This window comes from [Flexibacter] sp. ATCC 35208 (genome assembly GCF_001975825.1).
In the GTDB taxonomy this organism is placed as follows: domain Bacteria; phylum Bacteroidota; class Bacteroidia; order Chitinophagales; family Chitinophagaceae; genus Chitinophaga.
Genome location: NZ_MTKN01000001.1, coordinates 1 through 57,671, shown reverse-complemented (window position 1 = coordinate 57,671; position 57,671 = coordinate 1). Strand labels below are relative to the sequence as shown.

Here is a 57,671-nt window from a genome sequence, read left to right as displayed (position 1 = left end):
TTAAACTGCAGAACCGGGCAAGCAACCTGATGCTTGATAATCTTGGAAGTACAACAGATGGGGCCAGTGTAGCTCAATGGCAAGATGGAACAAGTGCCAATCAGCAATGGAATGTGAGTTATACTGATGGTTATTATACTTTGAGTTGCGCCACCGGGAAAAATTGTCTTGATGTAGGTAGCAATACCAGCGATGGCTCTGCCGTTCAACAAAAAGCGCTAAGCTTTTCTAACAACAGCCAGCGATGGACATTTGTTTCTACCGGCGATGGTTATTATAAAGTAGTTAACCTCACTACAGGTAAATGCCTTGATACCGGTGGTCAGACTACAAACGGATCATCCCTGCAACAATGGTCTGGTAGTTCAAGTTATAACCAGCAATGGAAATTTATCCAGTTATAACAAAACATCATTAGGACTGCACCCAAAGGGCCAATTCCCTAAAAAAAATAAGAATATATAGCTCTCCCGAAAGGGCTATATATTCTTATCAAAAACATCCCCTATATTACCGGCAATCCCAGGCCACTACTTCAACATCCTCCCCACCGCCTCCGCATACGCTGCCCCAATCGGCACTACCATCTCCCCCACATACAAACTACTCCTATCCGCCCTTGTCACTTTTTCATTCGCCACTATAAAACTCCTATGCACCCTCGTAAACAACGCCTGTGGCAACAACGCCAACGCCTCCTGCATCGACAACCTTGACAACACCTTCTTCTCTCTCGTCACAAACGAAATATAATTCCCCGCACTCTCCAAATACAATATATCCCTCAACAATATCTTATACTGCTCATACCCACTCTTCACCATCACATAATTCGGTGCATCTGCCCTCGCACTCTTCTCCATCATCTCCAACAACCCCTTCGCCTTATTACACGCCTTCAAAAACCTTTCTTCCGAAAACGGCTTCAACAAATAATCCACCGCATCCAACTCAAAACTCTGCACCGCATGCTCACTATAAGCCGTCGTAAATATCACCAACGGTCCTCCCGGCAGCGTAGTCATCAATTCCAACCCCGAAATATCCGGCATCTTTATATCCAAAAATATCAGGTCCATCGGCTCCTTTTCAAGATACGCCAACGCTGCAAACGGATCTGTAAAATACCCCTTCATATCCAAAAACTCCACCTGCTGTGCATGCGTACGAATCACAGACAGCGCTACCTGTTCATCATCAATCGCTATCGCTGTCAGCCTCATATCACATCATTTTTAGCAGGATCCACCACCAATGTCAGGTGTACAAAAAACTCTGTCCCCGTCTCACGTATATTCAAATCATGCTTTCCCGGATACAGCAGGTTCAACCGCTGCCGAACATTATTAATCCCTATGCCCATACTCTCATTCTCAATCTCCACACTCTTATTTACATGAATACTATTGTACACATCAAAATAGATCTTATCATTCGTACAAGACAAAGACAAATTGATCCTTGACTTATTCCGCTGACTAATCCCATACTTAAACGCATTCTCCACAAACGGGATCAGCAACATAGGTGCAATGTTATGCTCACATAACGCCTCATCTATATTCACATCAATAATAATATCTGGTGTACCCTGCGTACGTAACCGTTGCAAAGCAATATAGTTCTGTAAGTAAGCAATCTCTTTCTCCAATGGAATACTTTCCAGCGTATTATCATGCAACATAAACCGCATCATATCTCCTAATTGCTGAATACCCTGCCCCGTTGCCGTTGCCTGCTCCTGCAATGCTGTACCATATAAAGTATTGAGTGCATTAAATAGGAAATGCGGATTAATCTGCCAACGTAAAAAATCTAACCCCGCTTCTGTATGCGTCAATGCCTGTCGCAACCCCTGCAATGTCGAAGCTCTTGCATTCCTCGCCGTAAAGATCCACCACGCCACAGGCAAAATCGCAATCGCCGTCACAAGTGTTGTGATCACAAGACCCGCAGCATAATACGCCCCACTATTAAAACTCCCCTGCACCGCTGTCAACAACATCCATATGAATGACAGCGCCCAGAACCCGATCATTTCCTGTACTAACACCTTTTTATTCCGATGCACAAGATAACGGGGATACAACCGGTGCATCGCCACAAAGTACATGAACGCACAAAAAATACCCACGCTAAATATCATCAATACAAACCCACTATCATCATTCCTGGCCACCATCAACCAGAACATAATGATCCCTGCCATCACAGCCCCATCAACCAATGACTGACGAAACCAGGACTTATTCACCACACGTTCATAGGCATAAGTTAAAAACAAATACCTTCCCGCATAATAAATCAGGTATACTACAACATAAAAAAACGTCAGGAGAAAAGCGGCCTTTGCACAATGTGTATGTACACCGCGTACAGTTTTGTATACCCCAAACAAGTATCCATACAACCATGTATCAGACACCCAAATGATAAAAAACAACGACATCAACACCGGAAATGATAACAATGCCCCCAATGTATATCGCTGTTTCTCATAAAATCGCGGCACGAGTACACCATGCACAAACACAAAAGAAAAGTATACAATAGCAATATGTGCTAATAAAGGGAACAGGTAATGTTTATAGTAATCAAACACCTGGTGATAGCGCGCGAACTTCCAACCATAGTCACGCTGTAGGTCAAATACATTATATACTACACTCTTGTATAGCAGGGAAAATAGAATAAGCAGGAAAATGCCCGTAGCAATCCCGAATTCAGTTCTTCTGATTTTATTCATGGAAAAAACTTTCAGCAATGATAGTTATCCCCTCAGCACTAAATAAATATATGTGATCAAAATACCACTATCCGTGATAAAATCCAATAATGCGGGCTGCCACACGTTCTCCGTCCATCGCAGCAGAGACAATACCTCCCGCATAACCCGCACCTTCACCACATGGATACAATCCTTTGATTTGTGGGTGCATCAGATCTTCATCATTTCTGGGTATACGCACAGGCGAAGATGTACGTGATTCAGTCGCCACCAGTATCGCATCGTTGGTATAATATCCTTTCATCTTTTTGCCAAAGGCTGTGAAAGCCTGCGACAATCTTGTATGTACACTGGAGGGTAACACTTCCTTCAGGTTAGTACTTTTCACACCTGGTACATAAGAACAATCTGGTAAAGTTGTAGACACTTTATTGTAGATAAAATCCGTCATCCGTTGCGCCGGCGCCACAAACTGTCCACCGCCAGCCTGAAAAGCATGTTGTTCCACCATCTGCTGAAAATACATGGCTGCCAGCGGACCTTTGTCGGCAAAGATTTCGAAATCACTTTCATCTACTGTCACTACCATTCCTGAATTTGCAAACGGATTATCTCTCTTTGATGGAGACCAGCCATTCACCACCAGTTCCCCAGGATCAGTAGCTGCAGGTGCAATGATGCCACCGGGGCACATACAGAATGAAAACACACCACGGCCATCTACCTGCTCTACCAGGCTATAGCTGGCTGGTGGCAGATGCTCTCCTCTCACAGCACAATGATACTGTGCACTATCAATGAGTTCCTGCGGATGTTCTACACGCACACCGAGTGCAAATGGCTTGGCACTGATGAGAATTTTTTTATCATGTAATAAGCGGAAAATGTCGCGGGCAGAATGACCTGTGGCCAGTATCACCTGTGATGCATCGAAAGTAACACTGGCAGCGGTTTTCACGCCCCTGATATGATTATCTTTAATAATAAAATCAGTCACTTTCTGATCAAAGTGCACTTCCCCACCACTATTGATAATTTGCTCCCGCATGGCAACAATTATATGTGGTAATTTGTTAGTACCTATGTGTGGGTGTGCTTCGTATAATATTTTTTCTGTCGCACCGAAATAAACAAAGATGCTCAGTATACGATTGATATCACCTCTCTTATTGGAACGTGTATAGAGTTTACCGTCAGAGTAAGTACCAGCGCCACCTTCGCCAAAGCAGTAGTTGGAATCAGGGTTCACTACACCTGTCTTATTCAATGCTGCAAGGTCACGCCTTCTTGACCTGACATCTTTACCTCTTTCCAGTACAACGGGTTTAATACCTGCTTCAATCAGGTGTAGTGCGGCAAAGAGTCCGGCAGGCCCTGCACCGATCACGATAGCAACAGGCGCGTCTGGTGCTAATGTAGCATATATTGGTATAAATTTCTCACGTTCATGAAATGGTTCATTCACAAATACCTTGAGTGTAAGCATGAAGTACACCTGTTTAGAACGGGCGTCTATAGAGCGTTTCAGTACATGAAAACCTGTGATAGCTGTTGGGGAAACACTGAGTGCGGCAGCGGCTGCTTTGGTGATAGCAGTTTCGTTATCAGCCTGAGACGGCAATAACTTTAAAGATACTTGTTCAATCATGATCGTCAGGTTAGGTAATTATCCTAAAACTTTTTTATTACTCCCTGAAATCCGGGATATTTTTTCACTGAAAAGTAACGGGCACCTGCTCACACAGGTACCCGTTCCAGTATTTTTTGTTAATGAGTTGTTATTGTCAGATCAGAAAGGCAGGTCATCTGCTGCTGCTCCACCTGGAGAAGAGATCTCCTGGGAAGTGTTGTAGTTAGGCATAGCATCCTGACCTGGAGCGCCTGCTACTACTGATTCCATGCGCCATGCATCCAGATTGGTGATGTAATTGACACGACCATCTTTTTCCCAACGTGTACCTCTGATATTGAAGTAAACTTTTACGGTTTCTCCTTCATTGAAGCGGTCTACGATAGCTGTTCTGTCCTGTACCGCCTGGAACTTGATGTAGTTGTTTATAACGCGGCCGTTGATATCGTCGGACTTTTCAATAACGAACTCCCGTGTCTTAAAGGTTTCGCTACGTTGCATCGTATTATATTTAACGATCAGTTTTCCGGTTATTTCAAAACTCATATAATTAAATTTAACTTTTTTTCAAGAGGTCAAAGATAGGTTTTTTAGCTTCAATCACACGCAATAAAATTTAGTCCAGAACAGTTTACCTATATAGGCTGACTGCTAGCTATTTATAGGTAAGATTTCATTAGTCGGGAATATTTGCGCCCGCTTGCGTGGATAATAAGGAATTTGCATGGTATTTGATAAACTTAACCACATTTTTTTAATTACAATTACTAACATAGTTTTGCACGCCCGTACGGAATTATTAACATCGGGCTGGCCATAAAAGATGGCATCATACCCGACATTGATTCTCTGTACAATATTATTTTATCACTCGCTAACACATATCTATGACAAACATGTTAATGTCAACTGGAATATCCTGGATATCAAATAAGTGTGGTATTACATATAGGGGCGTTTTTTCGTCGGGAAACCGTGCGTGATAACAGAAAAAAACACAACAAAAACAAGGTAACGATACTGGTGCCGGGCGGTATAAAACAAGGGTAGAAAAATTTTTTTTTTCAACATTTTGTACAGATATTCGTTGCCCTGTCTGAAAATTTTTCAACTCCCCACGTTGGAAGATTTATAATTCGAGAAACAATCCTTAATTCAAACAACATTAATTTTCAATAGCTCAATGAATAAAACTTGCGAACAAGTTTGGGAAAGGTGTCTTAATATAATTAGGGATATTGTGGAATGGCAGCCATTTAAAACCTGGTTTGAACCTATTAAACCGATCCAGCTTGAAAACAATGTTTTAACGATTCAAGTACCTAGTCAGTTCTTCTATGAATATCTGGAAGAACATTACGTTGGATTATTAGGTAAGACAATCAAGCGTGAACTGGGAAAAGAAGCAAGGCTGGAATATCGCATAGTAGTTGAGAACGGAACACCCCATCAACATCCTAAAACTGTGAATATGCCAGGGCAATTCACTAAGACCAAGAAAGACAGCGAAGTTGATTTTCCGCTTACGATACAAAATCCGGTAAAGAACCCATTCGTTATACCGGGTATCAAACGCGTTCAAATAGACTCACAGCTGAATCCTCACTACACGTTCGATGCTTACATCGAAGGTGATTGTAATCGCGTGGCACGCAGAGCTGGTAAAACAGTATCTGAGAAACCAGGTGGTACCTCCTTCAATCCATTAGTAATATATGGTTCTGTTGGTTTAGGTAAAACGCATCTGGCGCAGGCGATCGGTAATGAAGTGAAACGTCTTCATCCCAACAAAGCAGTGCTGTACGTAAGCGCTGAGAAATTTATCAATCAGTTCATTGATCACTCTAAGAATAGTATCATCAATGACTTCATTCACTTCTATCAGCTCATCGATGTGCTGATCGTAGATGACATACAGTTCTTTGCCCGTGCAGAAAAAACACAGGATGCGTTCTTCGCTATCTTCAACCACCTGCATCAATCCGGTAAGCAACTCATATTAACATCCGATAAGTCGCCCAAAGATCTGGATGGCTTGCAGGAAAGATTACTGAGCCGCTTCCGCTGGGGCCTGAGTGCCGACATGCAAATGCCGGACTTCGAGACCCGTATGGAGATCCTCGAAATGAAGATGAAGAATGATGGTCTTGAAATGCCAAAAGAAGTAGTGAAGTATGTTGCATATAATATTCAAAGCAACGTACGCGAACTGGAAGGTGCACTCATCTCCCTGCTCGCACAATCTTCGCTCAACAGAAAAGAGATCGATCTGGAACTCGCTAAGCGTGTACTGAAATCTTTCGTTAAAACTTCTTCTAAAGAAATTACGATCGAAAGTATCCAGAAAATGGTATGCGAATACTTTGATGTACCTTATGATAAGCTCCTGCAGAAAACACGTAAACGTGAAATCGTACAGGCCAGACAAATCACGATGTACCTTGCAAAGTCTTTTACAAAGAATTCACTAAAAACTATCGGAGAGCACTTTGGCGGACGCGACCACACTACCGTGATTCACTCCTGCCAGACAGTGAAGGATCTGATGGATACTGATAATACTTTCCGTGATAATGTAATTGAATTGCAACAGAAAGTACAGTTGGCAGCTATGTAAATGATGCCCCTATATAAACCTTTTTATTTCCCAGGCAATAAAAGCCTGGGATTTTTTTTTATATTCATAATCGTAATTCCTGTCATCATGAAATGCTTAATCTTCCAATCCAACCCAGGCGGGCTCAAACCCCTCCCTGTCGCTGCAATCAAATCCGCCCATCAGGCGCCAGCCTAAAACAATCCTACTGCTTGCTGCCGCAGGCAATTTTCAGCCCTCACCTCGTCGGTTAACAATTTGATAATTACATCTCATAAGGAACAACCAATACCTTTGCACCATTGATGCACCTTATGCCAAAAGATTGTCAACATACACACTGGGATGCTATCCGCACAGGTAATGAAGACGCTTTCCGTCAGCTCTTCGAGTTGCACTGGCAGGACCTCTTCACCTACGCGTCCCGTATCACCCGCGATCCCGCCACTGCGCAGGACGCGGTCCAAAGTGTATTCATCCATCTCTGGGAAAAACACACCTCCCTGCCCCCAGTCACCGCTGTACTCCCCTACCTCCGCACCGCCCTCAAACATCGCCTCCTCAACGCTATGCGCGATGAAAACCTCTATCAAAAACATGTCGATACCTTTCATCAGGTAGCCGATAACTATCACGCTACCCCCGCTCACGAACAACTCCACCTCAAAGAAACTGAACAACAATTATTACAATCCATTAATCGCCTGCCCGAACGCATGAAGGAAGTCTTTTACATGAATAGAGTGGAAGACCTTTCTGTCGCCGAAATCGCCCTTCGACTGGGTTCCAGCCCTCAAACTATCCGTAATCAGCTCAATACGGCGCTTCAGCGGATTAAACATATTTTTATTGTTGAATAAAGCACGATCACTACAATGGTTGCATCTTATCTCCTACAGCATGTCAAACATATCTTATACGACTTTAACGACGACTCGTTTGATGGTCAGCCAATTGATAATTATAAAGTAGTCAGAAGTTATATTCAGGATCAGGTTATTGCAAAAGGTCTTTAAAACCGGCAAACTTTGCCAAAGTATTCAGTGTCGTTACCGCAGGTATATTCTCATATTTCAGCTTCCCCCACAACCGCTTCAAGGTGGTTACACTCAATGTCACACCCGTCTTATCCTGTATCGCTACACTCAACTTTTCGAAGTCATAATTCGTCCATTCACTACTCTTCCCCCAGTTCAAACGGGTTTCGATAAGTGACACGCAGCTATTTATATAATTTATGTCAATATTCTTAGTCATTGCATTTCAGACTATTACAAAATTGCACCGACTTGCACAAACTTGCACAAGCCCTGCTTCAAAGGGAAATTACTGATTATTCACATTTGCAGTACTTATCCGCTCACAAATTTAAAAAGCAGAATATGACAAAAACAGTCACCGGTCTATTATTAGCATTATTATTAGCAACCCATGTGAACGCACAACACAACGCCGCTAAAAAGGAAGTGAGGGTAGCACTGCAGGCAGCTAACTGGGAATACCAGCCTGATGCAGTGGAATTCCTTACTTATAAATCTGTACCCACCCTGAAGATCACTGGCAAAGGCCCCGTCATCCTGAAAGACCTTGACTTTAAAGATGGCACCATCGAATTCGATATGGAACCCATTGACAAAAGCTTTACCTCTTTTTACTTCAGAAGGAGCAGCAACAACGAATCGGAATGTTTTTATTTCCGGCTATTCAAAGCCCCCAACATTGATGCAGAAGATGCTATTCAATATGCCCCCATCATTAAAGGGGTCAACCTCTGGGATATGTTATACCAATACCAGCGGAATGCAATGATTGATACAAGCGGATGGAACCACGTAAAACTGGTGATCTCGGGTAAACAAATGCGGGTATTCGTCAATGGAAGAATGGATATGCCCCTCGAAATCCCTTACCTGGAAGGTACGAATGATCACGGCGGACTTGCTTTTGAGGGTCACGCGATCTTCGCCAATCTTGTTCTAAAACCAGATCAGGTAGAAGGACTTTCTCCATGGCCCGGCACAGATATCACTGACAACGATGCCCGTTACCTGCGGAAATGGCAGATCAGTCAAGTGATAAATATGCCTGAAAAAATTGATTTCAACTATGCCCTGCTGCCGGATAAAACAACTGTCTGGGATACTATCCGGGCAGAAAGACGTGGGCTCATCAATCTCACCCGTAAATATGGAGGTGCTGCTATGGGCCCGCGCAGAGTCACCTTTTTAAAAACCACCATTTATGCCAATAGTCCGCAAAAAAAACAGCTACATCTGGGGTTTAGTGATGAAATATATGTATTCATCAACGGGCAACCTTTATACATAGACAAAAACCTCTATGGCACCCCTTTGATGAAAGGGCCTGATGGTCGTTGTACCATAGATAATACTTCATTCGGACTGCCGTTAGCCCAGGGTGCCAATGAACTGCTCATTGGGGTGGCTAATAATTTCTATGGCTGGGGGATAATTGCTCAACTGGATAACCTGAATGGCGTCTCGATTGAAAGATGAGCATACAGTCAGGGACTTTCTTCCAACCTTAGAGACAAATAGTATGTTCACTATTTGTCTACAATCACATGTATAATAGTTCGACACTTGTCGCCTTCCCCTATACGAAGAAACGAGAGCGTATCAAAAATAAATAAACCTCCTCAGAAGTGCTTAAAGGACTACTATCTACATAAGGTACCCGAATAAAACGAGGCCATATCTTAAGTCAGATACGGCCTCGTTTCTTATAATAGCTCAATAATTGGAAAGTATTTCAAATAAAAAATTATCCTATACATTAGGCATATTATTAACATCAGGCAACTGCTCTATCTCTTCTAATTCAGCATTCAGAATAATAAACCAAAAAAAACTTTCCCTCCCAATAGTTATTCCCCCCTTCCTCCGTGTCTTTAAATCAAATGGACAAAAAGGACCTTTCATCACTCTTAAAAAAATACCAGCAAGGCGACTGCACCAAAGAAGAAGAACAACTCCTCTTCGACTGGCTCGACGCCCTGGAAGCCGACGCCTCCGACGTAGTCCCCGCTACCGACATGGACGCCGTCAGGCTTGCTATGATGGAAGAAATCCCCCTCCTCTCCAACAAAAAGAAACGATACATCTGGCTCAAAGCCGCAGCAGCAGTACTTCCGTTAATCATCGGTACGTACCTCCTCTGGCCCCGCCAACAAAAATCACAACTGGCTGCCAACTGGCAAACCATCACCAACACCAGCCATCGCATTCAAAAAGTCTATCTGCCAGATAGCTCTATCGTATATCTCGGTGCCTACAGCACCCTCCAATATAATCCCTCAAGAAAAGTAATATTAAAAGAAGGAAAAGCCTTCTTCGATGTCAGGACCAATCCGGCACAACCATTTATCGTATCAGATGCCAGCGGTGTACGCACCACCGTACTCGGCACCTCATTTATAGCAGAATATAATAACAAGGTATCCCGTATCGCAGTCGCCACCGGCAAAGTAAGCGTGCAAAGCGGCGCCAGCAAAACCATCCTGGTACCCGATCAACGCCTCACCTGTGCCAAAGGAACCGTTCTACAGGATCAAATCTCCGCCGCCGATTTATTAGCATGGACAAGAGGAGAGATCATCCTGCGCAACGCCTCCTTACACGACCTGATACTCGCTATCAGGGAACACTACGGCATCACTGCCACTACAAAAATGGATACCAGGAAAGGAAGTTATAACCTCCGCATTACTGACAAAATGCCTTTACAGGCACTACTGGAAGTGGTGGAGAAAATATCGTATAAACCGAAAATTCATTTCAAACTGCAGCATGATCAACTGAGCATTGAGTAGCATGAAGCTGTAGAAAAAGCCATCATTATTTAAAATCTATCATCGGTGTTACACACCGGAAGGGAAAAGTATTGCCTGAAAAAAAATCAGCATCATAAAAACTATTGCCATAAAAAAGCAATCTGCATAGAAACAAAACAATCTTTTGCAAAAAACACTGATAGCAATCAATCAGCATAACAAACAAATACACATCAATCACACACAATCTTTTGCCTTAACAAACACTATATATGCACACAGACAACGCACTTTTCTCAACCCGCGTCAAACACGCATTCGCAGCCACTATGGCCCTGCTACTGCTGGTTACCTCCGCCATGGCCAGACCATCATCCGGCAGGCAGGAACTGCACAAAATGCTACAACGCTTCCAGGTTCAACAAGGCAGCCTATCCACTGCCCTCAAACAACTGGAATCTGCCGCCCAGATCAGTCTTGCCTACGATGAAGATGCCCTCAGGAAAGTCCAGGTGCACGCCAACACCTACCGCAAAACCGCGGTGATCGCGATCCTCCAGGACCTCCTCAACCAATCTTCTTTAAAATTCGAAGAACGCTACAACACCATCTTAATCTATGACAGCGCTGCTACCCTGGCTCACACCAGCCTCCAGCAAGCTGCCAACGACATCACCATCACCGGTTCTGTATCTGACAAAAACGGTCCCCTCATCGGCGCTACCGTTTTCGTAAAAGGAACTACCAAAGGCACACACACTGATGCCAGCGGTCAATTCAAACTCACCGTACCTGAAAATGCAACCATCTCTATCACAATGATTGGTTACAAATCAGCAGACATCACCATCGGTGCAGAACGTACCTTCAACATCGTTTTACAGGAAAATAGCCTGAACCTGAACCAACTCGTTGTAGTAGGTTACGGTACCCAGCGTAAAGCCACCGTATCCGGTGCGATTGCTGATGTTCAGATGGATAAACTCACCTCCCGCTCACTGAACGACGTTACCGAAGCCCTGCAAGGTAAAGCTGCCGGTGTGATCGTATCTAACAACGGTGGTGATCCTACCTCAAAGCCAACTGTATACGTACGTGGCTTAGGTGGTATCAACGGTGAATCTGCACTCTATGTAGTGGATGGATCTATCTACACCGGTGGTCCTATCAACCCGAACGATATCGAATCTATCAACGTACTGAAAGACGCCTCTGCTGCCATCTATGGTGCACGCGCTTCCGGCGGTGTCATCCTCATCACGACCAAGAAAGGTAAATCAGGTACTGCGACCGTTTCTGTTGATGCTAAAACCGGCTGGCAATGGGCTGCTAAAAAACTCGACGTTCTCACTGCTAAAGAATTTGCTGACGTTGAAAACACCGCTTACGATGCTGCTGGTATCGCTCGTGCTGATGCCTTTAATGCTGCCATCTATCCTGACGGACAAATCACCCGTACCGACTGGCAGGACCAGATTTTCCGTACCGGTAAAATCCAGGATTACAACATAGGCGTAAACGGTGGTACTGACAAGAACCATTACTACATGGGCTTTGGCTACCGTAACAACGAAGGTATCCTTCTCAATACTAACAGTGAGCGCTATACTTTCCGCCTCAATTCCGATGCGCAGATCAAACCATGGTTGAAGATCGGGGAAAACATGAGTTATACTTATAACAACGGTAACGGTGCGAACACAACCAGCCCTTATACCGGCGTTATCTTCACTGCACTGGGTTACCCACGCAACGTGACACCTTATACTGCTACCGGTGCTTTCAGCGGTCTGCCAGCTGCTTATGCAGGTTCTTATGGTGACCTCGCCAACCCGGTTGCTACCCTGATGCGCCTTGATTCCAAAACGCCTGTCAATGCAATCAACCTCAACCCGTATGCTGAATTAACCCTGACCAAAGACCTGACCTTCCGCTCTAACTTCAGTGTGACCAAGTCTTTCAGCGATCAGAAAACATTCACTACCCGTGCGCTTGAAATCGGTAAGATCAACAGCAACAACTCACTGGTTGAAACAATTCAGGATTACTCAGATATCCTGTCTGAACAAACATTGAACTACGCTCACCGTTTCGGTCTGCACAACATCAATGCTTTAGCAGGTTACACCTATCAACATCATACTGAAAAATACCTCATCGCTACTGCCAACTCTTTCAGCGATGAGCGTGATGTATATCGTTATTTTGACAACGCTGCTGCATGGTCTAAACCAAGTAGCGGTATTGAACAGGATGCAGTGGAATCTTTCCTCGCCCGTGTGAACTACGACTACAACAGCAGATACCTCTTCACCATCCTGGGTCGTCGTGATGGTAGCTCCCGCGTAGCAGCACAGAACCGCTACCAGAACTACTACTCTGTATCCGGTGGTTGGGTATTGTCCGACGAAAATTTTATGAAAGACATCAAATGGCTGAGTATCGCGAAACTCCGCGCCAGCTATGGTGTACTGGGTAACCTGGGTAGCGTTCCTGCTAATGCACTCAACGTAAACCTGGCCTCTGTATCTGTATATACTGGTGCTGAAGGTACCCTGTCTACTGGTTTAGCTGAAAATGCACTCTCTAATCCAAACCTGAAATGGGCGGAATCAAAACAACTCAACTTTGGTACTGACCTCGCATTCTTCAAAAACCAACTGTCATTAACGGCTGATTACTTTATTAAGACCACCACTAACATGGTGATGCAGGTAAACCCACCAAGTACTGCAGGTGTGAGCGAAGGTATGTACAAGAACATGGGCGAAGCACGTGATAAGGGTATTGAACTCGGCCTGAATTACAATGGCAAAGTCGGTAAAGACTTCACTTACGGTGTAGGTGCTACCATGACTAAAGTAACCAACAAACTGCTGTCACTGCAAACAGGTCTGAATGAAGTGGTAAGCGTAGCTTCTACCAACATCCGTAGCTCCCTGACGCCGCTGGTAACACGTGTAGGTAATCCACAGTATTCTTTCAACGTGATCAAGACTGCCGGTATCTTCCAGTCACAGGCAGAAGTTGACAGCTATGTAGGTCCTGATGGCGTGACTAAGATCCAGCCTAATGCAAAAGCAGGCGACCGTAAGTTCGTAGATAAAAACAATGATGGTAAGATTGATAACAATGACCGTCAGATCGTAGGTAGCTTCTATCCTGGCTTTACATATGGTTTCAGTCTGAACGCTGCTTACAAAGGTTTTGACCTGAACATCTTTGCACAGGGTGTACATGGTAACAAGATCTTCAATGCACTGAAGTATACGAACATGAACCCAAGCATTGGTACGAACTACAACATGCTGAAAGGTATTCTCGATGCATGGACACCAACACATACGAATACGGATGTAACACGTGTGATCTCTACCGACCTGAATGGTAACTATGGTAATACATCTGACTGGTATATCGAAGATGGTTCTTATCTGCGTATCAAGAACGTTACTCTTGGTTATACACTGCCAGTACACCTGACGAATGCAGCGAAGATCGGTGCTGTACGTATTTACGCTACTGCAAATAATTTGCTCACATTCACAAAATATAAAGGATACGATCCAGAAGTAGGTATGGATAATTATGGTATCGATGTAGCCCGTTATCCACAATCAAGAAGCTTCTTACTGGGCTTAAATGTAAACTTCTAATAGAGGGAATGAATACTAAGCTGGAAGATTCATACTGAGCTTGAATGGTAACTTCTCGTCAGGTAATGGATACTAAACAGGAAGCTTAAATGTAAACTTCTGATCAAGGTAATGAATACTAAACAGGAAGATTCACACTGAGCTTAATTGTAACCTTCTAGCCGAAGTAATGAATACTAAACAGGAAGCTTTAAAGTAAACTTCTAATCAAGGTAATTAATACTACAATAATGAAACGTCTTATATCTTTATCATTATCCATCCTCCTCCTGGCTGCTTGTAACAAGAAGCTGGAGATCACGCCGGCAGGTACCCCTACCAGTGGTAACTTCTGGACAACATCAGACGATGCTGTCGCTGGTGCCAATGCCCTGTACTCCGAGTTTGACGATGAAAACTTTTATGGTCGTGGCTACTGGTGGTTTATCAACGCCAGTGACGACATGATAACCGGTCGTGTAAAAGCGGAAGGTGATAACATCAAGAACTTCAACAGCAGCTTTATCGGCGGTTCATACACCGAATCACAGTGGAAGATGCGTTATATCGTAATCAAACGTGCGAACGATATCATCAAGCACGTTCCTGCTATCGATATGGACGAAACCCTGAAAAACCGTATCCTCGGTGAAGCATATTTCTTCAGTGGTCTCATGTACTTTGAACTGGCTTACACATATGGTGATGCCCGCGCAGGTGTACCTATTATAAACCGTGACAGCACTGTAGGCGATGCACCTATTCCACGTGCTGCAAATGTAGATGTAGTATATGACTACGTAGCCAGCGAACTGCAAAAGGCGGCGAACCACCTCCCATACTTCGACACTTACACGACTGATCAGTATGGCCGTCCTCACAAAACCGCAGCCTGGGCATTCATGAGCAAAATGTACCTCTACAAAAAGGACTATGCAAATGCAGAAAAATATGCTGACTCTGTCATCAACAGTGGCAAGCATGCATTGCTGGCAAATTTCGCTGATGTATTTACTATTGCTAATAACTGGACCAGTGAATATATTTGGTCTGTATATTCGAATTCACAGTCACCAAGTGGCTGGGGTAGCATTCTGCCAGGTGTGATGCTGGAAAACAAAGGTTGGGGTGAATACAATGGCTGGGGCTATTATATGCCAACCAAAGAGTTGTATGACTCTTACGAAAGTGGTGACCTGCGCAGGGAAGCGACTATCCTGAAACCAGGAGATAACTTTACTTACTTTGGTACGGCTAAGACGTATGCTTCTACCAACAGTTTGTCTGGCTATCAGTTCCGCAAGTATATGGAGCCGTTCTCCTATGCCAATCAGGCACATGTGAGCCCGAATGGCGATCACCCGACGACTGACCTGAACCTGCCACTGATCCGTTATGCAGAAGTGTTGCTGATCAAGGCAGAAGCAGAACTGATGCAGGGTAAGAATGCAGATGTTGAAATCAATAAGATCCGTAACCGTGCTGGTCTGGCAAGTGTAACGAATGCGACAATGACTGAGTTGAAAAAACAACGTCGTTCAGAACTGGCTGGTGAATGGGCAAACCGTCACTTCGATCTGGTAAGATGGGGTGATGCACAAGCCACTTATGCACAGCCATTGCACGGGTATTCTGGTGCAATAGTATGGCCTGCACGTACCTTCAATCCAGCTGTACATAATGTATGGCCGGTGCCAAGAACAGAGGTAACGAGCAGTAATGGTGTTGTGACCCAGAATGCCGGATGGGAATAAATCATTTATATAATAATCCCGTCCTCCCTTTCCCTGGCCCTTTTGGGCCTACCAGGATTGGGAGGGCGGGAATTAATCAAACTTCAATAAACCATGAAAAAATTACTTTTATCCTCTCTATTATTCGCCACCTTCCAAGCCCAGGCCCAAATATATACCCAGGCTCAAACACAAACTCAAGCCCAAACCAAGGTCCAAACTCAGCCCCAATCTCTGGCTCAAACAAAAATCCAGGCCCATCCCCAGCCTCAAACACAAACTCCAGCACAAACACACTCCTACCCTCCAACCTACACCCCCATCAACGCCCACTCCCACAACGACTACGAACAACCCATCCCCTTCCTCTCCGCCTACACCCGCCACTTCGGTAGCATCGAAGCCGACGTCTACACCCAAAACAACTCTTTATGGGTCGCTCACGAAACCAAAGAACTCAACCCTGACCGTACCCTCGAATCCCTCTATCTCATCCCATTAAAAAACAACATCAAAAAAAACAACGGCACCGCCTACCCAAATTCCCAAGACACCCTCCAACTCCTGATCGACTTCAAAACCGACAGCATTGCCACCATGGCAGCTCTCATAAAGATCCTTTCTAAATACCCCACCATCACCAACAACCCCACCATCCAGATCGTGATCAGCGGTAACCAACCCGATCCCAAACTCTGGCACACCTACCCCTCCTATATCTTATTCGACGGCAAGCGCGAAGGCAGCTATCCCGCCGACGCTGCCAAACGCATTCCCATGTACAGCACTGATCTGAAAAACTTTACCCAATGGAATGGCAAAGGCATCATCATCAAACCTGAACATGACCGCATCCAACAATGGATAGACAGCGTACACACCCTTGGTAAAAAAGTACGCTTCTGGGATACTCCTGACAACCCAAACACCTGGAAGACTTTCATGAACCTGGGTGTCAACTATATCAACACTGACAAAGTAGAAGCGATTGCCGACTTCCTCTCTAACCGTGCAAACATTGAATACAATGCGACCATGGCACCTCACGAAGTCTACAAAGCAAAATACATCAACAACGACAGTCTCATTACCATCAATAAAGTCATCCTCCTCATCGGCGATGGTATGGGTCTCACTCAGATATACTCCGGCTTCACTGGCAACCGTGGCCAACTGAACCTTCTTGAAATGCTGAACATCGGCTTTTCAAAAACCTACTCATCCGACAGCTATATCACCGACTCTGCTGCCGGCGGCACCGCCATGGCATCAGGCAAAAAAACCAATAACCGCTACGTTGGTGTAGATGCCACCGGTGTTGCGATCCCTGCCATCCCTGACATCATTGCACCTAAAGGTTATGTATCAGGCATCATCAGCGCCGGTGACATCACCGATGCGACTCCTGCTGCCTTCTATGGCCATGCACAGGACAGAAGTTACGAAGACGCTATTGCTAAAGACTTCCTCAACAGTCCTGTCTCCGTCCTGATCGGTGGCGCTCCCCGTCACTTCAATGCACGTGGGGACAAATTGGATATGCCTGCATTATTAAAAGAGAAAGGCTACACCTTCACGACTAAATTAGAAGACCTCGACACTATACAATCTTCAAAATATATCAACCTGACTACCCAGGCAGAGCTCTCCATGCAGAATGGTCGTGGAGAATTTCTTTCTAAAGCACTCACCAAAACCATCCACACCTTAAACACCAATAAAAAAGGCTTCTTTATCATGGCCGAAGGAGCGCAGATAGATTATGGTGGTCATGCCAACAAACTCCCTTATGTCATCACAGAAATGATGGACTTTGACAAGGCCATTGGCGAAGCCATGAAATTCGCAGATGAAGATGGTCATACCTTAGTGATCGTTACTGCCGATCATGAAACCGGGGGGTTATCCCTGTTAGATGGCAACATCTCCAAAGGTCAGGCTGACGGTCATTTCAGTACCAATGACCATACTGCGGTGATGGTACCGGTATTTGCTTATGGCCCTAATTCATTGTTATTCAGAGGGGTGTATGAGAATACGGAAATCTTTAAAAAGATCATTGATCTGTTGAAATAAAAGGACCAGATCGTTTAATAATAAAATTGTAAATATAAACGGCGCTTAAAATAATAAGCGCCGTTTATATTTATATTAATTCGTAGGTTGGATAATCAACTTTTCGACTACTTTATAAACATGAGATCCTATACCACCAGGTATTTCTTCAAGTGCTGAATCAAGTACTTTACCCTGAAAAATTGCTTTATGTATATTGGGTAGCAACAAATCAGTTTCAAAGTTCGATTTATTAAATGATCCCAATGCTCCAACAAGCAATTTTTCCAAATGTCGTCTGTTACCTTGTTTTTTATTCTTTAAGATCGCCAACTTTTCTTCTTCAGAAAAACGACTAAAATCTGATACATGCATCAGTAACCAGATTTCAAAACAAGGATTACTTATTGCCACATACATTCCACCCGCTGTCTTACATTGATTAACAATTTCCCGCAGATTCTTCCATCTGTCAGTATCAATAATCATCCACAGTTCATCCTGTACACCAAAATTATATTTATCTTTAGCCTCACTTTTAAGCTTTGCAAAAACATGTTTGGGAGCACTGTTAGTATCGGTCTTAGGCCGTTTTAAAATATGCAGATAAATTAATTCATCGTTGAAGTACATGCAATCTTTTAAGGCAGAAAAATAAATTTCTTCAGTATCGTTACCTTCAAATGCAAGTACAATTATTCTCTCTTTATCTTTTGTATTACTTTCCCGAAATAACTCCTGACGTTCTCTTCCCATAAAATATCAAGGTTGATTAGGCAATATAGTCAACTTCCGCCTATTCCCAATCCTTGGTACGCCTTTGTATCGGCCCAATAAATAATCTTTTCTAATCTCCTTATCAAAACGAATTGTATATTCTTCCAATGAATGAAGTCTGGTCGCTCCATCTTTGTCTTTTACCACAAACCATAATTCATCCTTACGTAATAATTTCTGTGTCAACAAGGATGATTCATGTGTTGCAATAATAAGTTGGCTATTCACTTCCCGGCCTTTGTCAATAAAAAGGTCTATAATATCGTACATCAAATTTGGATGTAAGCTCCTTTCCATTTCATCAACAACAAAAACGTTATCTCCTTTTAGCAAATCCATAATTAATGGAATAAAATCCATGATACGATTTGTGCCATCAGATTCATCACCAGGATCAAAGAATTCTTCATTGTCCTGATCTTTGATCTTATGTTTAGTCATGAATTTCTTAAAGGAAATTTCATTATTTTGTTTGCTAATAAAAAACGTATTTCTCGAATGAGAGATAACAGCTACTGCTGATTCTGATTCTTTACTATGGAGCTGATCAAGAATACTGCTTACAACTTTAGAAGGTAAATCCAAGCTTTCCATTTCAACGCGCTCTAAACATACACCACTGATCCCAGTATCAAAATAATTTAAAAACTCCTGAAAAATAGTCAACAACTTTTCATTGTCTTCCAGTTCAAATTTCAATCCTTCATTATACTTATCGTCAGGAAATATTACCTTCAAAGAATTAAGGAACCAATCATTTACGTTCAACAGATCCTCAATATCCTTTACATTCTCTTTGACTCTTCTTGTTCTGATTTCAGTAAGAAAAAGTTGATTTACAGGTGTAGCTCTGGCAGTAAAACGCAAAAACTGCTGATGATCTTCTTTAGGGTTTTTCTTCAGGAAATATTCTAAATCGAATTCATTGCAGTTTCTTTCAAAAAGCTTTATATCACCACTCTTTTTCACTTCATACAACCATTCCTCCACTATTTCAGTATTATTGAATACGAAACCATAAGCATAATTTTTCCCTTTATGCTGAATTTCATATTCAATACGGGAATTCCTATTAGTAGCACTGGCATCTAACCTGAATTTTTTATACCCAATCATTGCATCTGATCTTGTACCTGCCAGGACCAATCTACGGCCAAATTCTATTGCTCTAACGAGGTTTGATTTTCCAGATGCATTTGCACCAAAAACCAAGGCAGTTTTAAGTAACGATACTCCTTTTACAGGCTTTGTCTTATGTTCGGGTTTTAAGACTCCTTTTCCAGGAAGAAAGGAAATTACCTGCCGTTCATTAAATGACGAAAAATTCTCTACAGAAAACCTAATTAACATAGTAATCTGGATTTTAATATGCAATATGGTGATTTTTTCACAACAAGACTAATAAAAACTATAATTATTTATCACTGATCCGGGTATTCATTGTAATTTTCAACATGTACAGAATATACATTTTAATAATTAACAATACATTCATGTAAAATACTGATCTGTAATTGTCAATTATTTACATTTATACCATGAAACCAAAAAAAATCCTGTATCTTTTTATCCTGAATACATTGTTATTCATCCAGTTTGCAAAAGCACAGACAGACAGTGCAAAAATCATGTTAACGAAGTTTTACAAGGCTTACATTCCGGCTGTTGAATCCAGCACCGGAGAACGCCAAATTGAAAAATTGCAGAAACAATACAGTACCGCCAAACTCATCTCCCGGGTAAAAAAACAAACTGAAACAATGGAGCTGGACTACGATCCATATCTGAATGCACAGGATGCTGACAAGGATTGGGTAAGAACATTGCAAATTGAAAAAGATCCAAAAACTCCTAACTTGTACAATGTTTCCTTTTTAGATAACTACGAAAAGAAAAGACACTATATAAAAGTCTTCGTTACAAAAGAAAGAAATCAATATAAAATCAGCGGATTTAAAAACTAATATTATGGGATGGAAAGCTGCGTCAATAATTATCAGCAATGTCACAACAGTAGATCCTGAAAAGCTCCTGCAGGAGCTGGGTATTGAACAATTCGAAACGATTGAGGATGAACCGTATGACGTAGCTGTCTATCCTGAAAAACATCAGATATTCATAGGTGTTTATAAAGAAAATCTGATCATATCTTCCTGGGAGATAACCGACCATTCTTTCGGAAAAGAGTTATCAACATTCGAACAAAAGTTGTCTATCCTATTTCCTGCTGCTGAAATCTGTACCATACAATTACATAGCGGAGTCAATCACTGGGGATATTCAATAGTAAAAAATGGGGAAAAGATTCGTGTAAGATGTGGTAATGCAGAACAGGGTACCATCATTGAGCTAGGCGAACCTTTGTTGGAAGAGCAGGAACTCCTCTCCAAATCTGAAATCAAAGATGGTAGAAGGATCTATCATTTAAGAGACGACGAACCTTATGAAGAGGACCAGGTAGGAGAAAATTTCGTATCCTCAATGTGGGCAAGGTATACTGGTAAGGAATTTTTTGAAGATGAGGAGATGTTTGAGTTCAAGTTGTCAGGTTTTAAAACAACCAAAGCAGCATCTGTACAAGCCGGTCGTAAGCAAAAGCCAAAACCTGTCGTGGTTATAAAGCCATGGTGGAAGTTTTGGTAGCATTCAGCAAAGAAACCCGGCCTTATTAAACTTTGCCACCTCATACAGAAAATCAATCCTCACTTTCTCCCGATAATTAATATCGTAATCCCTACTATACCAGCTATGTAGACAGTAAGTGATATTTTCATCAATGGCACCCGTCACTTTAGTAGACACATTATCCCACAATATAGAAGCCTTCAAAAAATATGGCTTCCCATATTTTGCCAACCAGTAAAATAGCCCGGCAAATGGTTCTATTTGATCATGTGTATATTGACCGGTTATCCAGGAAGGCTCATCAGGTATTTTCTGAAAGATCTTTCTATAAAGCACCATCAGGTGTCAGATTTTGTATAATATGTTGAATGGTAAACCAAAGACTCACCGCCCCTATTTCATGTGGTATAGGTGCAACAATGCTGGTTTTAAAAATGTTCTTATCTGAAAATTCATGGATGATATTCAGTCGCTTATCCTCTCTATGTGGTAAATTAATAACAAAGACAGGTATCATAACAACTTCTTATTTAATAACGCACGGATATTTGAAGTATCAATTCCTTCTGATTTATAAATAATAATTCCCTTGTCATCAATAAGCACTGTAGTAGGCAGCGTGTTGATCCCATAGCTATCCCTGATTTTTCTGTCCTGATCAAATACCTGTATCCAGGTAATATTTTTTTCAGATATCGTTCTTGCACAGTCTGACATATTTCGATCCATATTGATGCCCACTATATCCAGCTTGTTTGCTGGATATTCTTTTTGTAATGATTGGTAAAATGGAATTTCTGCAATACAAGGTCCACACCAGGAGGCCCAAAAGTTCAGCAACAGATATTTATTTGTAGTGTTCAAACTGATATTATTCCCGTATATATCTTTTATAGCAAGTACAGGTGCGGCATGCATCACAGTTGCTGGGTGAAGAATACCTTGTAACTGACTGGCAATCATCTGTCCCTTTTCTGTCTTCAAAAATCGCTTGTCAAGGTCTTTTTGTAGAAAATTATACAACGTTCTAACATAATCAGTGTCATGAATAAGGATACTCAGGGAGGGTAATGTCACCTGATTATAGAAGAACCAGAATGAATAATATTTATCGGAATATTTTTTCAATATCGGCAATGCTTTCAAGCTGATATTTTTAACAAGGCGCTTATTAATATTGAATAAGGAATCATTCCTGAAGGCGTCATTATCTTTCCCTTTCCAGAAATTAAGATATGATTGTAATTCCGGCAATCTATATCTATAAATATCCCTGTAATACTTATTATAAATTGTATCAAAAACAGCCAGTGTGTTTGAAGGTTTACCGTAATTCAGATCGTTATTTTTATAATAAAGAGATATCGAAGCCGGTTGTTCACCGATAAGAAATATAGTAGCTGCCTGTTTATATCTTATAGTCAATGTGGTTGCTTCGGCCGCTAATTCCCCGGTCAACTTAATTTCATTATTCTCTGAATCATGAATGGCCACCGGTCTTTGCCCATCGTTTACAAAAAATGACAAGCTGTTTTTATCAATAGTATTATTAACGCGAATTTTCACATAAAATTTATGCTGTGAAAACGTTTTAAATGATATTATCAAACCTATTGTCAGAAAAAAACACCTAACTGCCATAACAATTCTATTTTTAAAATCAATAGACGTCCTAAAACCATAAGCCTTCAGGACGTCCTTTTCAATTAGGATCTGGAAGATTGTCCTGTACCAGGACTGCTGCAATAGCCGGAAGAGCCACATTTACATTCCTCGTACAGTCGATCTTCTCCAGGGATGGTATTCCGGACTATAAAAGACTAAATCATACTCATTTATTTCTTTCACCACAGTAAACATCCTCAACATACCACGTTCATCCTTTAATGGCGCAATAAAAGGAACCAGTAATACTGAAAGCTTATCAGCAGTAATGTTTATAGCGATATTCTCCACACCATAACTCTTAGCACATCGCTGATACTAAGCATACCTGGACAATCCGGGTGTTCTTCAGTTCCCGTGTAAGGCTGGTTTCACTAATCATCAGCCCTAAAAGATCAACCAATACTTTAGTCATCTGAGGAGAATTGCTCTTTGGATTAAAAGCTTTTCTATGAAAGTAACCATGACAAACGTTATTTTTCAAAATAGGGATCCCTTCATTGATCACCACAGAGGCAATCAATGTTTACGGGTTTACACTATGAAAATTAAAAAATGCCGGACACACACATCATTTAGCAATGCGCAGACAGCTTTACAAACGACTACATGACAGTAATTGAAGGTTATCTGGTAAAATTTATCGCCGAAAGTGAATTGGCGAAGTTTATAGCGACGGCTTAAAAATGATTTTTCTACGTATGTAATTCATTGTTCACTCCAAGGGTTACACTAATCACTAACAATGATTCAACAGGTATAAATGTAGAATAAAAAAAATTAAAAAATATCTCCTGATAATTTTTAATTTCTACTTTTAAAAAGCAAAACAAGTTGTATATTTTTTTGCTAAATGATAAACAGTGAATATTAAGGTGTGTAAAACCTCAGTTTCTCTTTTTTGATGAATATACCACCTCTCAATTATTTCTGTGATCTCCTAACTCCCCCTTCCCCTCAACCTTTATATTTACCTCCAATGAAATCCAGGATCCTCCAATTCATCATCCTCCTGCTTCTCTATAACTCACTCCTGCATGTCAAAGCCCGCCCCATCTCCGCCTGGCACATGCAGCCAATCACTATTCAATCTCCCTGGGCCTCACAGGTATCACCCTCTCATCCCCTCCCTGAATACCCCCGCCCTCAAATGGTCCGCACCCAATGGCAAAACCTCAACGGCCTCTGGGACTACGCCATCACCGCCTGGGATGCTGCCGCCCCTACCTATTACCAGGGAAAGATCCTCGTCCCTTTTCCAATAGAATCCGCGCTTTCCGGTGTAAAAAAAGCGCTTCTGCCTAAACAACGCCTCTGGTACCATACTACTTTCAAAGCCACTCCCAAACAAAGAACCCTCCTGCATTTCGGCGCCGTCGACTGGAAAGCCACCGTCTACCTCAATGGCCATAACCTCGGCGCACACCTCGGTGGCTATAATCATTTCTCTTACGATATCACTTCTTTCCTCAAACCTGATAACAACGAATTAATCGTCAGTGTCTACGACCCCACCTCTCAAGGCAATAACCCACATGGCAAACAAAGCCTCTACCCACGTAAAATATTATACACTGCCTGTAGCGGCATCTGGCAAACCGTCTGGTTAGAAACCTTACCTGACACCTATATCGCGGGGTTCACCCTCACACCAGATCTTGATAATAATGAGCTACAGATCAAAGTAGCCGTTTCATCTCCTGATGGACAAAATGCGATTTCCAGTTCTATACCTCATGATCAATCTACACCTCCTGATCAATCTGCATCTTATGATCAATCTACACCTCATGATCAAAATAACATTCCTGTTTCATCATTCGACACTCACAACTTCGACTCTCATAATACCATCCCTGTTTCATATCCCAGCACTCAAAACACATTTCCCATTTCATCCTCCAATCCTCAAAGCACATCTCCCCCATCCTCCCATTATACCATTCAAGCTATTTCAAACAACATCAGCACCGCCCCCTCTGCTGGCGACAGCCTCACTCTACACATCCCATCTCCCCATACCTGGAGTCCACAAGATCCCTACCTCTACCCCCTCACCATCCGCCTCCTAAAAGACGGCATCATCACCGACTCCATCACCAGCTATTTCGCCATGCGTAAAATCACTTTAGAACCAGACGCCGCCGGCCGGCCCCGCATCTTCCTCAATCATAAATACCTATTCAACCTCGGCGTCCTCGACCAGGGCTACTGGCCTGACGGCATTTACACCGCCCCAACTGACAGCGCCTTAGCATACGATATCAACATCATCAAACAAATGGGTTTCAACACCATCCGCAAACACATCAAAATCGAACCTGACCGCTGGTACTACAACTGTGACAAACTAGGTATGCTCGTGTGGCAAGACCTCATTCCCCCTGCCGGCTACACCCAGGCCGACGCCTCCGTATTCGAAGACGAAAGCCCAAAAATCATCCAACAACTCTACAACTTCCCCTCCATCATCGTCTGGACCTTATTCAACGAAGGCTGGGGTGCCTACGATCAATTACGCCTCGCCACCCAACTCAAACGTTACGATCCCAGCCGTCTCCTCAACGCTCACTCCGGCGCCAATATGGATGAATACAGCGAAGGCTACCCTTCTCAAATGTGGGCCGGCAGCGACTTCGTCGATGTACATAAATACCCTGGCCCTTCCATCGGTCCCTCTTTACCTCAAAAAGCCGCTGTACTTGGTGAATGGGGAGGCATCGGTGTAAGTATAGCAGGTCATCGCTGGGACCCCGATCAGTCTTATAGTTATCTCGATGTCACCCGCGCAGAATTCCCTGATTACTACCAGGCACTTATGCAATTATTGTATTTATATGAAAGAGCGGGTTTATCTGGGGCTATCTATACCCAACCATTTGATGTAGAAAGAGAAGAAAACGGGTTAATCACCTACGATAGAAAAGTTCCCAAAATGCCGGTTCCTGAGATCAGGGCCATCAACGATTCGTTATTGACTGCGATAGCTCACCATTAGCTACTGCTTCATGTTCCCATTTATACTGAATGTTGTACAACATGATCCAATCCCACCTGCCACTCCTACCCACAAATAGATCTTCATCATCAGCGGCATCAAACTTCTTCTTCGTACCTTCTTATTTTCTTCCACGAACAGCTTCATGTTCCCATTTATTTTGTATACGATATAACATCCACCAGTAAGGCGCACTCACTACCAACTGTATTAACAGATATTCCGGTTTATTCTCCACAATACCCACTACCAAAATAAAAATCCCCCAACACACTCCTATCCCCCAATTCCACCGAATCGCAGACTTCACCTCAAACCATAACAAAAAGTATTTTACGATATAAGCGATCGACAACAGGAAGTATCCTGCAATCGCTACATTTTCCATTATTTCATGTGCCAGACTATAATCCTCCGGCATAGCCGCATGCCCCACCATCGCTGCTCCTAAACAAAGAAAAATCACGCCCAGCATCACACCGGCTAACAAATAAATCTTTAACAACAATGGCAGCAGATTTCTTCTGCGTACGTTAATTTCCATAAATATTATTTTCTCATACACCAGGTACGCCAACAACCCATCACACCCCGCATATGCAAATGCCAGGTCATCCACGTAGGCACCTTCTTCAAAAACTACAAAAATCCCACTTGCCTCCCCCGTAATGGCTACATACTATTTATTTTCTGAAGACTTCAGCGCCACATAAGTACCCGCACTAATACCCAATAAGATAAGGTTATTCATGGGAATAACAGGCATAATCTTATCAATCATATCATCAGAAGAAGCAAACCCTGCCAACTGCAAATTGATCACCGTTCTCCATATAAACCAGATTCCAAAACACAAATTGAACACCACCGCCTGAAAACGTGGAATACTAATCCCCGTTTTATCAGACAGAATATCCAGCCAGAAACCTTCGCTTTTCATGTCTTTTGAATTCTTCTGCGGCACAGCTGCTTCCTCTTCAGTCGCTTCTGTCACCGCTTCTTTGTATTTGTTATCATCCGCCACATCCACAATGCGTGCAGAGGCTGTGGTCAGTGCGCCGATACCCAGGAGTAATAACGTAGAAGTATCAAAAGTCGGCATCTTTCCGGTAGCAGCCAGGATACTGATAAAGGAAACCAGTATGATAAAAGTCCACCAGAGTAACTGTAACCTGGAATAACTAAAGGGTTTAGGATCTATGTTACTGGCATCGCAGAGTATACAAAAACGTCTCTGCATCCAAACGGCCATCACGACCCCTAAGATAAAAACTAGCAGGTAAATAACTTGTGCATTCATGGTATAAGGAAAAAATAAGTCGCTTAGTATGTCTTCGTTTAGTTTGTCTTCATTTTGAGTTCCCGCTTAGATACAGCTTCCCGCTCCCAGCGGTATTGGATTTTGTAGATCATAATCCAGTAAGGAATGGTCAACACCAACCCATTGATCTGGCTATTTTTTGTATCACCTGTGAAAAAGCCGACTCCCAGCATCACCAACCAAATCGCTCCCATGATCCAGTTATACCTGATGGCCCATTTTACTTCAAACCAAAGAGAAGCGGTCATCGAAAAAATAATTGCGGAAAAAAGCGCGGCCATACCCACCAAACCTACCATCGCCAAATAATTCTGCCCGAACGCTCCAAGAATGAGTTGCGAAAACCCCAACGCAAATAAGATGGCGACAAAGGAGATCATAGCTACAACAAATCCTATCCAGATATAAACTTTTAGGAAAACGGGTAGCAAACTGCGACGGCGAATACGAAATTCCGTCCCAAAATTATCCTCGAAAATAGTTGGCTGCTCCATAGATATTATTATATAGCAAATATACGCAATACATTAGCTATTTCATAGGGGTAGCGAAAAGGGCTTCCCTTTTTGAAACTGCGACATGTTCCCAGCGATACTGGATCTTATTTAACATGACATAATAGGGAATAGCTACTGCCCACGGAAGGGAGAGCTCACTTAAATCGGTTCCGGTCCAATCATTGAACGAAATACCTATGACAAAAAGGAAACTAGCAAACAGGATTCCCCCCAACACCCAGTTATACCGGATCGCCCATTTGGCTTCAAACCAGAGACCGGCAACAGCCGTAAAAAATATAGTGATCAATCCCAATCCTACGGAGAGTTCTACGATTTCCAACCATCCTGAGTCGCGCCTTTTATAATGATGATGTTTAAGAAGGCCGGCGCCAATAGTAAATAATAAAGCGATCAAACAGCCTAACAATATCAGGAACCCAATCCAGATATAAACTTTAAGAAAAACGGGTAACAAGCGGCGGCGACGTACCTGGAATGCCGTGGCGAAATGTTCTTCGAAAATAGAGGGTTGTTCCATAGGTTATTAACTATTTTATAGGTCGAAGATACTCGGTTGTTCCATATCAACAAGGGGTTAATATCTCCTTTTCAGGTATGGTAGTTACTATCTCCTGTAAGATAGTGTCTATCTCCCGTAAGATAGTGTCTATCTCCTGTCTGATTGTTGCGATCTCTTTGTCTTTAAAAGAGATACGCTGATTATTACCAATAGTCAGGGTCACATCTTTCCCTTTTCTACCTTCATAATATTCCAGTAACACTTCTATCAGAGATTCTCTATCTCCACTTAATCTAATTCCTGCTATTTCAGCAGATAAGAACCAATGATTAAAACGATACTTTATGTCTGGTTCTATTCCTTTGTTTTCCAGGAATTGGTATAATTCTTCAAGTCCTCTACCTTCTATTAAGATGTCTGTATTCATAACATGGGGGTTGTCATCCCATATTGCTATGAGGGGGGATAGGTAATATTCCCCCTGGTGGGTTTGTGGATAATAAATAGGTGCGCTTATTACCCCTGATGGGTCTCTAAATAATAATCATATTTATTCAAATCCAGCTTCTCGCCTAACAATTGTTCCACTGCCGCCCGCTGAGCTGCTCCTACCTGATAAATATTCAAATAATCTGCATCCCCATCTTCCGCTTCCCAAATCTTACTAATCTCCGCCACTTCCAACTCAACCAGATACTCACTCACAAAATCCTCACTTCCCTTCAAATAATAAGCAATCGTTCTTTCCATAAATTATCATTTTAATTAAACAGCCGGCCTCCAGGAAGCCGGCTGCAAGTTATTATCTTTTACTCTTAAACGTTGAAGACGTCCACGAAAAAGCCGGTACCATTATACTACCTTTTACCCTTAAACTCCGAAGTCGGCCACGAAAAGCCAATGCCATTATCCTACCTCTTACCCTTAAACTCAGAAGCCGTACACGAAAAAGCCGGTACACTTATACTACCTCTTACCCTTAAACTCCGAAGTCGGCCACGAAAAAGCCAATGACATTATACCACCTCTTACCCTTAAACTCCGAAGTCGGCCACGAAAAAGCCAGTACACTTATACTACCTCTTACCCTTAAACTCCGAAGTCGGCCGCCATTCCGGAAACCTTTCCTCATTCGCCAACGTCTCCCCTACATCAAACAAAAACCGGATATCCTCCACCATCCCTGACAACTCCCACGTATCATCAAACTGATCAAACGGTGAATGATATCTATCCCTTCCATAAGAAGCCCTATGATTCGGCACCCACGCTGAATCATGCAGCAATGAATGTTCCCCCGCCCCAGGATACAAAGAAGGAATCCCCACCTTTGCAAAATTAAAATGATCTGAACGGAAAAACCATCCCCCGGAAGGATTCGCCTCCGGAATAATCGTCCTCCCCTGTTTCTTCGCCGCTCTCTCCGCATAATCATCCAGCTCAGACTGCCCCTTACCAATGATCGTAATATCCGTCGTACGACCAAAAGTATTCATCACATCCATATTTATATCTGCCACTGTAGACTTCACAGGAAACAAAGGATGTGTCGCATAATACTCAGATCCCAACAATCCCTGCTCTTCCCCTGTCAGCGCAATAAAAAGGATAGATCGCCTTGGTGCATTTGGCAGACTCTTGAAAGCCTTCGCCAGACTTAACAACGCCGCTGTACCGCTGGCATTATCCGCTGCACCATTATAGATAGAGTCACCTCTGATCACTTCACCTACACCCAGGTGATCCCAGTGTGCAGAGTAAATAATGTATTCATTCTTTCTGTCTTTACCAAGCAACTGTGCAATCACATTATGAGAGGTAGACTTCTTGATCTTATTCGTAATCTCCAGGCTGGTAGTCACCCCTAATGCCACTGCCTTAAACCCTGGATGCTTCGCTTTCTCAATTACATCAAACGGCACCCCTGCCAGCGCAAACACTTTCTTTGCTGACTCCAGAGTCATCCAACCTTCCATCGCCGTTCTTGACATATTATCATCCGCTGTCTGCAGATCCAGTCTTGGTTTAGACCAACCGCTCCTCACCACATTCCAACCATAGCTGGCAGGCAGGATGTCATGAATGATAATTACGCCAGTGGCTCCTTTACGGGCAGCCTCTTCGAATTTATACGTCCACCGACCATAATAGGTCATGGTCTTTCCTTTGAATAAGGTGCTGTCATAAAAACCCGGATCATTCACCATCACAACAACAGTCTTCCCCTTTACATCCAGCCCTTCATAGTCATTCCATTTATATTCCGGCGCATCAATCCCAAAACCGGCAAACACCAGTTCGGAGTTATCCACATTAACCTTCTCTTTTACACGACGGGTCGCAATCACATATTCATCCAGGTAAGGCAGGGTTACGCTCCCGCTCTTTCCTTTGATCACCAAAGGTCCGCTGGGCTTGGAAATAATTTCCACCATCGGTACTTCCTGAAAAAAACTATCCCCATTCCCTGGCTGCAGTCCGATCTCTCTGAAGCGGTCTTCCAGGTATTTGATGGTTTTATCTTCTCCAATGGTAAAGGGTTTACGTCCCTGAAATACATCAGAGGATAATACAGTGATGTCGCGGGCGATACTTGCCGAGTCTATGCTTTTAATGGCTACTGAATCCGCTGTAGCAGCCTGCTTCTGCTCAGGTCCATGACAGGCAAAAAGGCCGACCAGGGGGATTATACGATAGAAATATTTCATGCAGCGTACGTTTTGGGGCTAAGATAATGCACTTTTAATTGAAAAAGGGCCCTGTTGTGGCAGGACCCTTTATAATATCTTTATATGATAATCGCTTTTTAGAAAATTCTGTCTTGTAGCGATGAATAATGCATTTAACTTAAACGTTTTCATCTACTACTACCAATCATCTTTTTACCCGAAATCCAATAATATCGCTCTGGTCAATGCTTTCCCCCACATTCCTACACCCCTGCCGCCGATGCCACCTTTGAAACCGTTGCCTTCTTCTTATCCTTCTTCTTCCCTTTCCCCCACATTCCTACACCGCCGCCGCCGGCACCACCTTTGAAACCACCTGCTTCTTCTTATCCTTCTTCTTCCCTTTTCCCCACCACACTATAAACCCAGTCACCGGCAAACTCGCACAAATCAAACTCACTATAAAAGCAATAATCTTCCCAATGATCCCACCTATCGCCCCCACATGTATATCATAATTCATCCCGATCAACTTCTCCCCGGCATTTCTATCTTTCCCTGTCACCTTCGCCAGCATCTTCCCTGTATACTTATCAAACTGAAAATCATCTCTATCATAATACACCTCATTCCCCCAATAAGCCGACATATACACCACCGCTGCCTTTCCGCTATCCGGGGTACTCAATCCAATCCTTTTAGCAGCAGGATTATCTTTCCTCACACTCTCAAAAGCAATATCCAATCCTCTCTGTGGTGTATTCGCCAGCGTTGTATCCGACACCCCATTCTTATGCGCCGGCGGCGTAATACTCCTGGAAGCCACCACATACACCGTCGTCTGGAACCACTTAAACGACCACACCAACCCTGTCAATGCCAATACCAGCGCAATCGCCATGGCATAAAACCCCAATACATTGTGCAAATCATAGTTCACTCTCTTAAAACTCGCCTTCCATTTTATCTTAAAACTCTGATCTCTTGTAGCCTTCGTCCATTTCTTAGGCCACCAAAGGATCAACCCGGTTATTAACAAGATTACAAATATCAATACACTCCATCCTACAATCTGTTCGCCAACCTTCCCACTCAACAACAAGCTCCAATGAATCATTTTCACAATCGCAAAAAAGTCATACTTGAAATCATGGTGTCCAATCACCTCACCAGTATAAGGATTCAGAAAAACGGCCTCATAATATTTCACACTTCCAAAATAAGTGATGGCTTTGGGATCTCCCGCTACATAAGTCATAAACTCCCATGCTCTATCCTTATCGGTATAAGTCGTTATGTAGTTTACTTTCTTATCTGGTCCCAGCGCTTTCCGGGCATTATTTATCAAAGTACTGATAGGGAGGGTAGCGGTCTGCTGAGGCTGTACGAACATGATATCATGATGCACCTTTTCAGAAATTTCCTTCTGAAAAGCGAACAAACATCCCGTAATGCTTACGATAAATACAACAATTCCTGAGGCCAATCCAAGCCATAAATGTAACCAGGCATTGAGTTTTGCCCGCCAGGATTTCCCCTTTTTCCCTGTTGGCTGAGTGTTTTTATTCATGTCGCTTCGCCCTTATCAGTTGATATAGAAATGGTTATAGTAAACCACGCTAGCAAATTTGGAGAATATAGTGGGGATGACCGAGACGGATCGGGAAATTTATTTGCGGAAAACGGAAAAAGGAGGGTTAATACCCTCCTCTTATCACATTCAGGAAATCGATAAAGGCCTCACTAAAATTCTCAGCAGCCTCATAATTACTAAACTCGTATTCCTCATGCACACCTGCTGCCGTTCGCAAGGTGATAGCTCCATACCTGACAATCGGGATCTGGAAATTATCCCTGAACCGTTTGTCCGGAGCGCCATTCTTATTGACCTTGTCCCAGGTATGGTCTATGACCTTTGCATCAGGTGGCACGGCCCCTCTTTCAATGAACCTCACAGGCAGGAACTTAAACTGTAATTCTTTCAGGTCGATAATACCAAACCTGTCTTTGGTATCGTACATGATGATAAACCCAGGGTAGCAATACAAATCCGCGCCATTGGCATTCTTGAACCACAACGGTTCAAAATTGGAATGAATATCTTCAATAGATTTGATCCCTATTTTCACTTCTTTCTTATCCACCACTGTAGAAGCTGCTGACCTTGTCACCCTCCTGTTTTCAGCCACAGCGCTGGTCACATCCCATACTTTATGAGATTGAGATAGCCGTTTGAATGCTGTTGTGACTGCCTCATATTTCTGCAGGATGTCAGTATCAAAAGAAATATCCAGTTCCATCCGGCTCTTCACCAGCTCCTGATTGATTTCGTCAATAGCAGTTTGTTGAGTAGCGATTCTTTCTTTGATACCTTGTGAAATAGATTTTACAAAAAGTCCATAGAGAAAAACATAACTCAGCGTGAGCTTAGTTTTCGAACCCTTCAATGCCAGTCCTATTTGCTGCAAGTCATGTTGCAATTCTTTTCTTTGCTGATGTGCGGATAAGATAGTATCCTTCACACCCTGCATATCCTGGTTCGTAATTTCAGCAGGAGCGACGCTGAAGATGTTGCCTTGTGGTGTAGTTACAGGAACATGATGAGGTACAGGAGAAGAAGGTTTTGCTCCAGGCAATGCTGGTTTATTCGTCCCTGCAGGCAATGCAGGCTTCGACGACATTTTATGTCTTCCCAATACAGAATTCACATAAGTACCATCATGTCCCAAAGTAACACTAGCGCCTTTTACACCTATATTAGTACTAATACCTTTTCTACTAATATTTAAATGAACACCGGGAATGATTTTGATTCGTTTTCGATAGGTCCAAGCCATAATTTCAAAAATTAATTACAATTACAATAAGATCTATCCACATATTCTTTACTGTTTCCGCTGTAATAGTAACAGCCACCCTGAGAGCCTTTATAAAGTGTATGTCCATTATAGGTACAGGAGCCTGAAGTTGAACTATCACTTACATCTATGTCCAAACCAGTATCAGTCTTGGTACAACATAAAAATGATGTCAATAATACAGTACAGCATAATAGCTTTTTCATATCAATAAAATTTAGGGATTACTTACAATCACAATAAGACCTATCAACATATGTCTTATTACCATTCTTATTCAGATAATAACAACCTCCTCTAGGTCCTTGAAACAGCTTATGCCCTTTATAAGTACAATCTATCAGATTGCATGCTAACATTGATACCAATAATGCAGTACAGAATAATAATCGTTTCATTTGGGGTAATAATTAAAAACAAAAATAGGGATAAATAGGACCGGTCTATTATTGAATCTTACGTCAAATCATTAGTATCTGCTATAGGTCCACATCTTTTCACAGCAGCAATACCATTATCACGCCCGGCAGCTGTAGTATAGCTTTCACTTTTCCCTATTGTTAGCCCATTAGCAGCTGTCAAAACAAACGTATAGGTAGGCGTATCCTTTTTCACATACCTCTTATCCAAAGGCGCATTTTCCTTCACTGACTTTATGCCATTTTCAGCGCCTTGTTTACTAATATACCCTTCGCTGGATAAAATAGTCTGGCTATTTTCTGCCTTTAAGTGGAAATAAAACTCACCACTTGATTTAAAAAGATCAAATTTGGGATTTGCCATATTATATTGTTTTTAGTTTAATTATCTTTTACAACTCTAAATCCAACATCACTCAATCGCTCATCCGGCCGCTCCGCACGCTTACTATTCACCGCCAACTCTCCCACCTCACTATCATACCCACCACCTTTCACCACCTTCTTCGTCTGCGCCGAATCCGCCCAATCTTCACACCACTCTGCCACATTCCCACTCATATCATAAATCCCCCACGCATTCGCCTTCCTATGCCCCACAAACGCCGGCTTCACCCTATTATACACCGCCACCGTCCCTGCCGAAGTGCCACCACTATAAATCGTACTTCCCCCCGCCAGCGCCGCCGCCTGCCACTCCATCTCACGCGGCAATCTTCCCTTCACAAATGCACAATACGCCTTCGCTTCCTCCCACGTCACATTCCTCACCGGCATAGAATCAACAGAATGAATGGGCTGCTCAGGGAATATCTTACCCGTAAGCATGCAATACTCCCTGTATGCAGCCACTGTCACTTCTATATTACTGATACAAATAGGCAACCCTTGTACATGCACATACTCCTGCTTCAAAATCCACCGATGGCACCACCACGCATAAATCAAATACCACAAAAAAACTGTCCCCCCCATCACACACAAGAATGTACATATCCTTAACAACCGCCCTCTCGCCACCCGCTTCCTTCTCAAAATCTTCTCTTTCAATGACCTCGCTATCTCCTCCGGATTCTTCTTCCAATCCACATACACCATATGCTTCGACAATCCCCCCACCTCCGTATCATCCAATCTCAACTGCAAAACATTCCCCTGTGGGAACTGCGCCAATGCCATCTGCTGCTCAATACCAGACCAATACTTATTCACACAATACCGACTCGTTATCAACAACACATACTTCGTCCGCTTCCCATATGCATCCATGGTCAGATTAATCAAATGCTTCCCCCAATTATCCTTCTCCTCTTTATAATAGTAATACCGAACATTCAATTGCTTCAACTCTGCCGCAATCATATCCGCCACATACGTATCCTCTTCCGCCACCGAAATGGCTACATCAATTGTCTTCATATCCTCCCCTCCTTCACCAATTGCCAATAATACATCCCCAATGGCGTCAACCTACACTTCCCACTATTCATTGCCGCCCAATACATATACTCCTCATCTACCGGCTCCACTAACCCCACTCCCTGCATCCTCCGCAACACTTTAAACACCCTGATATGCTCCGAATCCGCCCCCTCCACCGTATACTCATAACTAGGATCCAATGGCATCTCATAAGCTACCTCCGGAAAATAGCTCCTCAACAACCTCAAATCACCTAAATCCAACGGTGGCTTCACTTTACGCAAATTCAAAGACCGCGCAATATTCGCCTTAAACACCGGCCTTTGTTGCCACCCTCCCAATCCTCTATCTATATAACTATAAATATTCCCCGCCGTCACATCCCCCACTATATCCGCAGCTCCACCATGCAATGCCTTCAACAACAAACTCGTAAACACCCCCATCCCTCCTACCTCCTTCGATTTCTCCGAATCTCTGCTCGATGCCAATATCACCACACCCTTCCCCAGCACCGCCATCCCATTCCCCATCAAAACCGGCGTGCCCATCGCCCCTGCATGACAACAATCCAATACAATCACCTTTTGCATGGCCTTCGAAGTCGCCGCCATCATCAGGATGTCATCCATAGAAATCCCCTCATCATACCGCTGAAAATCCGGCGTCACGATGTACCCACCCATCTCATTCACCATCCCATGTCCTGAAAAATAAAATAAATGAATCTCATCATCCCCGCTGAATAGCTCCATCAACCGGGATTTAATAGCCGCTTTGCTATGATCTTTCGTCATCAACATGACATCAAAATTTGGGGCACCATCTTCATTGGAACTTAATACCTCTCCAATACTGGTCGCATCATTCACACAACCATATAACCTCGCACTGCCCGGATAATCATTAATACCGACAACCAATGCTCTTCTCATGTGTTAGGGGATTTAAAGGGATTCAACATTTCCCCCCAAAGGTTGTTGTTATATCCATAGGAAAAAACCTGTACCACAGGGGAAAAATCCCCTTTTTTAAAAAACCGGGTAGATTTTTTATCCCTAAGGCAGATTTTTAAACCTGGGTAGATTTTAAACCTGAGAAGAATTTTTGTACCAGGGTAGATTTTAAACCCAATAATGAATTTTTAACACCCAGGGGGAATTCCCTCCACCACCATAGGATTTTTCCCCTATTTGCTTTTCGTTGATTTTTGAAGGGTAAGGAAACAATAGCTTCGCAACCGTAAACGGTTTACAAAAGCATTTTTATTTCCTTAACACCAAAAAACTTTGTTCATTATGCAACAACACGTCACAGTAAAACCTCTACCTTTCTTCTATGTCGGACAAACCATCACCAACGACCGCATTAGCAGTTTCAAGACACAAAAACATCCGCTCCTCACACAGGCAATCGGTAAATCCGATACTTGTTCTGTATGGTATTCAAAAGAACATTTCGTAAAATTGCTGGAAGAAATCGAGTTTGCAGGTGGCGACGGCATCCGTATCAGCTTTGGTACGTATGAAGCAGGTCACCAATACGAGGGACAGACTTGTCTGTTATTCAATACGACGAGAGCAACTGAAGTTGGCGGCGCCATCACCCACACGAACGTAATTCTGGAAAACGAGCCAGACTTTGCAGAACGCTCTGCACAGGAAAGAGACATTATTCACTTCCCGGGAGAAGATCCTATCGTCAAAGACTTTAACCTGGGTTCACCCTGCCCTCCATTCTGCAATGATGGCGGACCAAAATAAGATACACTAAATGTACAGATTGTTGAATCATCGATTTTTATATCTTATTCCACTATTGCTTAGCGCCATTTTTAGTCTGAAGGCATTCAGACTAAAATGGCCTAAGCCTTATAGACTGTATGCATGCATGGTTATCCTGTCTCTGCTCACAGAGATCCTGGCCCTTGCCTGGAAATGGGAACTATACAAATGGGGATCCTACCATTTTTCCCAGAACAATTTCTGGATCTACAATTGTTTTCTCATCATCCGGTTTGGCCTGCTATCAGCTATATTCAACATGACATTATACCGTAATAAGCTATTACCCCTTATTACGGGCATCATCTTTTTGTTTGGAATACTGGACTACGCCTTCATCCATGGGCCGCTTCAGTTTAACACCTATAGTATGATTCTCACCCATGCTTGTATCATCACATTATGTCTATTGTATTTCCGGCAACTATTGCAGGAGCCTGGCGTTATCTCTATACAAAAAGAGCCGTTATTCTGGATGGCACTCAGCATCTTCTTTTATCATGCTGTGTCATTGCCATTCTTAATTATGTTGGGGTTCTTCAACATACAAGACTATCGGCTAACCGTTTTATTTTTTCCTATTAATGAAGCCCTTAACTTCTTATTGTGCTCCTGTTATCTAATAAGCTTTTTATGGAAACCTCAATATTCGCAACCTCTCTGACAATCATTATATCCACTTTACTTGTTCTGGGACTCTGTACCGCCGTCGTATATTTTCTATTTCTCTATCAGAAAAAGAAATTCCGACATCAACAGGAACTCATTGAAATGCGCGAGCAATTTAATCATGTATTGCTGCAATCAAGACTCGCTATCCAGGAACAAACGTTGGATCATATCAGTAAGGAGTTGCACGCCAACTTCAGTCACCTCGTGTCGTTGATCAATATCAACCTCCAGGAAATTCTGCCACAAGCACCCGCAAATCAACGGGAAAACATCCTCGAAACAAAATCGCTGGCGAAACAACTGATGAGTGAGCTAAAAGCCCTATCGGCCAACTTAAACACAGATCACATTATCCACATCGGCTTTGTTAAAGCACTGGAAAATGAACTGAACCGGCTCGCTAAAACAAAGAAATACGAAGTGGTCATCACCAAAGCGGGTGAGGAATATCGTATCTTACCTGAACACGAAATCATCCTCTTCCGCCTCTGTCAGGAAGTACTCAACAATACCGTGAAGTATGCAAAAGCATCTGAAATCACCGCTTCTATCAATTTTTCAAAAGAGCAGTTTGTACTCGTCATTACGGATAATGGCACTGGGTTCAATGTACAGGATGCCCTCGAAAACAGCGGAGAGAAACAGAGTACCGGTTTGTTGAATATGCATAAAAGAGCGTCGCTGATCAATGCAGAACTCCTCATCACCAGCCGCAATGGTGGCGGTACCGTCGTGATCATTACTATTCCTCAACCCCAGATCCTTAAATCTATTCAAGAATGAATAAAATCCTGATAGCCCTCGTAGACGACCATAACCTGTTTCGCAAAGGCCTGATCAAACTGATCAACATGGGAGATACACAACAACGGTATCATATCCTCTTTGAAGCAGACAACGGCAACCAACTCAAAGAGAAAATGAGAACACCCCCATTTCCTGATATCATTCTCATGGATATCGATATGCCGGAAGTGGATGGCTTTGAAGCGGTAGAATGGCTGCAACGTACACATAGTGATGTAAAGGTATTGGTCATGACCATGCTGGAATCAGAAACAGCGATCTTGCGGATGCTACGCATGGGGGTGAAAGGATATATTCATAAAGACATTGAAGTAGAAGAACTGACGGCTGCGCTCGAGTCTATTGCGGCTAATGGATTTTATTATTCTGATGCTGCGTCTGAGGTATTGCATCAAAACCTGAATGGATTAGATCGATCCAACAATACCGCTATACATTTATCTGAAAATGAAAGGGAGTTTATTAAATGGGTAGCCACGGATATGACTTATCAACAGATAGCGGATAAGATGAATCTGAGTGTGAAGACGATTGATGGGTATAGGGAGGCGCTTTTCCGGAAATTAGGTGTAAGGACCAGGGTAACGCTGGCGCTGTATGCGGTGAAGCATGGGTTAGTGGAATTATAACCCACAATATTTGGCAAATTATTAGTAATGGGGTAAACGCCCCATTACTAATCTTTATCCACATCCTGATTATAAAAGAAAGTACTTATGCTTATTGACACCCCACTCACTTCACATCCCCTATTTTAGGAAAAATCTGTATCAAAAAACGCTGATTATCGGGCTCAAACGGCAACCGCCCAATCCCTCCCCATCCATTCCCCGCCACCTGCAAATCCACCAATTCCTCATACTCCTTCGCCTCAAAATCAATCCCCTTAGTCTTCCAATAATTCTTCAAAGCCAACGCCCGCTGATAACTCAACTCATAATTATGCGCCTCCTGCCCCGTCCTGGAAGCATACCCCGCTATCACCACCACATACGAGACCCGCCTTAACCGCTCATCCGACGCCCGCTCCTGCTTTAAATGATCAATGATTGATTTCAACTTCAACCCCGCCTGATCTATATGATTGATCGTCTCCTGGTAATTCTCCAACTGATCAGGCATTAACTGGTACTGGTTATTCCCAAACTTCACATCAAACGCTAACTTAAATCGCTTATACTGCTCCTCATAAATAAATAATGAAGACTCGGCCTTCAAGGGTCGCAAATTCTCTTCCACTGTCTCTATGATCTTCAATTTATTTGCCTGTAACTGAATCGTAGAATTCAACCGTACATAAGTAAGAATATACAATACCAGCATAATAAAAAACAAACTGGTCATCAAATCCGTATAACTCGGCCAGAAAGCATCAGATTTTGCTGTATTCATCTTGACGCTGTTTTTTTACCTAACAATTTTGTAACTGTACGACTCAACCTCACCGACAATGAATCTTCTGATGACCGTTTGATCAGATTTAACTCTTCCAGCATCTTCGCAAATTGCTCATTAAACTCTTCAAACCGATCTATATGATCATTCCCCTGACTCTTGAGATCTACCAAATGACGATTCACCAACTCCAATTGCCCTAACTTTTCCAGGTGCTTCCACTTCTCATAATAACTATCCTTCATCTGATCAATCTCTTTCAACGTGATCTGCTGAATTTCTATCATCCGCTCCTGGGTAAAGTCTTTTAGCAACTGTAAGCTATTATCCAGGGTATTATTCACACCATTCACCGCCTTGGTGATCAACTGATGACTATCCTCCAACGAACTATAATGATGTTGCAAAAATTGCATCAACTCGCGGTTCTGGCTAAACACCGCCATAATATTATCTCCCACTACATGCAGCTCGTCCGTACGCGTCATGACCTGGCTAATCTTTTCAGCGAACGTTCGCGTACTCCCTACCAATTCACTGATGTTCGACACATACTTATTAAACGCTTTGAACTGCTCCATTGAGGTTTGCAATTCCTGCAAAATAACCACATTCGCATTCGCAAAATTGACCACATCCATATTATTCAGTGTATCTAATATCCGCTCCTGTGACTGAATGGTCGTCACATGTTTTCCCATCGCTCCACTTAACTGATGAATACTTGTCTTGAACTCTTCATTAAATTTATGCAGGTTATTCTGTAGTGAATACAACGTAGAATTAATATTCTGGTTCAACAAAGGCATGAGATCCGTCTGGATAAAAGTGTAAAACTCATTCCTACTATCTTCTACCATTCGTTTAGCCCGTTTAAAGAAATAGCTATTCCCCGCCAGGGTACACAGCAATCCTGCAAAACTCGCGATCATCGCTATTTTCACACCCCCAAGCAATAATTGGATAGCTTGACCTGCCACACTGGGATCGGCAGCCAGGCTATCCCCTGAGATCTGTATTAATCCCAGTACAATCCCCATAAAAGTACCCAACAACCCAAGATACAAAGGCAATGATACTGACTGCTGAATATCATTTTCTATTACAGCAACATTTCGCTCCACCATATCTTTAATCAGGTGAAAATCTGAAGCAACACCCCTGTTCCTAACCAGGTAAGTATTGATATTCCGCACGATTTTGTCTGTCACCAGATTTCCCTGGCCTTTTTTAAATACCAGGTCAATATAGACGATCTCTTCACCCAACTCATCACTCTCCATGATATACTTATTAATATTGTCCAGCAACTCATTCGGATGTAATTGAAAAAGTGACTTAGCCAGTCCCACATTAATTACTTCAAACTCTTCACGGGATGGGAAGATCTGCTCAAATAACCGGACCTGGCTCAGCGTCCTGAAAAATACGATCGCCTGCAATACTATAATAAAGATGACTCCCATAATTTCAAAAACCTGCACACTATTCATATCTTATAACAGCTTTAGCTTTAATGATCCATTTATCATTTTCCAGGAAAGCGACTCCCTGCTTGCGGGTAACAATATTCCGGGTACCGGGCATTGGAAGATTCTCCTCATCACAAGCTGGCTTAATATAGCTTTCAATGACCTTTATAATATCATTGATGCTGGCACCAGTCGTATGCAATTCAAATCTGGCCTCCGTCCCGCCAGGTTGCAGGTAAAACTTATATACCGTGTTTTCCCTGTGATTGGAACGTGCACTGGAAGGGAAGCTATTACCCGTAGGACCAGTCATATAAAATGTACCTCCAGCAGATTCTTCAGGAATAACAGGGGTGTTCATTGCAACCACACGAGGTGCAGGTTGCTGTAATTTTTCAACATGTTCTTTAAGGGTAGCGTATTCATCCTGAATACTTTTCAGAACAGGACTACAAGCTATCAATCGTTCTACTTCTGTTGGAGTAATGCCAGCAGGGCTTTTAGCTTTCTCCCAATCCAGCGGCATCCCCATTTTATTCAACTTTTTTTCAATGCCCCACAACCGACGGTGTATATTACTATTAGTGATAAAAACATAAATACCCATACCAATTATTAATAACATAGACAGGCATGATGCCCACGTCTGCCAGTCAGTACCTGCCTCAATGACTTCAGGAGGTGGAATCGTTATTGGCTGTGTAGAAGACGCTGTCTCAACCGCTGGCTTGATCAGATTTGTATCTACCACCGCTTCCCTTGTTGGTGAACTATCTACGTCAACAGCTGTTGGTTCTTCCTTTTTCACTGGCACAGCTACAATCGTTTCTACCGGCGCAGGTACAATCTTTTTCTCTGCCGCAGGTACAACCTTCTTCTCTACCGGAGCGGGTACTATCTTTTTATCTACCGGGTGTACTACCTTCTTTTCCGGCGTGTGTACCACCTTTTTATCTACTGCATGTACTACCTTCTTCTCCGGCGCAGGTACCACCTTTTTATCTACTGCGTGTACCACCTTCTTCTCCGACGCAGGTACCGCCTTTTTATCTACCGCATGTACCACCTTCTTCTCCGACGCAGGTACCACCTTTCCCTTTTTCACCTCCTCCTGCTTTTTCGGCATCACTGCCTTCGGAGAATTTTGCTGCCCAATCCCATCCTGAAAAAAACATATAAATATCAATACCGTGATTATTCCTTTCATGAGTTTACAAGGTTATTTAGATGATAAATTTTATAGGCCAGCCTATTCATAGCTCCTATCAATGGATAAAAAAACAATGTCTCTTCAAGGTCAATATTGACATTCCCCGCCAGCTCCTTCAATTTCTCTGTGATCCCACTCTGTAAATCATTCCTTACCTTATCTTTCAATAACTTTTTATATTGCTCAAAACGGCTGGGATTCACTCCAAAATGCTGGTAGTAATTAAATTGTCTATCCCATTCAAAGAACTTATCCACAAACTGACTCACTGCACTACATACATCCTGAATCAACTGCTCATCATTCAACTGACTATAACGAAGCGAAGTACCAGGAATCAATGACTGCTGTGCGCCACCGACTAACACAGTTCCGATCTGCTTTTCCAACTTATGAAAAAGAGTAAAGTCAGTACATTCCAATCCACCTTTACAGGTGATTTCTTTAGACTTTTCATTAAACCTAAATTCAATCACAGGTGCATTTGTCTCAAATACATCTGAGAATATAATCCTTGTATACTCATTCAAAGTTTCCAGGTTACCACCATCAGTTAATTTTACCAACCTGGCCCCATTGCCACTGAAGGTAATGTACTCCGGCACTTCCATCCCCTTCGCTTTCATCAGTTGAGCAATGTGGTAGATGATCGCACCATAAAAGAAAACCAATACCAGCTTCAATTCACTTTCCGCTGCCAGCATCTTCGAGAAGGAAAGCGTGATACCTTTATCCTTCAATGTTTTATTATCTTCTAACGAAAAGAAAAACTCTATCAACTCAATTGAGTTAGAATTTTGATTCTTTAAAGTTTCCAGCACCGTACTTAGGTTATTCGCAGTAATATTCTTCAGTGAATCACTGATACTTGCTTCAAACCGTTGTACAAATCCATTCGAATTGGCATTGCTTCCATATCCATCCCCGAAAATGGCATTTGCTGCAAACTTGAATGAGGTCAACAGAATCGGATTTTCTCCTTTATACGCTACAATATCAGTCGTACCGCCACCAATGTCGATATTGACAGCACTTCTGTCATGCGCTCTCACGTTCTCCTTATGGTAATAGTAATAGAATGGTGCAAAAGATTCAGACATGCTATGGAGCTTATTCGCCTCTCCGAAGTAACGTTTATAATAATCCTTCCAGGAAGTACCCAGCAGCATTCGCCTGTTCACCGTCATACTAGTCGGGTAGAACCATACGATCTCTGTAGCGGCGAGATCCCCTCCATTCAGCAGAACTTTATTCCTGATCATCAACAACAGTTGCTTCATGAATGCCCTCGTTCTCCGCTCAAACCGTTTTTGGTTATTGAACACACCCCATTTCAAATTGGAAGTGATTTCTCCACCATATACAATACTCTCTTTTAAATACCCAAATGGAATATTCAGGTCTGCCAGTGCAAAATTGGCTTCATCCGGGTTAAAGGAGCCATTGTCGTAAATCACAGTACGTTGTGGAAAACGATACTGTTTCCCTGGCCCGATTGTAAATGGCAAAAACTCTTCTCTTACAATATCAGTCAGCGCAATAGCCCCCAGTCCTAATCTGGCCACTTTCAATGCTGCCAATGTTCTGTCATCTGGCGCATACAAGGTGCCAATCTGTATATCCTTTTCTGTTATATCAAAAGGTCTGGGCGATTCATTCCCTATTTTATATTCGATATGCGTATTCGTTGTTCCAAAATCAATCGCGAACTTAAATACCTTACCCGCAGCCTGCTGTGGTACAAATAATGGTATCAACAATGCCCTGGCGGTAGTATTCACGACCTCTATATAGTCAAAGTTCTGCTCCAGGATATTGTACAGCGTAGTGACACCCTCTTTCTTATGCTTATGACTACGCTGGCGGGGAGCGAGTTTGTTGATTGCCTCCGAAGGCTGATCTGCATTGTAAAAGTTGAGTGTATAATTATTATGCTTCGTCAGCACCTGCAGATCCCTGTCCACCAACATCACCCTGTAATGTGGATTCACCCTGGGATCGGATATCTTTAAAAATGGATAGACGGCTATTGTAAACTGATGTTCTACAATAATCCCCTGGTTATTGGCTTCATCCGGCTGTTGTATTTTATCGCTGAACTGGTTCACCAGGTAAATCCGTGACATCTCTATATATCGGTTATTCCGGATAGGAATTCTCAATATCACCTTCACCCCACCAGGCATTTGCATCATCTCAAAGCGATTTTTCCCATCCGATACATTCCCCTTCAGGTCTTCCACTTTGAAATATCTGAAAAACTCCTTCTTAACAGGCAATGCATATCCATGATCACTTTCTCCCGAACGGATCGTATAATTACCCCCAAAAAATTTATCCGTATCCAATGGATATGGCAACCTGACCAGGTATGGTTCAAGAAAGTCACTCACCGTCAAATAAGGGTATTTCATATGCCCCTGGTTCGGCAACATCCTTTCTGATAGCGGGTTAGGATCATATGCCGGCACCTTTCTATGATAATCTTTTTGCCATATCCCTCCTGCAAATCGCAATGGTTCATTAAACGACTCCATAGGAAACACACACGGCATTGGCCCCTCTATTAACCTGGATGCATCCATCACAAAATCGTTCTCATCAGAGGTATTCACCACGCCATATTTCTTTGCCCGCAGGTGATGCCCCAATATTTCAGCATTATTCCCAGCTGCCTTTACTGATATTTTTTGGTATTCCTTCTCATATGACCCGCCATCCAGATCGCGGATCATATCCCGCAAATCATCACCCAGTAAAGAGAAACAACTCGCCATATAAGCATCCACATCCTGAAAAAGCCTTGAAAACTGTGGAAAACCAGCCTTGAATGAATACAGGTACTTTATAAAATCCCTGTCCCGTTTATGAAGCGGGCAATATTGATTATCGAACACCCTATCATTGGCAAACATGATATCCACAAATGACAGATCATTCGCAGAAGAAAAAAACAGGGTTGAAGGAGAGGTTCCTCCAATGATGTTAATCATTTCAGGACCATTCTTATAATTAAGCAGGTAGAACTGTCTGACATGAGCGAAGTTAAAAGCGACCCTATCCTGTGAGATAAAGGTCTTTAACGTTTCTCCTAACAAACGGTGCCTAGGGTCTTTGGATTTAAGCAGTTTGCCAAGGTCGCTATCTTCATTTATATCAATGTCATTGCCGACAGCACTGATCCCCGCATTCCATTCAATGATTTCAATTTGGTCCGTGAATGCTTCAATATTGAAAAAGATATTGGCAATGTCCAGGCAATCAGATACAATCTTATGATAGATGGTATTACCATCCAGGTTACCACTCAGGTTTACATTTCGGAAGGCCGTCCTTACCAGGTCCATCCTGGCAAATGGAGTAGGAATGGATGTAATCTGGGTATCGGCATTTGCACCGGCAGGGTCGCTGATAGAATTGATAAATGTGTCATGCAAATGACCTCCTGTTTCCTGCCAGCCCTCAATATTTTCAGAAGCGCCTTTATGCAGGCGAAAGATTTTGCTCATTGCAGTTACAGATTTATTTCTTTATTGATGATGACAGCAGTGGCGTCAGAGAACAGTGCCAGTAGTTTTCGGGTACTATTCAAATGATCTAATGGAGGTTCTGACTTTGACAGTACTTTCAGGAAGTTGTCCACACCTGCAGCATTGAATATATCTTTCAGGACACTTTTTTTATTCACTACACCATTTACCAGGTTGTAAAAATCCTTCCCGCTCTTTTCTGTATCGAGGGCAGCAAAACTTACATTGGAATGTGCCATTTCATTTAACCATTCTGCATAATGCCTGTTAAATAAGGTAATGGCTGAGCGATATCTACCATCCAATTCATCTATCGTCAGTTTATTATTGCCATGATTGGCCCATGCCTCTCCCTTCCTGCCCGCAAATTCTTCATAATGATGGTCCATAAAATTGCGAAAAAGACTTAACCTGGTCAGCGGTTTGGCAATCTGGTCATAAGTCTGCCTGGATAGATCAGGGAAAGTAATATTCATACTCTCCTTACCTAAACCAAACTCAAAATATTTGGGACTGACAGCCTTCCTGTCATCGCTGACCTGTAGTTTATTGTCATCCATCGACATAAAGTCGATAATACTTAATGCTGCGGCTAACTCTACAAAGTGTGCTTTATTCTTCTGCTCATTGGCGCCATCAGCACCTTTCTGATCATTGGTTACTTTATCACCTATATAATAAAGGGCGTTTACTGCACGAATGCTCTCTCCTGTCAGGTTATGTGCATAGTAGGACAAAGCTGCCTTCGTTTTGGTGGTGAAAGAATTACTATCTATCGTTACACCATTGGCCTTATCCACACCGAAGTAAGGAAGTACGGTCACAGCACCCACCCTGGCGCGTTGTAAATAGTAATGCCTGGGAATAGGGGGCGCGGCATCGCGGATATTCTTTAACAATAAGGGAAAACCAGCTGCACCAGTACCGCCAAAAATGGAACTCACAATGAATACTCTATCCTGCTCTTCAAAGCTGGAAGCAAACTTTCTAAAAAATGGCGCATCCTTAAATTTATTCAGCACCACACTTCCAATATTAGGGTTCCCCTTAAAGCCCACTTCCATGTCGGCGTCCAGGTTCGCCTTCGAAAACAATAACGAGGCAAAGGCCTTATTACTTTTATCCAGTTCACTATAGCCTATAAACTCCCTGAATCGTTGTTCCTTTACGCCATCTATGTCAAATTTAAAATTGTCAGAGAGATAACCGGCATCACCTAACTCATCCAGTGAGGAAATCATCGTTTTAAAAAAGTCACTACTATCAGATGCTCCTTTTTCCCTGATTTCTTTATATGTTTTCAGTAGTTCAATAGTTCTGGTCAGGTCACCATTCGATGTATCAGGATCAATGATGATAGGAACAATGGCATCGGTATTTTTAATCTGTACACCAGCGGCCATGAGCATGGTCAATGCCTTTACAACACGAGAGCCGGTACCTCCTATTGCAAACAGGAATAGTTTAGCCATGGTTAAAAGGGGATTTTTTTGTTATAAATACTTTTCCATTTAATAAGGAGAGATAAAAGAACAGACCATACCACGGAGTAAATAGCGGCTGTAATACCAAATCCTATGCAGTCACCATCATGGAAACTGAGTTGTTCGCAGTACCGATGGTTGACCAGGTCTCTATGTGAACCTACATACGCAATCAGAAAAATTATAAATGCACCCACCAGGATATTACCCAACCACCATCCCACCTGGTTAAATGGAGAACGGTTGAGCAATCCATAATAATAGTTGAACAGGATCACTACATTTACGAAAATAAGTGCGAGAATTACAAAGTTATAAGCAGATTGCCGGGACATAGTTTGACAATCGATGTCCAGTCCGCGCAAATGTTCTCCCAGTCCACCAGAAGAAGAATATAATCCGACTGCTTCAAAGATGGCAGGTAAAATGTTCATGATAATTGAATTTTATTTAGTTCCTGATAGAAATTGGAGGAATAGGTATTGTGAACTGATGAGTCGTGCTACTGGCTTTATATGCCTGTGAAACACCACTCATCAGTTGTCTGAATCCGAATGTCTGGTGTTGTTGCAGGCTGTCTGACGGGTTGTTATCATCCTCATTTCCTGTTTGAATGATCCAGGATGGGAGCTCATACCTGAGGCCGATTTTTAAAATATGATGAGATTGCAAATGATCCGTTTTAAGGGTGAGGGTATGGAGAATACCCGTATCTTTTTTAACACTCACCACAGAAAATTTATCATTTACAGTATAGTTATTCACATCCATCAAATAATCTTCCTGGTACCCTAGCCGGCTAAGATCTGCATTAAAGGAAAACTGGAATACGCCTTTATTAGCTTCGGCCCCTGTTAATGCCATCCGGCATGCGGGTTTTGCAAATTCAAAATTGCCTTTCTTATTATAGTAAGTCATCGTAGCATACGCCGAATCAGTGGGATCATTCGCAGACAAACAATAACTAGCTTCATAGCCTGGGTAACTTTTGAAATCTATTGTCTGGAGTAATGCAGCCAGGTTTTCTTTTTTCCCAAATAAGAGCAGGTAGTATGGTCTGTTGATATTATTAACTTTCATGGGCTTGCCGCCATTGGATTCAGCATAATAGATTCCGGAAAAAGAGGAATTGTATTTAATAACAATGGTCGATATCTTCCCTTCAGCTTTAAACTTATTGGACATGAAAATTTTCATCTCTGCTTCAGCAAGTGAGCTATTGCCTCCTTTATCAGAGAAGATACAATCTGATACCAGGATACTTACTTTTTTCCCCATTTGAGTGGTGCAGGAATCTATCACCTGTGGCAATAGCGACGAGCCATTGGAGGAACATAATGATTTCAGGGTACCTGGGTTAAGACTCATTACTGACTTTACGAGGGGAATATTAGTTGGTGGCTGGAAAGGACAAATATGCCCACTAATAAAGAATAATTGAGGTTCCCTTTTTAGTTGAGCCGGGATATCGCTGATAAAGTTAATAAGGACTTTTTTGAAGTCGGCATTGTTTCCCAGGTAACCGGCCATGCTACCAGAGTTTTCGATATAGATGTTATAATCCACATTGGGGACAGCTTGCTTTTGAGGGCCGCATTTATAGTGGATAGCTTCATCCCCTCCACATCCCCATAAAAATATCAATAAAAAAAACAGGAGTTTTCCATGGGGCAGGGTATACGCATTCTTCATGTTGGGAATTTTATCATACCAGCAGTTTATGTCTCTTGTCTCAACAAAGGTGACATTAACCGGGGTAGGAAAAAACCTGGGGAGGGAGGGGATTTTTCCGGTATTTGTATCCACCAATATGTAGCAATCAAGTAATAGTTTAGCTTTACTTCATTCACCAACAAAATCGCTATGCTATGAATTACGGACAACCAATGATAGTAATGGGCTGTATAATCCTCCTGATCGCACTATATGTTTTTATCGTTCGATGGGTGCTGCGTATTAACGACATCATTTTTTACCTTGACAAAATAAATGAGAAGCTGGCAAGAATGGAGCAATCCAAAGAACCTCCTCAAGAGTAATAAATCATGAGACTATTCACCTTTTTCACAGCAGCCTTACTTTTCATTGCTACAATTCAATTACCAATAGGCTTCTACACCGCTCTACGCATATTGGTATTTATCTGTTCAATATTGTTAGTCAGGTCATCCTACCAGGATAGCCTGACTAACTGGGTGATCATTTTTTTGGTAATAGCGGTTTTATTTAATCCAATTATCCCTGTTTATCTATATAAAAAAAGTATTTGGATACCTATTGATATAATAGCAGGAATATTGTTTATAGTGAGAGGCATCTCTTGGCAGCGAAACATTAAATAAATATATTTCAACACATTACTCCCTCTACATATTGCAATGAGAATCTCCGAACGTTTTAATCTGAATAAAGTACAACCACAGTTAGACTTTGTTGATGTAGACACTAATACAGATACTCCATTATTTCTCGATCCGTTCTTTCTTAGCCTACGAACTGACAATTGGTCTGTTGAAGCCTCTAAAACAATTAGAAGCTTTTTCCAACAAGTATCTACCGAGTCAGTTTATTATGATAGAGTGTAAAAACTATTCATCCGACCCTGCCAATCCGGAATTGGATCAATTAGCTGGTCGATTTTCACCCAATAGAGGCAAGGTAGGACTTTTGATTTGTCGGTCCATTGGGGAAATGGATCGCTTTATTGCAAGATGCCAAGATACTTATAGGGATGAAAGGGGCCTTATTGTTCCTATTATAGATGAAGATATAATCAGATTACTTTCTAGTTTTGTTAACCCTGATTCTGATTACATGGAAAAATTTCTTAGCGACAGGATAAGAACAATAGCCACCAATTAAGGTGGCTATTGTCATATTACTTTTACCATAAGCAATTATCAAACTTTTCACCACACCACCACTGTTCTATTCCCCACCTCCGGGTACCTCAAACTCTCTCCCCCCACAATTTCCACCTTTATATAATATTCAAAATCTGTTTTCTTCTCCCCCACATGCACCCTATACACATTCGCTCCTTCACGCTCCACTACATCCGAAGAATACACCTTCCCACCCAATTCCTTCCAATACAACTTCACCTCCTTCACGGCTTTCCCCGACAATACCCTCACCCTAAAATCCAAACTCTCCCCTGCATTCAACATTGTCCGCTTCGTCGTCACCACCACCCTTGCAGGTCCTTTATACTCCTTCGATAACACCAACGGAGGCACACCACCTCTCGCCGCCGCTATCAAACTATCATACCTCGTCAAGTACTGCATCCTTTGCATATTATGCTGCTCAATATTCGCTATCATCCCCATCTCGCCCGTCGTACTCACCGTCTGCAACAATTCTGTCATCATCTCCTCCCAAACACCTGCCGTACTATCCCTTAATACCAGCAAACTATCCCCTAATTCTTTCTTCCCAGGCAAAAGTTTCGCAATCGTATCCATCTCCCCTAACAAACATCCCACTTTTGAAATAGCCCTTGCATAATAAAACGTATGTAACCAATACTGGTAGTTAGCCACCTGACTGGGTGCATGCACCAATTTCCCACACTTCTCAAACTCACTAATAAAATCATATCCTTTCACTACTGAATCCCACGGCATCTTATTGGCAATAATCAAACCCGGCCCTTTTATCCCCCAGATAGTCGCTCTTGGAAAGTTAGCCGTATAATCCGTCACTTCCGGACTCACAGGTGCAGCGCCATCAAATCTTTGAAAAATAGCAGAAGCAATCTTAGCCGCATCCTTTCCAAATTGCAAAGTCGTCCATTCATCATACAAATCACCCACCGGGTAATCCCGCTTATCTGCCGGCACTTCTTTATCATAAGTATTCGCTTCCCATCCAGCCTTCGCCAATGCCATAAAGTTTGGCGAAATATTCCGCGTCCGCCAATGAATACCCATCAATCCTGTACAACCATATTTAAATGCATCCTGCGCATCCTTTCTCGTCCTGCCTGCCCAAAACTGCGGACAAATTAACGCCGGATCATCCTCCATCCACGTAATCTCCCACCTAGGTCTTTGTGTAACAGTCGCAAATGCAGGTTCCACAGGCATATATCCCTGTTGCCTGTTAATTACACTAAAAGGCATTTCCTTCGGCAACAACTGATCAAACTCCGCCCTGTTCCTGGAAGGGCCTAACACCCATCCACAGGTAGCCAGTGTAAACGGTGCCTTTACCGCCTTTGCAGCCGCTACCGCACTCAATAGATCTTTCTTTACAAAATCAGTCTCTCCCGGCCGCTCACCAGACCATGTCCAGTCTTCCGGTGTCCAAAACCAATAATAATCCAATGGATAAGTCGCCTTAATCCTGGAAAACATTCCTTCGTACAAAGCTTGTCTGATAGAATCCTGACTGGCTTTGGGCAAAGTACGCTTCACCTCATTAGGAATTGTCAACGCCGTTTCAGTACCCACACAGGTCTTCACACCTAATTCCTTTGCCAGGGAAAAGGCCCCATTCAATACAGCTCCCACCTTATTAAAAATATTGATATTCTCCTCTGGCGTATGCGGCCAGTTAGATACCCCTTTCATATAATCCGCACCATAGTTATCCGTCTCGAATAACTGCGCGGCACCAAAATTAAAAGCAGACGTTTTCTTAGGATAGTAATCCCATGTACTGTCATTAGTATTTGCATGCAGTATAGGATAGGCGTTATTCACACGACCTGTAGCAGGATCAAACTGCTCCTTCGTTCCTATCCAAACCACAGGTTCAGGTTTGTACCATCCTCTGAAAATGCCGACACTAGGGTAAGTATGGAATCCGATAAAGTTCATTCCCATCTTTGGCAACTGTCCAATGATGGCTTTATAATCATCTTCATTCCACCAATCCGGACCTTCCGGAAAATCATGAAATGGTTGTATCCCCCTTAATGCAAATGCGGGTGCATAGGTTTTATTAAACCCACTTAACTGAACCTGATTAATACGGGTATCCGGGATAATATCATCATCCAGTGCAAATCCAATTCCGGTAGATTCCAGGAATTTATACGCACCATATAGTGTTGCAATCTCTGATCCTCCCACAATTATCAACTTGCGATCTGATACAGACAATAACTGATATGCATCCCCTTTCAGCTGCTGATTAATTCGCTGATCTTTTATCGTCACTGCATCAATCGTTCCTACCCAGATGCTATTATCGGCATCGGCATTACTAACACGGGGTAACTCCCCTGTTCTGACATAGATATATCGCTGCAGCTCTTTAACGGCTAACAATGTGGCACCACTCGCCTGCTTGCTATGAACGATTACAGGTACTTTAGAAAAACAGGGATCCAGCTGCAATAGTAAAACGATCAGGACTATATATCTCATTGAATAAAATGGTTCTTAATAACAGTGAAATCAAACCCTCAATTTACCAGCTCTGCCTGATATCCTTCTACAGTTTATTATACAAAAAGTAAATTATATTAACCTTTTCATTGCTCAAATTCCGTTATCTTGCATAAGATCGTCCACAATGAAACCACTGATTCAAAAGTTACCTCTCAATGAGAACAATTCATTTGTTGCTCAAACTTTCCGCACACCAGAATTTGAGGTAGGCTGGCACCAGCATATTGAGTTCGAACTGATTCTTTTTACTGAAGGGGCCGGCATGAGCTTTATCGGAAATCATGTGGGAGAATTTGAGACAAATGATATTTATCTTTTAGGAGCTAATTTGCCACATACTTTTCAGAAACGCGAACCCGATATGATAGCCAGTGCTGTCGTTGTACAATTTAAGGAAAATTGCTGGGGCAATTCGTTTCTTGACATACCTGAATGTCGTCACATCCGCCATCTGCTCAGTACATCCTCCTATGGCCTAAAAATACAGGGAGAAACCAAAAGCGAGTTATTCTCTCTGATCACATCGCTCGAAACAGCCAAGGATTTTCAACGTATTCTACTATTAGGACAATGCCTGGACCTAGTGGCCCGTACGAAGGAATATATCACCGTCTCGACACAGGAAGTTAAATCTCAACCCAAAGAAAAAGAAGTCATCGATAGAATTTTCCAATATACGATTGACAATTTCCGCGATCCCATTTCCCTTCCACAAGTTGCTGACATCGCCTGTATGAGTATCCCCGCCTTCTGCAACTATTTCAAGAAAAGTACAAAAAAAACCTACATTGATTTTCTCAACGAAATCAGGATTGGATATGCGTGCACACTGCTGATGGAAACACAAAAAACTGTCCTGGATATCTGTTTTGATAGTGGATATAATACAATGGCTAATTTTCACAAACAATTCCTGAAGATAAAAAAATTCACGCCATTACAATACAGAAAACACTTTGCTAATAACATGGGGTTATTACAGAATAATATTCACATTATACCTGAATAAACATTCTCTTACTCCTAACCCTTCCCCTTAAAAATATCCTTAACTTCTCTTCAGTATTCTTAATTTCTCTTCATGAAAAAGGCCCGCCTGTTGTTAGCCCTCATTTGTACCTGCGTATCCATCGCTGGTATCTTCGCTTTCAAAGCAAGGACTTATAATGCCCCTACCTTCTATTGCACGACCGTCTATGGCGCGCCAGGTACTATCAGTATCTACCCAACCATCGCCCTCCCTACTACCGCTTACTGCACTACCCAATATAGCTATAACTGTTATAAATCAACCATCATCAGCTTCGATTTCCAATAAAACATCTACCAATAGGAATGAAACCATGTTCAGAACAATAACGCATTCATGAAAGAGGGAATTTACCAACAGGTATGATCACCATTTTCAGAAAAAAGGCAGGCCTGGAAAAGCCCGCCCCTAAGTTGCTTAATATTAATTGTTCCAAGTATAAAGGCCAAATCTACACCCTCCCTCCAAAACACATTTGTTATCAGCTAGTTAATAGGATCAAATCGATCCTGCCAGGATCATTAACACCCGAATTAACCACTCATTAACAAAACTTTCAACAATATTCACTATCTAGCAAACCGAACATTGAGATACTAACTCCCTACCCATTATGCACCACATCTCCCTAAACAACGTTTTCAGACAACTGAAAGCGGATCTTATTGGCAAAGATTCATATCGTGGCGTCACGCTCACTTATACATGGTTAGCTAACCAGTTCGGACACTTTTCTCTAGGCTTCATACCTACATTATTAATTCCCCACCACGCTGCACCCTGGATCGTCGCCATCGCCTGGACGCTCTTTGAAGCTTACAACTTCCTCGGGCCCTTGTTATTAAATAAACATACCGAATCCAAAACCTTATACGTCCCTTCTCATAAGCGATATACCTTCCCACCTACCTGGGGCAACATCGCATTCGACACCTTCACGGATCTCTGTTTTTTCTGGCTCGGCGCCTTCGCCGCCAGTCTGCTCTTAGGTCACCACACGATATTGAATATCACCATCATCTCTATTATCCTCATCTACCCTATCTGCTACTGGTACCCGACTAAAATGTACCTCCAGCAAGCCTGTCTCCCTACTCAATTCCGCCTCAGTCAATGGAATCTTTCCATCAAAGACGCTGACAAGGAAAAGGTGTACGGATTCCTGAATGCCACCCTTCATCCCGACACCATCATCGGCAAGCACCTCTTCATCTTCGGTGGCAAAGGCAGTGGCAAAACCGCCCTTGGCATCGGCCTCGCTACCGAATCTGCTATCAAGCACAAAGCCTGTCTGTATACCACCGCTATGAAACTTTATAGCCTCTTCTCCCTCACGGACGAAGACATTCAGCAAGAAGATCCTAACCTCTGGACATGGCGCACGACCTCCCTCCTCGTCATTGACGATATCAATCCTGGTCAACCGATCCCCAAAGACATCGTGACCGCTTACCAATTCATGGAATACATGGAAAACGACGGTAACCGCCACGCCTTAAAAAACAAAAATGTAATCTGGATTTTGGGAGATGATGCCACTTATAGTGAATGGCAACAGATGCTCCATACTATTGGGGTACCAAAAGAAAGTATTTCCGCTATTTATCTGCCGCAGGGTAAATTGTCATAACGGGTAACAAACACCTCAGCGTAAAATGTGATAATTCGAACCCTGACACTTCAGGCTAAAAGATAGCTCCTGTTCCGTCAATGCATGAGAATTGAGGGTTCTCCACCATGATGGGGTTTCACTCCCCTCACGGTAAAATATGATTCTCCATAGCAAACGTCACCAAATGCGTTAAACTCTTCACCTCAAACCTTTTATACAATGGAATAATCCTTTTTTCTATCGCCGACTGCGTAACATTCAACTCATGTGCGATCTCTTTAAAAGACTTCCCCTGCGCCAACATGGCCAGTGCCTCCTTCTCCTTTTGTGAGATCGCATAATAATGAAACAACTTCTTATTCAACTCCTCCTCAAACTCCGCCTTCTCTGGCCCATACGCCGCATACTGCATCACCTTCCCCAGTTTCAACCGCTGGCTGACCTGGTTCCTCCCAATTATCTCCGTCACCCGTCCATTCTCAGACCTAAATACCCCCACCCGCACGATGAGCGGCACGGGCGTGCCATTCTTATGTAACTTCTTTAATTCTATCGTAAAACTATACTTTTCCAGCTCCTCCGACCGGCTCATAATAAACATCAACGCCTTGTCATTCAGTTCGAATGAAAAAGGTTTATACTCCGGCGTTGTGATATCCACAATACTCAGCATATTGATCTCACTATCCTCATATCCCAGCACTTCTTCCCACCCATCCGCATATACCATCCTATTCTCCTTAAAGGAATACACATATATTGCTTCCTCAGGAAACCGCTGTATTGTTCGTCTTAAACTAACTGCCTGTTCACTGTTCAAATCGGCAGGCAAGGCTGTGATCATAGATCTGGAAAACTCACCGGGATTGGACATGACAAATTTTTAATTCCTCTAATTTAAGAATTCCTGTCCAAACTGCGGATTTTCGCAGTTGACCTCCGATAAAAACCTGTTTATTTTTGCGAAACCTTTCAACCATTACTTTAGAACCCCAATTTTATTAACCCCATTAGTTACTACAACTTTTCTAGTGCCAGGGTACAGGGCAAGCACTAACCTTCGCTTGCCCTTACCGTTGGTTCCTCCTTACCCACAAATCATTCCACACGCCTTATTCCTCTGAACTTACTCCCCACAGAACTAACTTTCCACATCTCTCTATACACCTAACTCCCACAACGCTCTCCCCGTAATCCTCTCCACATAACACTCTCCCCAAACACTCATGCATATCTTTACCCCCTCCCCTGAATTACTCATTAAACAATAATTTTCTATTTCTCTTTTATTAGATTTTAAAAAATCATTATATTGAAGTTGTTTAGTCT

Annotated in this window: 49 protein-coding genes (1 of these 49 running past the window's edge); 18 read left to right on the top strand and 31 right to left on the bottom strand. The window is 42.6% G+C overall.

The window, feature by feature from the left end; all coding sequences use genetic code 11:
• Positions 1–404 carry the 3' end of an RICIN domain-containing protein gene (locus BW716_RS00250; protein WP_083720089.1) on the top strand. 1,063 nt of this gene lie to the left of the window's left edge, so 404 of the gene's 1,467 nt are visible here — the last part of the coding sequence; the start codon falls outside the window, past its left edge; the stop codon is at positions 402–404.
• Positions 405–530: 126 nt separating this feature from the next.
• Here BW716_RS00250 and BW716_RS00245 read toward each other — a convergent pair whose 3' ends face one another.
• From BW716_RS00245 to BW716_RS00230, 4 genes are all read right to left on the bottom strand, one after another.
• Complete coding sequence (locus BW716_RS00245; RefSeq protein WP_083720088.1) at positions 531–1,223, bottom strand: LytTR family DNA-binding domain-containing protein; 693 nt, start codon at positions 1,221–1,223, stop codon at positions 531–533.
• Complete coding sequence (locus tag BW716_RS00240; protein ID WP_083720087.1) at positions 1,220–2,746, bottom strand: sensor histidine kinase; 1,527 nt, start codon at positions 2,744–2,746, stop codon at positions 1,220–1,222. The genes BW716_RS00245 and BW716_RS00240 overlap by 4 nt, the downstream gene beginning before the upstream one ends.
• Before the next feature lie 67 nt (positions 2,747–2,813).
• Entirely contained in the window at positions 2,814–4,376 is a 1,563-nt protein-coding gene (locus BW716_RS00235) for an NAD(P)/FAD-dependent oxidoreductase (RefSeq protein ID WP_083720086.1), read from the bottom strand.
• 141 nt (positions 4,377–4,517) lie between these two features.
• On the bottom strand, positions 4,518–4,904 hold the full coding sequence (locus BW716_RS00230; protein WP_083720085.1) for a DUF3127 domain-containing protein: 387 nt from the start codon (positions 4,902–4,904) through the stop codon (positions 4,518–4,520).
• A gap of 637 nt (positions 4,905–5,541) precedes the next feature.
• Between BW716_RS00230 and dnaA the strand changes: the two genes are divergently transcribed.
• Both dnaA and BW716_RS00220 read left to right on the top strand, forming a co-directional pair.
• Positions 5,542–6,975 (top strand): chromosomal replication initiator protein DnaA, encoded by a 1,434-nt coding sequence (dnaA, locus tag BW716_RS00225; RefSeq protein WP_072359606.1) that lies wholly within the window; start codon positions 5,542–5,544, stop codon positions 6,973–6,975.
• 293 nt (positions 6,976–7,268) lie between these two features.
• Positions 7,269–7,814 (top strand): RNA polymerase sigma factor, encoded by a 546-nt coding sequence (locus BW716_RS00220; RefSeq protein ID WP_179090944.1) that lies wholly within the window; start codon positions 7,269–7,271, stop codon positions 7,812–7,814.
• A 136-nt stretch (positions 7,815–7,950) separates the two neighbouring features.
• On the opposite strand, the gene BW716_RS00215 is transcribed toward BW716_RS00220, so the two are convergent.
• Positions 7,951–8,172 (bottom strand): hypothetical protein, encoded by a 222-nt coding sequence (locus BW716_RS00215; protein WP_143708666.1) that lies wholly within the window; start codon positions 8,170–8,172, stop codon positions 7,951–7,953.
• A 164-nt stretch (positions 8,173–8,336) separates the two neighbouring features.
• Here BW716_RS00215 and BW716_RS00210 point away from each other — a divergent pair, with 164 nt between their 5' ends.
• The 5 genes from BW716_RS00210 to BW716_RS00190 all read left to right on the top strand — a co-directional run bounded on the left by BW716_RS00210 (position 8,337) and on the right by BW716_RS00190 (position 18,191).
• Positions 8,337–9,470 (top strand): hypothetical protein, encoded by a 1,134-nt coding sequence (locus BW716_RS00210; protein WP_143708665.1) that lies wholly within the window; start codon positions 8,337–8,339, stop codon positions 9,468–9,470.
• Between the two features lie 404 nt (positions 9,471–9,874).
• Positions 9,875–10,786, top strand: coding sequence for a FecR family protein (locus BW716_RS00205; RefSeq protein ID WP_083720081.1), 912 nt, complete (start codon positions 9,875–9,877; stop codon positions 10,784–10,786).
• Positions 10,787–11,019: 233 nt separating this feature from the next.
• Positions 11,020–14,403 (top strand): TonB-dependent receptor, encoded by a 3,384-nt coding sequence (locus BW716_RS00200; RefSeq protein ID WP_083720080.1) that lies wholly within the window; start codon positions 11,020–11,022, stop codon positions 14,401–14,403.
• Positions 14,404–14,633: 230 nt separating this feature from the next.
• Positions 14,634–16,136: a RagB/SusD family nutrient uptake outer membrane protein gene (locus BW716_RS00195; RefSeq protein WP_083720079.1), complete on the top strand. Its 1,503-nt coding sequence runs from the start codon at positions 14,634–14,636 to the stop codon at positions 16,134–16,136.
• A gap of 93 nt (positions 16,137–16,229) precedes the next feature.
• Positions 16,230–18,191 carry an alkaline phosphatase gene (locus tag BW716_RS00190; protein ID WP_083720078.1) on the top strand — a complete coding sequence of 654 codons (1,962 nt, stop codon included), beginning with the start codon at positions 16,230–16,232 and terminating at the stop codon, positions 18,189–18,191.
• A 75-nt stretch (positions 18,192–18,266) separates the two neighbouring features.
• On the opposite strand, the gene BW716_RS00185 is transcribed toward BW716_RS00190, so the two are convergent.
• On the bottom strand, positions 18,267–18,926 hold the full coding sequence (locus BW716_RS00185; protein WP_083720077.1) for an RloB family protein: 660 nt from the start codon (positions 18,924–18,926) through the stop codon (positions 18,267–18,269).
• 6 nt (positions 18,927–18,932) lie between these two features.
• Positions 18,933–20,297 (bottom strand): ATP/GTP-binding protein, encoded by a 1,365-nt coding sequence (locus tag BW716_RS00180; protein ID WP_083720076.1) that lies wholly within the window; start codon positions 20,295–20,297, stop codon positions 18,933–18,935.
• A 188-nt stretch (positions 20,298–20,485) separates the two neighbouring features.
• Between BW716_RS00180 and BW716_RS00175 the strand changes: the two genes are divergently transcribed.
• Complete coding sequence (locus tag BW716_RS00175; protein ID WP_083720075.1) at positions 20,486–20,911, top strand: DUF3828 domain-containing protein; 426 nt, start codon at positions 20,486–20,488, stop codon at positions 20,909–20,911.
• A gap of 4 nt (positions 20,912–20,915) precedes the next feature.
• Complete coding sequence (locus BW716_RS00170; protein WP_083720074.1) at positions 20,916–21,590, top strand: hypothetical protein; 675 nt, start codon at positions 20,916–20,918, stop codon at positions 21,588–21,590.
• A gap of 3 nt (positions 21,591–21,593) precedes the next feature.
• Here the strand turns inward: BW716_RS00170 and BW716_RS00165 are convergent, their stop codons facing one another.
• The 3 genes from BW716_RS00165 to BW716_RS00155 are packed head-to-tail and all read right to left on the bottom strand — an operon-like array spanning position 21,594 to position 23,138.
• On the bottom strand, positions 21,594–21,911 hold the full coding sequence (locus tag BW716_RS00165) for a hypothetical protein (RefSeq protein WP_083720073.1): 318 nt from the start codon (positions 21,909–21,911) through the stop codon (positions 21,594–21,596).
• Positions 21,898–22,089, bottom strand: a complete 192-nt coding sequence (locus tag BW716_RS00160) for a hypothetical protein (RefSeq protein ID WP_083720072.1) — start codon at positions 22,087–22,089, stop codon at positions 21,898–21,900. The genes BW716_RS00165 and BW716_RS00160 overlap by 14 nt, the downstream gene beginning before the upstream one ends.
• The gene (locus BW716_RS00155; protein ID WP_179090943.1) at positions 22,086–23,138 is read right to left on the bottom strand and encodes a TlpA disulfide reductase family protein; all 1,053 of its coding nucleotides are present in this window, start codon (positions 23,136–23,138) and stop codon (positions 22,086–22,088) included. Before BW716_RS00155 ends, BW716_RS00160 begins: the two co-directional genes overlap by 4 nt.
• A 1,078-nt stretch (positions 23,139–24,216) precedes the next feature.
• Here BW716_RS00155 and BW716_RS00150 point away from each other — a divergent pair.
• Positions 24,217–26,235, top strand: coding sequence for a glycoside hydrolase family 2 protein (locus BW716_RS00150; RefSeq protein ID WP_083720070.1), 2,019 nt, complete (start codon positions 24,217–24,219; stop codon positions 26,233–26,235).
• A gap of 121 nt (positions 26,236–26,356) precedes the next feature.
• Here the strand turns inward: BW716_RS00150 and BW716_RS00145 are convergent, their stop codons facing one another.
• The 12 genes from BW716_RS00145 to BW716_RS00090 all read right to left on the bottom strand — a co-directional run bounded on the left by BW716_RS00145 (position 26,357) and on the right by BW716_RS00090 (position 36,879).
• Positions 26,357–26,779 (bottom strand): hypothetical protein, encoded by a 423-nt coding sequence (locus BW716_RS00145; protein WP_143708663.1) that lies wholly within the window; start codon positions 26,777–26,779, stop codon positions 26,357–26,359.
• Between the two features lie 135 nt (positions 26,780–26,914).
• Positions 26,915–27,535, bottom strand: coding sequence for a hypothetical protein (locus BW716_RS00140; RefSeq protein WP_083720068.1), 621 nt, complete (start codon positions 27,533–27,535; stop codon positions 26,915–26,917).
• 38 nt (positions 27,536–27,573) lie between these two features.
• A complete protein-coding gene (locus BW716_RS00135; protein WP_083720067.1) occupies positions 27,574–28,050 on the bottom strand; it encodes a hypothetical protein in 477 nt (158 codons plus the stop codon).
• 37 nt (positions 28,051–28,087) lie between these two features.
• Entirely contained in the window at positions 28,088–28,594 is a 507-nt protein-coding gene (locus tag BW716_RS00130) for a hypothetical protein (RefSeq protein ID WP_083720066.1), read from the bottom strand.
• 46 nt (positions 28,595–28,640) lie between these two features.
• On the bottom strand, positions 28,641–29,003 hold the full coding sequence (locus BW716_RS00125; protein WP_083720065.1) for a hypothetical protein: 363 nt from the start codon (positions 29,001–29,003) through the stop codon (positions 28,641–28,643).
• An 89-nt stretch (positions 29,004–29,092) separates the two neighbouring features.
• Entirely contained in the window at positions 29,093–29,326 is a 234-nt protein-coding gene (locus BW716_RS00120; RefSeq protein ID WP_083720064.1) for a hypothetical protein, read from the bottom strand.
• 326 nt (positions 29,327–29,652) lie between these two features.
• Positions 29,653–31,284, bottom strand: coding sequence for a M28 family metallopeptidase (locus tag BW716_RS00115; protein WP_083720063.1), 1,632 nt, complete (start codon positions 31,282–31,284; stop codon positions 29,653–29,655).
• Positions 31,285–31,585: 301 nt separating this feature from the next.
• Entirely contained in the window at positions 31,586–32,815 is a 1,230-nt protein-coding gene (locus BW716_RS00110) for a PepSY domain-containing protein (protein ID WP_083720062.1), read from the bottom strand.
• A 127-nt stretch (positions 32,816–32,942) separates the two neighbouring features.
• Entirely contained in the window at positions 32,943–34,082 is a 1,140-nt protein-coding gene (locus BW716_RS00105) for a DUF4236 domain-containing protein (RefSeq protein ID WP_083720061.1), read from the bottom strand.
• Between the two features lie 477 nt (positions 34,083–34,559).
• Positions 34,560–34,886 (bottom strand): YegP family protein, encoded by a 327-nt coding sequence (locus BW716_RS00100; RefSeq protein WP_083720060.1) that lies wholly within the window; start codon positions 34,884–34,886, stop codon positions 34,560–34,562.
• A 17-nt stretch (positions 34,887–34,903) separates the two neighbouring features.
• Complete coding sequence (locus BW716_RS00095) at positions 34,904–35,941, bottom strand: SUMF1/EgtB/PvdO family nonheme iron enzyme (RefSeq protein ID WP_083720059.1); 1,038 nt, start codon at positions 35,939–35,941, stop codon at positions 34,904–34,906.
• Positions 35,938–36,879, bottom strand: coding sequence for a caspase family protein (locus tag BW716_RS00090; protein ID WP_083720058.1), 942 nt, complete (start codon positions 36,877–36,879; stop codon positions 35,938–35,940). Before BW716_RS00090 ends, BW716_RS00095 begins: the two co-directional genes overlap by 4 nt.
• 363 nt (positions 36,880–37,242) lie before the next feature.
• Between BW716_RS00090 and BW716_RS00085 the strand changes: the two genes are divergently transcribed.
• The 3 genes from BW716_RS00085 (at position 37,243) to BW716_RS00070 (ending at position 39,836) form a co-directional block, all read left to right on the top strand.
• The gene (locus BW716_RS00085) at positions 37,243–37,707 is read left to right on the top strand and encodes a hypothetical protein (protein ID WP_083720057.1); all 465 of its coding nucleotides are present in this window, start codon (positions 37,243–37,245) and stop codon (positions 37,705–37,707) included.
• A 654-nt stretch (positions 37,708–38,361) separates the two neighbouring features.
• On the top strand, positions 38,362–39,183 hold the full coding sequence (locus BW716_RS00075; protein ID WP_083720055.1) for a sensor histidine kinase: 822 nt from the start codon (positions 38,362–38,364) through the stop codon (positions 39,181–39,183).
• Positions 39,180–39,836, top strand: coding sequence for a response regulator transcription factor (locus BW716_RS00070; RefSeq protein WP_083720054.1), 657 nt, complete (start codon positions 39,180–39,182; stop codon positions 39,834–39,836). The genes BW716_RS00075 and BW716_RS00070 overlap by 4 nt, the downstream gene beginning before the upstream one ends.
• Before the next feature lie 106 nt (positions 39,837–39,942).
• Here BW716_RS00070 and BW716_RS00065 read toward each other — a convergent pair whose 3' ends face one another.
• From BW716_RS00065 to BW716_RS00035, 7 genes are read right to left on the bottom strand one after another with little or no spacing between them, the layout of a single operon-like run.
• Positions 39,943–40,599: an OmpA family protein gene (locus tag BW716_RS00065; RefSeq protein ID WP_083720053.1), complete on the bottom strand. Its 657-nt coding sequence runs from the start codon at positions 40,597–40,599 to the stop codon at positions 39,943–39,945.
• On the bottom strand, positions 40,596–42,068 hold the full coding sequence (locus BW716_RS00060) for a MotA/TolQ/ExbB proton channel family protein (RefSeq protein WP_143708662.1): 1,473 nt from the start codon (positions 42,066–42,068) through the stop codon (positions 40,596–40,598). Before BW716_RS00060 ends, BW716_RS00065 begins: the two co-directional genes overlap by 4 nt.
• Positions 42,069–42,087: 19 nt before the next feature.
• The gene (locus tag BW716_RS00055) at positions 42,088–43,281 is read right to left on the bottom strand and encodes a hypothetical protein (RefSeq protein ID WP_083720051.1); all 1,194 of its coding nucleotides are present in this window, start codon (positions 43,279–43,281) and stop codon (positions 42,088–42,090) included.
• Complete coding sequence (locus tag BW716_RS00050) at positions 43,278–46,793, bottom strand: hypothetical protein (RefSeq protein ID WP_083720050.1); 3,516 nt, start codon at positions 46,791–46,793, stop codon at positions 43,278–43,280. The genes BW716_RS00055 and BW716_RS00050 overlap by 4 nt, the downstream gene beginning before the upstream one ends.
• A gap of 5 nt (positions 46,794–46,798) precedes the next feature.
• Positions 46,799–48,286, bottom strand: a complete 1,488-nt coding sequence (locus tag BW716_RS00045) for a hypothetical protein (RefSeq protein WP_083720049.1) — start codon at positions 48,284–48,286, stop codon at positions 46,799–46,801.
• Positions 48,287–48,288: 2 nt separating this feature from the next.
• Positions 48,289–48,732 carry a hypothetical protein gene (locus tag BW716_RS00040; RefSeq protein ID WP_083720048.1) on the bottom strand — a complete coding sequence of 148 codons (444 nt, stop codon included), beginning with the start codon at positions 48,730–48,732 and terminating at the stop codon, positions 48,289–48,291.
• 16 nt (positions 48,733–48,748) lie between these two features.
• Positions 48,749–49,990, bottom strand: a complete 1,242-nt coding sequence (locus BW716_RS00035) for a hypothetical protein (RefSeq protein ID WP_143708661.1) — start codon at positions 49,988–49,990, stop codon at positions 48,749–48,751.
• Positions 49,991–50,343: 353 nt separating this feature from the next.
• Between BW716_RS00035 and BW716_RS38910 the strand changes: the two genes are divergently transcribed.
• Entirely contained in the window at positions 50,344–50,640 is a 297-nt protein-coding gene (locus BW716_RS38910) for a DUF6804 family protein (protein ID WP_368677456.1), read from the top strand.
• A 567-nt stretch (positions 50,641–51,207) separates the two neighbouring features.
• Here the strand turns inward: BW716_RS38910 and BW716_RS00025 are convergent.
• Positions 51,208–53,676, bottom strand: coding sequence for an alpha-glucuronidase family glycosyl hydrolase (locus BW716_RS00025; protein ID WP_083720045.1), 2,469 nt, complete (start codon positions 53,674–53,676; stop codon positions 51,208–51,210).
• 148 nt (positions 53,677–53,824) lie between these two features.
• On the opposite strand from BW716_RS00025, the gene BW716_RS00020 reads away from it, so the two are divergent.
• The 3 genes from BW716_RS00020 (at position 53,825) to BW716_RS00010 (ending at position 56,360) form a co-directional block, all read left to right on the top strand.
• Positions 53,825–54,709 carry an AraC family transcriptional regulator gene (locus BW716_RS00020; RefSeq protein WP_083720044.1) on the top strand — a complete coding sequence of 295 codons (885 nt, stop codon included), beginning with the start codon at positions 53,825–53,827 and terminating at the stop codon, positions 54,707–54,709.
• Positions 54,710–54,781: 72 nt separating this feature from the next.
• Positions 54,782–55,018: a hypothetical protein gene (locus tag BW716_RS00015; protein ID WP_083720043.1), complete on the top strand. Its 237-nt coding sequence runs from the start codon at positions 54,782–54,784 to the stop codon at positions 55,016–55,018.
• Between the two features lie 325 nt (positions 55,019–55,343).
• Positions 55,344–56,360, top strand: a complete 1,017-nt coding sequence (locus tag BW716_RS00010) for a hypothetical protein (protein WP_083720042.1) — start codon at positions 55,344–55,346, stop codon at positions 56,358–56,360.
• A gap of 127 nt (positions 56,361–56,487) precedes the next feature.
• Here the strand turns inward: BW716_RS00010 and BW716_RS00005 are convergent, their stop codons facing one another.
• Positions 56,488–57,216, bottom strand: coding sequence for a LuxR C-terminal-related transcriptional regulator (locus BW716_RS00005; RefSeq protein WP_083720041.1), 729 nt, complete (start codon positions 57,214–57,216; stop codon positions 56,488–56,490).
• Positions 57,217–57,671: the final 455 nt, after the last annotated feature.

Excerpts from the sequence above, each read along its gene's own strand:
- BW716_RS00130 (WP_083720066.1), bottom strand. The coding sequence starts at position 28,594 with ATGGAACAACCCTCTATTTTCGAAGAACATTTCGCCACGGCATTCCAG.
- dnaA (WP_072359606.1), top strand. The coding sequence starts at position 5,542 with ATGAATAAAACTTGCGAACAAGTTTGGGAAAGGTGTCTTAATATAATT.
- BW716_RS00160 (WP_083720072.1), bottom strand. The coding sequence starts at position 22,089 with ATGATACCTGTCTTTGTTATTAATTTACCACATAGAGAGGATAAGCGA.
- BW716_RS00195 (WP_083720079.1), top strand. The coding sequence starts at position 14,634 with ATGAAACGTCTTATATCTTTATCATTATCCATCCTCCTCCTGGCTGCT.
- BW716_RS38910 (WP_368677456.1), top strand. The coding sequence starts at position 50,344 with ATGAGACTATTCACCTTTTTCACAGCAGCCTTACTTTTCATTGCTACA.
- BW716_RS00180 (WP_083720076.1), bottom strand. The coding sequence starts at position 20,297 with ATGTTAATTAGGTTTTCTGTAGAGAATTTTTCGTCATTTAATGAACGG.
- BW716_RS00120 (WP_083720064.1), bottom strand. The coding sequence starts at position 29,326 with ATGGAAAGAACGATTGCTTATTATTTGAAGGGAAGTGAGGATTTTGTG.
- BW716_RS00190 (WP_083720078.1), top strand. The coding sequence starts at position 16,230 with ATGAAAAAATTACTTTTATCCTCTCTATTATTCGCCACCTTCCAAGCC.
- BW716_RS00105 (WP_083720061.1), bottom strand. The coding sequence starts at position 34,082 with ATGGCTTGGACCTATCGAAAACGAATCAAAATCATTCCCGGTGTTCAT.
- BW716_RS00230 (WP_083720085.1), bottom strand. The coding sequence starts at position 4,904 with ATGAGTTTTGAAATAACCGGAAAACTGATCGTTAAATATAATACGATG.
- BW716_RS00015 (WP_083720043.1), top strand. The coding sequence starts at position 54,782 with ATGAAAAAGGCCCGCCTGTTGTTAGCCCTCATTTGTACCTGCGTATCC.
- BW716_RS00010 (WP_083720042.1), top strand. The coding sequence starts at position 55,344 with ATGCACCACATCTCCCTAAACAACGTTTTCAGACAACTGAAAGCGGAT.
- BW716_RS00095 (WP_083720059.1), bottom strand. The coding sequence starts at position 35,941 with ATGAAGACAATTGATGTAGCCATTTCGGTGGCGGAAGAGGATACGTAT.
- BW716_RS00005 (WP_083720041.1), bottom strand. The coding sequence starts at position 57,216 with ATGTCCAATCCCGGTGAGTTTTCCAGATCTATGATCACAGCCTTGCCT.
- BW716_RS00135 (WP_083720067.1), bottom strand. The coding sequence starts at position 28,050 with ATGGAGCAGCCAACTATTTTCGAGGATAATTTTGGGACGGAATTTCGT.
- BW716_RS00050 (WP_083720050.1), bottom strand. The coding sequence starts at position 46,793 with ATGAGCAAAATCTTTCGCCTGCATAAAGGCGCTTCTGAAAATATTGAG.
- BW716_RS00110 (WP_083720062.1), bottom strand. The coding sequence starts at position 32,815 with ATGAATAAAAACACTCAGCCAACAGGGAAAAAGGGGAAATCCTGGCGG.
- BW716_RS00085 (WP_083720057.1), top strand. The coding sequence starts at position 37,243 with ATGCAACAACACGTCACAGTAAAACCTCTACCTTTCTTCTATGTCGGA.
- BW716_RS00150 (WP_083720070.1), top strand. The coding sequence starts at position 24,217 with ATGAAATCCAGGATCCTCCAATTCATCATCCTCCTGCTTCTCTATAAC.
- BW716_RS00075 (WP_083720055.1), top strand. The coding sequence starts at position 38,362 with ATGGAAACCTCAATATTCGCAACCTCTCTGACAATCATTATATCCACT.
- BW716_RS00145 (WP_143708663.1), bottom strand. The coding sequence starts at position 26,779 with ATGGAAATTAACGTACGCAGAAGAAATCTGCTGCCATTGTTGTTAAAG.
- BW716_RS00025 (WP_083720045.1), bottom strand. The coding sequence starts at position 53,676 with ATGAGATATATAGTCCTGATCGTTTTACTATTGCAGCTGGATCCCTGT.
- BW716_RS00185 (WP_083720077.1), bottom strand. The coding sequence starts at position 18,926 with ATGGGAAGAGAACGTCAGGAGTTATTTCGGGAAAGTAATACAAAAGAT.
- BW716_RS00020 (WP_083720044.1), top strand. The coding sequence starts at position 53,825 with ATGAAACCACTGATTCAAAAGTTACCTCTCAATGAGAACAATTCATTT.
- BW716_RS00210 (WP_143708665.1), top strand. The coding sequence starts at position 8,337 with ATGACAAAAACAGTCACCGGTCTATTATTAGCATTATTATTAGCAACC.
- BW716_RS00140 (WP_083720068.1), bottom strand. The coding sequence starts at position 27,535 with ATGAATGCACAAGTTATTTACCTGCTAGTTTTTATCTTAGGGGTCGTG.
- BW716_RS00245 (WP_083720088.1), bottom strand. The coding sequence starts at position 1,223 with ATGAGGCTGACAGCGATAGCGATTGATGATGAACAGGTAGCGCTGTCT.
- BW716_RS00175 (WP_083720075.1), top strand. The coding sequence starts at position 20,486 with ATGAAACCAAAAAAAATCCTGTATCTTTTTATCCTGAATACATTGTTA.
- BW716_RS00035 (WP_143708661.1), bottom strand. The coding sequence starts at position 49,990 with ATGAAGAATGCGTATACCCTGCCCCATGGAAAACTCCTGTTTTTTTTA.
- BW716_RS00235 (WP_083720086.1), bottom strand. The coding sequence starts at position 4,376 with ATGATTGAACAAGTATCTTTAAAGTTATTGCCGTCTCAGGCTGATAAC.
- BW716_RS00045 (WP_083720049.1), bottom strand. The coding sequence starts at position 48,286 with ATGGCTAAACTATTCCTGTTTGCAATAGGAGGTACCGGCTCTCGTGTT.
- BW716_RS00200 (WP_083720080.1), top strand. The coding sequence starts at position 11,020 with ATGCACACAGACAACGCACTTTTCTCAACCCGCGTCAAACACGCATTC.
- BW716_RS00165 (WP_083720073.1), bottom strand. The coding sequence starts at position 21,911 with ATGGTGCTTTATAGAAAGATCTTTCAGAAAATACCTGATGAGCCTTCC.
- BW716_RS00115 (WP_083720063.1), bottom strand. The coding sequence starts at position 31,284 with ATGAAATATTTCTATCGTATAATCCCCCTGGTCGGCCTTTTTGCCTGT.
- BW716_RS00205 (WP_083720081.1), top strand. The coding sequence starts at position 9,875 with ATGGACAAAAAGGACCTTTCATCACTCTTAAAAAAATACCAGCAAGGC.
- BW716_RS00090 (WP_083720058.1), bottom strand. The coding sequence starts at position 36,879 with ATGAGAAGAGCATTGGTTGTCGGTATTAATGATTATCCGGGCAGTGCG.
- BW716_RS00055 (WP_083720051.1), bottom strand. The coding sequence starts at position 43,281 with ATGAAAGGAATAATCACGGTATTGATATTTATATGTTTTTTTCAGGAT.
- BW716_RS00065 (WP_083720053.1), bottom strand. The coding sequence starts at position 40,599 with ATGAATACAGCAAAATCTGATGCTTTCTGGCCGAGTTATACGGATTTG.
- BW716_RS00040 (WP_083720048.1), bottom strand. The coding sequence starts at position 48,732 with ATGAACATTTTACCTGCCATCTTTGAAGCAGTCGGATTATATTCTTCT.
- BW716_RS00125 (WP_083720065.1), bottom strand. The coding sequence starts at position 29,003 with ATGAATACAGACATCTTAATAGAAGGTAGAGGACTTGAAGAATTATAC.
- BW716_RS00220 (WP_179090944.1), top strand. The coding sequence starts at position 7,269 with ATGCCAAAAGATTGTCAACATACACACTGGGATGCTATCCGCACAGGT.
- BW716_RS00060 (WP_143708662.1), bottom strand. The coding sequence starts at position 42,068 with ATGGGAGTCATCTTTATTATAGTATTGCAGGCGATCGTATTTTTCAGG.
- BW716_RS00100 (WP_083720060.1), bottom strand. The coding sequence starts at position 34,886 with ATGGCAAATCCCAAATTTGATCTTTTTAAATCAAGTGGTGAGTTTTAT.
- BW716_RS00070 (WP_083720054.1), top strand. The coding sequence starts at position 39,180 with ATGAATAAAATCCTGATAGCCCTCGTAGACGACCATAACCTGTTTCGC.
- BW716_RS00240 (WP_083720087.1), bottom strand. The coding sequence starts at position 2,746 with ATGAATAAAATCAGAAGAACTGAATTCGGGATTGCTACGGGCATTTTC.
- BW716_RS00170 (WP_083720074.1), top strand. The coding sequence starts at position 20,916 with ATGGGATGGAAAGCTGCGTCAATAATTATCAGCAATGTCACAACAGTA.